This is a genomic window from Pantoea sp. E956-1 (assembly GCF_982223955.1).
In genome coordinates this window covers 1-57,068 of record NZ_CEUYZP010000015.1, presented here as the reverse complement: position 1 = coordinate 57,068, position 57,068 = coordinate 1, and the positions used below count along the sequence as shown (strand labels likewise).

Sequence of the window (57,068 nt, the reverse complement as noted above, 5' to 3'; positions counted from 1 at the left end):
CGACAGGCAGACGACCGATAAACTCAGGGATCAGACCAAATTTGATCAAATCTTCTGGTTCACACTGCGCAAGCAGTTCGCCTTCGCTGGCTTTCTGCGATTTCCCTTTCACGGTTGCGCCAAAGCCGATACCGGATCCGGTTTCCACACGCTGGGCGATCACTTTGTCCAGGCCGGCAAATGCGCCACCGCAGATAAACAGAATTTTAGAGGTATCAACCTGCAAAAATTCCTGCTGCGGATGCTTACGTCCACCCTGCGGGGGAACGGCAGCCACGGTGCCTTCAATCAGCTTAAGCAGTGCCTGCTGTACGCCTTCGCCTGATACGTCACGGGTAATCGACGGGTTATCAGACTTACGTGAGATCTTGTCGATTTCATCGATGTAAACGATGCCGCGCTGTGCTTTCTGTACGTCGTAGTCGCATTTCTGCAGCAGTTTCTGGATGATGTTTTCAACATCTTCACCCACGTAACCGGCTTCAGTTAGCGTGGTGGCATCAGCCATGGTGAACGGCACATCCAGCAGGCGTGCCAGCGTTTCTGCCAGCAGCGTTTTACCACTACCGGTCGGGCCAATCAGCAGAATGTTGCTTTTGCCCAGCTCGATACCATTGCTGGTATCGCCGTTGCGCAGACGCTTGTAGTGGTTGTAAACCGCAACCGCCAACACTTTCTTCGCTCTTTCCTGTCCGATGACATAATCATCGAGGTGATGGCGAATTTCATGTGGGGTTGGCAACGCACTACGTTCACGATGCGGGGCAACTTCTTTAATCTCTTCGCGAATGATGTCGTTGCACAGGTCAACACACTCATCGCAGATATACACTGACGGCCCGGCAATCAGCTTTCGCACTTCATGCTGGCTTTTGCCGCAAAAAGAGCAGTACAGCAACTTTCCTGAACCGTCTTTGCGCTTATCTGTCATCAGTTAACCTCTTCTTGTTCTCAGGCCATACCCGCGTACGGCTCAGGCCGTGCAGAGACGGCCGAAATTCATTCAACCCATAATAGTACCGTTGTCCTGTTAACTATAGACCAGGGACAACGGTAAGTCGGGTCTTATTGGCGATGCGTCAGAATTGAATCGACTAATCCATACTCTACCGCTTCATTTGCAGAGAGGAAACGGTCACGCTCGGTGTCACGCTCAATTTCTTCCAGCGTTTTACCAGTGTGCTCAGCCATCAACTCATTCATACGCTGCTTAACTTTAAGGATTTCGCGCGCATGGATCTCAATGTCTGACGCCTGACCCTGATAACCGCCCAGCGGCTGGTGGATCATCACACGTGAGTTTGGCAGACAGAAACGTTTACCTTTGGTCCCCGCCGTCAGCAGGAAAGCGCCCATAGAACAGGCCTGACCCATACAGATAGTGCTGACATCCGGTTTGATAAATTTCATGGTGTCGTAGATCGACATACCGGCCGTGATCACACCGCCTGGCGAGTTAATGTAGAGATAGATATCTTTTTCCGGGTTTTCAGCTTCCAGAAACAGCATCTGCGCCACAATCAGATTAGCCATGTGATCTTCGACCTGGCCGGTCAGAAAAATGACGCGCTCTTTAAGCAGACGGGAGTAGATGTCGTAAGAACGCTCACCACGCGAAGTTTGTTCAACCACCATTGGCACCAGCGCATTGTGCGGTGCTGTATATTCACGATCGCCACTGTATGACATTACCGTCTCCTGGATAAATTTCATTGGCAACTTTCTGTACCGATTCTACGTAAGACGCGCGGGAAACTCCACGCCGCGCCTTTTTCCGACACCTTCAGGACGGTTAATCAGCCAGCCTCACTCTCATTTCTGCATACTCCCTGTATCTGGGGATGCTGCACGCATGTTTCAAGCATAACAATCTTTTCCCTGTTCGCTAACCCGGAAAAAGCGATGCGTGAATAATTCGCCTGTTTATTAAACAAATAGCGGCAAAGAGTGGCTATCAGGACGCAAAACACAAAAAAGCCCGCGACTTTTCAGTCACGGGCTTAGCACAGACGGTTAAATGCGTGATCAGGCCTGAGCGGTCTGATTCATCAGATCCTGGAAGTTGGTCTCTTTCTCGGTCACTTTAGCTTTCGCCAGGACCGCTTCAACCGCTTGCTCTTCCAGCGCAACGTTGCGCATATTGTTCATCAGCTCGTTATTCTTGCTGTAGAACTCGATGACTTCCTGCGGATCTTCATACGCAGAAGCCATCTCTTCGATCATGGTGCTTACGCGTGCTTCGTCAGCTTTCAGCTCGTGGGTACGAATCACTTCGCCCAGCAGCAGACCGACAACAACACGGCGTTTAGCCTGCTCTTCAAACAGTTCGCGTGGCAGTTCCAGCGCCTGCTGTTCGTTGCCACCGAAACGCTGTGCAGCCTGACGACGCAGAACGTCGATTTCGCTGTCAACCAGCGCAGCGGGCACGTCGATTTCGTTTGCTTCAACCAGACCGTCGATTGCCTGCGTTTTGATGCGATTACGGATAGCCGCTTTCAGCTCGCGATCCATGTTCTTACGCACTTCAGTACGCAGACCGGCAACTGAACCATCTTCAACGCCGAAACGTTTGATGAACTCTTCAGTCAGCTCTGGCAGTTCGCGCGTTTCAACTTTCTTCAGCACGATCTCGAACTTCGCATCTTTCCCTTTCAGGTTTTCTGCATGGTAGTCGTCCGGGAATTTCACGTCGATAGTGAAAGTTTCGCCCGCTTTGTGACCCACAACGCCTTCTTCAAAGCCTGGGATCATGCGGCCCTGGCCCATGGCCAGAACGAAATCAGAAGCTTTGCCGCCTTCGAACTCTTCACCGTCCACAGAACCGTTAAAATCGATAGTGGCACGATCTTCCGGACCTGCAGCAGCGTCGGTTTCGATCCAGTTGGCCTGCTGCTTACGCAGGGTGTCCAGCATGGTATCAACGTCAGCATCAGTTACTTCAACGACAGGTTTTTCGACTTCGATGTTTTCCAGGCCTTTCAGCTCAACTTCCGGATAGACTTCGAACTCAACCGCGTAGGTGAAATCCTGACCTTCTTTGTATTCGCCTGGCACGTAGTTTGGTGCGCCAGCCGGATTAATTTTTTCTTTAATGATGGCGTCAACAAAGTTGCGCGTCATCAGCTCGCCCAGCACGTCCTGACGGACAGAAGCGCCGTAACGCTGTGCCACGATGTTCATCGGCACTTTGCCTTTACGGAAACCATCGATGCGAACTTTCCTGGCAACGTCAACCAGTTCTTTTTTTACAGCGCTTTCGATGCTGTCAGCAGCGACAGTAATCGTAATGCGACGGCCCAGGCCCTGAGTGGTTTCTACAGAAACTTGCATCTTGTTACCTCAAAAAATCACGTGCTCGGTCAACTTCAGACACCACACATAGTGAAATGCGCCGTATCCAACAACCGGGACGGCTTCCGTGAAGAGAACCTGATCCCTGTTACCAGAAGCGTCCCGAAGACATTCCGGAAAAATAGACGCAGCATTATAGCGGCATCGTTGGAATGAGTCGAGGATGCTAACTCACCACTTTTCAGCAGGTTTGCTGCTTTTTTGAGCCAGGGATCGCGTTTTTCGCTAAATAACAGAAAAAACGGCCCGCAGGCCGTTTCGGAGAAAGGAGATCAGGCGAGTGTTCCGGCACCACGACAGTTAGGCGAAGCCAGTACGGTATCCTGCAATCCTTCCCACTCTTTAAGAGTATAAGTATGCAGGGCTAAAGCATGCACGCTGCCCGCTAGCTCAGCGGCCAGTTCGCCATAAATCAGGCGATGACGCGCCAGAAAGCGCTGGCCTGCAAAGCAGTCGCTGACAATGACCACTTTGAAGTGACTTTCTGATCCGGCAGGAACGTTGTGCCGGTAACTTTCGTCATGCACTTCCAGATGAGCTGGCTGGAACGCCACACGCAGCTTTTCTTCTATTTGTTCGCGGATCATGGCTATTACTCCTCAATGGCGAGCGCGGTGCCCCATCTCATTCAATCTTAGTCGCTTTTAGTGCGCTTACCCGTCAGCGGACGCTAAATATTGCATTTTATGTCAGACCGCTTCCGGCACGCATAATAACGCAGCTGAAACGAACAGCAAACCGACCTGTCAGAGAAGGGGCTTAAAACGGTTTCAGACACAATTTCCCCGTCAACAGGGCTTTTTTCACTGCCGGGCAATGCTATGATGACCGCAGTTTTTGCAAACCAACCCCCTGACACCAACGAGAAAAAGTATGTTGAAAAAACTGTTATTCCCACTGTTGGCTGCGTTCATTTTAGCCGGCTGTGCAACCAGCAATAATACCCTGACTATCCAGCCTAAGATTCAGTTGCCACAGCAGGATCCAGGCCTGATGGGCGTGACTGTCAGCATCAACGGTGCCGACCAGCGTAAAGATCAGGCGCTGGCAAAAGTAAATCGTGATGGTCAGTTAGTGACCTTAACGCCATCGCGCGACCTGCGTTTCCTGCTGCAGGAAGTGCTGGAAAAGCAGATGACAGCACGTGGCTATATGATTGGTCCTGATGGCGCAGTCGATCTGCAGATTGTGGTGAACAACCTCTATGCCGACGTCACTCAGGGCAATGTGCGCTACAGCATCACCACCAAAGCGGACATCTCGATTATCGCGACAGCGAAAAACGGCAACAAACAGGTTAAAAACTACCGCCAGACTTACAGCGTAGAAGGCGCGTTCAACGCCAATAACCAGAAAATTACCAACGCGGTGAACGCCACCATGAGCGATGTGATCGCGGATATGGCTCAGGACACCAGCGTCAACGACTTCATCAAGCAGAACGCCCGTTAATTCAGTCTCACCTCTGCCCTGCCTTGCGCAGGGCTTTTTGTTATCTGCAGGATCCGCATGAACCACTATCTTCGCCTCTTCAGCCAGAAAAACGCCGCCGTATTGCTGCTTCTTGGTTTTGCTTCCGGACTGCCGCTGGCACTGACATCGGGCACGTTGCAGGCGTGGATGACGGTGGAAAATGTCGACCTGAAAACCATCGGCTTCTTTTCGCTGGTGGGTCAGGCCTATGTCTTTAAGTTTCTCTGGTCCCCGATGATGGACCGCTATACGCCGCCGTTTCTGGGCCGGCGTCGCGGCTGGTTACTGGTCAGTCAGCTGGCGCTGGTTGGCGGGATAATCGCCATGGGATTTCTGCAACCGGGACGCGATCTTACCCTGATGGCAGCGCTGGCCGTGCTGATCGCCTTCTGCTCCGCCTCACAGGACATCGTTTTCGATGCATGGAAAACGGATATCCTGCCGCCTGAAGAGCGTGGCAGCGGCGCGGCGATTACCGTGCTGGGTTATCGACTGGCGATGCTGATTTCCGGCGGGCTGGCATTGTGGCTGGCTGACCGCTATCTCGGCTGGCAGGCAACCTACTGGCTGATGGCACTGATGATGGTGCCGGGCATTATCGCCACGCTGGTGGCGAGCGAACCAGATACCCGTATCTCCACACCCCATTCACTGCGTCAGGCAGTGGTCGATCCGCTAAAAGATTTCTTTCAGCGCAACAACGCCTGGCTGCTGATTACCCTGATTATTCTTTACAAGTTAGGTGATGCGTTTGCCGCCTCACTGACCACCACTTTTTTGATACGCGGCGTGGGCTTCAACGCCGGTGACGTCGGTCTGGTCAACAAGACACTGGGCCTGCTGGCGACCATTATCGGCGCGCTCTATGGTGGCGTACTGATGCAGCGCCTGAGTCTGTTCCGGGCGCTGATGATTTTCGGGCTGCTGCAGGCTGTCTCGAACTTTGGTTACTGGCTGCTGGCGGTGACTGACAAACAGTTGTGGAGCATGGCCAGTGCGGTCTTTGTTGAAAATCTCTGTGGCGGCATGGGCACCGCGGCCTTTGTGGCGCTGTTAATGACGCTGTGTAATAAGTCATTCTCCGCTACCCAGTTCGCCCTGTTGTCGGCGCTCTCAGCGGTAGGCCGGGTCTATGTCGGCCCGGCGGCGGGCTGGCTGGTGGAACTCTGGGGCTGGCCGACCTTTTATGCTTTCACAGTGGTGGCGGGTCTGCCAGGCCTGGTGCTGCTGGCTTTTTGCCGACAAACACTAAATCAGGTCGAGCAAAGTGGCAATTTCCTGACACGTAGCTACTATCCTCAAGGCTATCGCTGGACTAATCGTCTGTTTGCAACCGGATGCGGCGTGCTGGCTCTCTGGCTGGTGGCTCTGGCATTAAATGCGTTGGGCGTGACCGTGCTGACACCGCTGCTTACCCGCCTGTTTGAGCTGGGCATGACGCTCTCCCTGCTGGCGGTGCTTTCGGGGGTATGGCTGGACTATCGGGCGCTGCAGAGAACGCCTGCGCTGCCCGCGTCAGATGCTTAAGTAAAATCGATAGGTTAACGGGCTGCGGCTTATTTTATGAAACCCCGATAAGTCGCCGTCATTTATCATCGCGTGTTATTTTTAAAAAATAACAATATGATCAGAGGAGGCATGGCGGAAATACTAAAAACCGGTGAGCAATTACTTTAGTTAAATTTCATCGCGCAAATGATGCAGACTTGTTAAATATTTGGGAGTTAAAAGTAAGGGTTATTCCTTTCCCTGATTTTTTTACGGTTACTTCCATTGGTTTTTGTTATATTGATGCCAACTGCTTGTCTGCGTTAATTATTTGTCACCTGGCGCAACATCTGTGACACCCTTAGCAAAAGGTGTCAACACGTATCTGACACATCCTTAAGCTGGTTTACAGTGCATAAACCTTCCCGTAAAATGCGCGCACACTTAAACGACAATAGAGCCCTTTGTCATTGAGGTCGTTAAATGAGACTCAGTAAATACAATAAAAGTTTGGGGATTTTGTCATTAATTGCAGGCACTTTATTAATGAGTGGCTGCGATAGTGCATTGTTAAATCCCAAAGGACAGATTGCACTGGAGCAACGTTCGCTGATACTGACTGCCTTTGGCCTGATGTTGATCGTCGTAATTCCCGCAGTCCTGATGGCCGTGGTGTTTGCCTGGAAATATCGGGCGTCCAACACGAAAGCGAAGTACAGCCCGAACTGGTCACACTCTAACAAAGTGGAAGCCGTGGTCTGGACCATTCCGATCCTGATCATTCTCTTCCTCAGCGTGCTGACATGGAAATCAACCCACGCACTGGAGCCCAGCAAACCGCTGCAATCCGATGTGGAACCGGTTGAGATCGATGTGGTTGCACTGGACTGGAAATGGTTGTTCATTTATCCGAAACAGGGTATTGCGACCGTGAACCAGATTGCCTTCCCGGCAAATACGCCAGTGAACTTTAAAATCACATCTAATTCCGTCATGAACTCTTTCTTCATCCCAACGCTCGGCAGCCAGATTTATGCGATGGCTGGTATGCAGACCAAGCTGCATCTGATTGCAAATGAGCCGGGAACTTTCGACGGTATCTCTGCGAACTTCAGTGGTCGTGGTTTCTCTGGCATGAAGTTTAAAGCCATTGCAACCAAAGACGATGCGGAATTCCAGCAGTGGGTGGCTAAAGTGAAAGCAGCCCCTAACACGCTGAACACAATGGATGATTTCGAGAAAGTGGCTGTGCCAAGCGAAAATCACCCGGTGGAATATTTCTCTTCAGCTGATCCGAAACTGTTCATGCAAGTCATCGACAAGTTCAAGATGAGCCACGGGAAAATGGACATGCCAAAACATGAAGGTATGGACATGAGTCACGCCGCTTCCGCGGGAGCCGAGGAATAATACGATGTTCGGAAAATTAACACTTGATGCAGTGCCGTACCATGAGCCGATTATCATGGTTACGGTTGCCGCTATCCTGATAGGTGGTGCAGCGCTGGTTGCTGCGCTTACCTATTTTGGTAAGTGGAAATATCTGTGGTCTGAATGGCTGACGTCAGTCGACCACAAACGCCTGGGTATCATGTACATCATCATGGCGTTCGTCATGCTGATTCGTGGTTTCGCTGATGCCATTATGATGCGTACCCAGCAGGTTATGGCTTCGGCCGGTGAAGCGGGCATTCTGCCACCGCACCACTACGACCAGATCTTTACCGCGCATGGCGTGATTATGATCTTCTTCGTGGCGATGCCGTTCGTGGTTGGCCTGATGAACATCGCGGTTCCGTTGCAGATTGGTGCACGTGACGTTGCGTTCCCGTTCCTGAACAACCTGAGCTTCTGGTTTACTGCGGTCGGTGTGATCCTGGTTAACCTGTCTCTGGGTGTGGGCGAGTTCGCACAGACCGGCTGGCTGGCTTATCCGCCGCTTTCCGGCGCGGAGTACAGTCCCGGGGTCGGGGTCGATTACTGGATCTGGAGCCTTCAGCTTTCAGGTATTGGTACGACCTTAACCGGTATTAACTTCTTCGTGACCATCCTGAAGATGCGTGCACCGGGCATGAGCCTGTTCAAAATGCCGGTATTTACCTGGACCGCGCTGTGCACCAACGTCCTGATCATCGCTGCGTTCCCGGTTCTGACCGTGACACTGGCGCTGTTGACCCTTGATCGTTATCTCGGCTTCCATTTCTTCACCAATGAAATGGGCGGGAACATGATGATGTACGTCAACCTGATCTGGGTCTGGGGCCATCCGGAAGTGTATATCCTGGTACTGCCGGTGTTTGGTGTGTTCGCAGAAATTACCGCGACCTTCTCCAAAAAACGTCTGTTTGGTTATACCTCACTGGTTTGGGCGACCATCGCCATTACCGTGCTGTCGTTTATCGTCTGGTTGCACCACTTCTTCACCATGGGTGCAGGTGCCAACGTTAACGCCTTCTTCGGTATCATGACGATGATCATCGCGATTCCGACCGGGGTTAAAATCTTTAACTGGCTGTTCACCATGTATCAGGGCCGCATTCAGATGCACTCTGCCATGCTGTGGACCGTTGGCTTCCTGGTAACCTTCTCTGTAGGGGGTATGACCGGCGTACTGCTGGCCGTTCCGGGTGCTGACTTTATTCTGCACAACAGCCTGTTCCTGATTGCACACTTCCATAACGTTATCATCGGTGGTGTGGTGTTCGGTTGTATGGCGGGCGTGACCTACTGGTTCCCGAAAGCATTTGGCTTCACCCTGAACGAAACCTGGGGCAAGCGTGCATTCTGGTTCTGGATCATTGGCTTCTTCGTTGCCTTTATGCCGCTGTACGCACTGGGCTTCATGGGTATGACACGTCGTCTGAGCCAGGATATCGATCCACAGTTCCACACCTTACTGGTGGTGGCTGCGGGCGGTGCCGGTCTGATTGCGCTGGGTATTCTGTGTCAGCTGACCATGTTCTACGTCTCGGTACGTGACCGCGATCAGAACCGTGATGTGACGGGTGACCCATGGGGCGGTCGTACGCTGGAGTGGGCAACCTCTTCACCACCACCGTTCTATAACTTTGCTGTCATCCCGCATGTGCATGAGCGTGACGCTTTCTGGGAAATGAAAGAGAAAGGCGAAGCGTACAAACAGCCGGAATCTTATGAAGAGATTCATATGCCGAAAAACAGCGGTGCCGCAATCATCATCTGCGCATTTGCAACGGTAATGGGTTTCGCGCTGATCTGGCATATCTGGTGGCTGGCGGGTGTTTCATTCCTCGGCATGATCGTTTCCTGGATCGTGAAGAGCTTCGACGAAGACGTTGATTACTACGTTCCGGTTGCCGAAGTTCAGAAGATTGAGAACCAGCACTTTGACGAAATCAGCAAAGCAGGTCTGAAATAATGTCAACTGAAACTCTGATTAAACATCACCACGACGCCCATGCGGAGCATGGGCATCACGATGCAGGAGCCAATAAAGTCTTTGGCTTCTGGATCTACCTGATGAGTGACTGCATTATCTTCGCAACCCTGTTTGCGACCTATGCAGTTATGGTCAACAACACTGCCGGTGGCCCGGCAGGTAAAGATATCTTTGAGCTGCCGTTTGTTCTGGTAGAAACCGCCCTGCTGCTGTTGAGTTCGATCACTTACGGCATGGCTGTTATCTCCATGAATAAGGAGCAAAAAGGTGCCGTTATCGGCTGGCTGGCGCTGACCTTCCTGTTCGGTCTGGGCTTCATCGGGATGGAAATCTATGAATTCCATCATCTGATTGCTGAAGGCTTTGGTCCGGATCGCAGTGGCTTCCTGTCTGGCTTCTTTACGCTGGTCGGTACCCACGGTCTGCACGTGACCTCAGGTCTGATCTGGATGCTGGTTCTGATGTTCCAGATTTCCAAACGTGGCCTGAACGCGACTAACCGCACCCGTATCATGTGTCTGAGCCTGTTCTGGCACTTCCTGGACGTGGTCTGGATTTGCGTCTTCACCGTTGTTTACCTGATGGGAGCCATGTAATGAGTCATTCTGTTAACGAACATGGCGCTTCACACGGTAGCGTGAAGTCCTACATGATCGGCTTCATCCTCTCTATCATCCTGACGGCGATCCCGTTCTGGATGGTCATGGATGGCAGTGCATCTCACGGTACTATCCTTGGTGTTGTTCTGGTTTGTGCGGTGATTCAGGTGCTGGTTCACCTGGTTTACTTCCTGCACTTAGACAGCAAATCTGAGGGTGGCTGGAACATGGTAGCCATTGTTTTCTCGGCCATCATCATCCTGATTGTCGTAGTAGGCTCACTGTGGATCATGTGGAACCTCAACTACAACATGATGCCTCACTAAAGAGTCACGCGTAATGTTTAAGCAATACCTGCAAGTTACAAAACCAGGAATTATTTTCGGGAATTTAATTTCTGTGATCGGCGGATTTCTGTTGGCTTCCAAAGGCAACACGGATTACGCCCTGTTTCTCATCACCCTGGTGGGCGTGTCACTGGTGGTTGCATCGGGTTGTGTGTTCAACAACGTGATCGATCGCGACATTGACATCAAGATGGAGAGAACCAGGAATCGGGTGCTGGTAAAAGGCCTCATCTCCGCGAAAGTAAGCCTGGTTTATGCCACTGTGCTGGGTATTGCTGGCTTTGCGTTGCTCTACTTCGGTGCTAATCCGCTGGCCATGTGGCTGGCGGTGATGGGCTTCGTGGTGTATGTGGGCATCTACAGCCTCTACATGAAGCGTAATTCCGTTTACGGTACGCTGATTGGCAGTCTGTCAGGTGCTGCGCCGCCGGTTATCGGCTACTGCGCGGTCTCTAACCAGTTTGATGCTGGCGCATTAATCCTGCTGGCGATCTTTAGCCTGTGGCAGATGCCGCATTCGTACGCGATTGCCATCTTCCGCTTTAAAGATTATCAGGCAGCGAACATCCCGGTTCTGCCGGTGGTGAAAGGCATTTCCGTGGCTAAAAATCATATTACGCTTTATATCCTGGCGTTTATGATTGCCACGCTGATGCTGACGCTGGGAGGCTACGCGGGCTACAAATATCTGGTGGTGGCTGCTGCAGTCAGCGTCTGGTGGCTGGGCATGGCGTTATCGGGTTATAAAACCGCTGATGACCGTGTCTGGGCACGTAAACTGTTTGTCTTCTCTATCGTAACCATCACCGCACTGAGCGTGATGATGTCGGTGGATTCGATGGCTCCGGCCTCGAAGGACCTGCTGACTTACGTCTGGTAACCGGCACCGATACAGCATGAAAAGGGCGCGATTTTCGCGCCCTTTCTTTTTGTTACCACTGCTTAAAAACTATTGTTTTACCCGCCCTGCCCCGCCCCCTAGAATGAATGCAGCACATTAACAGAGGTTGGAATGAACGATAATAAAATGACTCCGGTGGAGCTGCGCGCCACATGGGGCCTCGGTACGGTCTTTTCCCTGCGCATGCTGGGAATGTTCATGGTCCTGCCGGTACTGACCACTTATGGCATGGCATTACAGGGCGCGAGTGAAACCTTAATAGGCCTGGCAATTGGCATTTATGGCCTTGCCCAGGCGATATTTCAGATTCCTTTTGGTCTGCTCTCCGATCGCATCGGGCGTAAACCGTTGATCGTTGGCGGGCTGTTGCTGTTTGTCCTGGGTAGTATTATTGCTGCCTGCACCGACTCCATCTGGGGCATTATTCTGGGCCGTGCCCTTCAGGGCTCAGGCGCGATTGCCGCTGCCGTGATGGCGCTGTTATCCGATTTAACCCGTGAGCAGAACCGCACCAAAGCGATGGCGTTTATCGGCATCAGTTTTGGCGTTACCTTCGCGATCGCCATGGTGGTCGGCCCGATTGTTACTCACGCACTGGGCCTGCATGCGCTGTTCTGGATGATTGCGATTCTGGCATCGCTGGGTATCGTGATCACCCTGCTGGTGGTGCCATCGGCCTCCCATCATGTCCTGAACCGTGAATCAGGCATGGTTAAAGGCAGCTTCCGAAAAGTGCTGGCTAACCCGCGTCTGGTGAAGCTCAATATCGGTATTTTCTGCCTGCACGTCCTGCTGATGTCGAGCTTTGTCGCGTTGCCGGGTCAGTTTGAGCAGGCAGGCTTCCCGGCTCCCGAACACTGGAAAGTCTATCTCTCCACCATGCTGATCGCTTTTGCCGGCGTAGTACCCTTCATCATTTATGCCGAAGTGAAGCGCCGCATGAAGCGTGTCTTTGTCGGCTGCGTCGGAATGATTGTCATTGCCGAGATCGTTTTGTGGGGAGCGGAAGGACATTTCTGGACGCTGGTAGTGGGTGTTCAGCTCTTCTTCTTCGCCTTCAACCTGATGGAAGCGATTCTGCCTTCGCTGATCAGTAAAGAGTCACCCGCAGGCTACAAAGGCACCGCGATGGGGATCTACTCCACCAGCCAGTTCCTGGGCGTGGCCGTTGGCGGCAGCATGGGTGGCTGGGTATTTGGTCATTTCGATGCGCAGACCGTATTCCTGGTTGGCGCGATGGTGGCCGCAGCCTGGCTGTTTGTCAGCATGACGATGCAGGAACCGCCTTATGTCAGCAGCCTGCGCATCGTGCTGAGTGATGCTGCCCTGGCCGTGCCGAATCTGGAGCAGCGCCTGAAAGCGCAGCCGGGCGTTAACTCCGTGTTTATCGTGCCCGAAGAGAAAAGCGCCTACATCAAAATTGATAGCAAGGTTACCAGCCGCCCTGAGCTGGAAGCTCTGCTGGGTAGTTGCTGATAAAAAACCGGTTTGGCATGTTAGCTGTGAGATCGATGTGACTTAGGAAGCAGGCCCAGAGAGCCAGCTTGATAGGGTGAGCAACATCAGCCCATTTCGCTGTGAGATCGAGCTGGCTCAGGGAACACGGTCAGATCGGAAAGTCGCAAAAGCCGCCATCCATGGCACGCTCGGCCCGCACCGTCCTGGCGCGGGACGCTTTCCTCCTCTGACCGTGATCCCTGCGCCCCTGAGCTTTTGAGTTGCTGCTGAATCCCCCCGAATTTGATTTTGTGCTTAATCTTAAACCTCGCACAAGTCTTCTTACAGACAACTCAGAAATTCAAAGCGATGGGAGCCTGTGCCTGTAGCAAAGCATCGCGCAGCCCGGATAAAAACGCCGGGAGCGTTTTTGAACAACGCAACGCGTTGGCCCGGCTACGGGCGCACCTCAGGGATGAGGTGCGTAATCGCCCGCGCTGAGCCGCCATGGATGGCGCTTTTGCGTTTTTGCGAAAGGCACAGGCTCCCTGAGCCAGGCCGCGATCTTACAGACGCCCTACAGCTCACAGCTCACAACCCGCTCCAGACGTTTGACTTGTTCAAAGAGATGCAAGCCAGTGCACGTTCCCACAGACGTCCCAAACCACGCCTTAATTCAGATGGCTCACAAATTTGAATCGAAGCAGGGCTGCTCCTGCCAGATAACAAAAAACCCGGCCTTAGCCGGGTTTTTATCACTGCCTTCATGCTGAAAATCCAGCCTGCCCCGCTTAATCGCGGAAGTTTTTAAACTGGAATGGCTGCCCCAGATTGCTGCCGCGCACGATTGCCATCGCACCCTGCAAATCATCACGCGCTTTGCCGGTTACACGCAATGCTTCACCCTGAATCTGGGTCTGCACTTTCAGCTTACTGTCTTTGATCAGCTTCACCAGCTTCTTCGCCACGTCGCTTTCAATGCCTTTTTTCAGTTTAGCATCGACCGCCCAGCTTTTGCCGCTGTGCTCAATCTCTTCCGGCACCTCTAAAGCACCGCCTTCAATCCCGCGCTTCAGTAACTTCTCACGCAAAATATCGACCAGCTGCTTAACCTGAAAATCGGACTCGCTGGTGATTTTGATGGTTTCATTCTTTTCGTTGAGCTCAAACTCGGCGCTCACGTTGCGGAAATCGAAGCGGGTAGACACTTCACGGTTGGCATTTTCCACCGCATTGCGAATTTCCTGCAGATCGACTTCTGAAACGATATCGAAAGATGGCATCTCTTCTTCTCCTGACGCTAAAGTGACATGCATAATACGCGTCTTAAGGTGCTAAATAAAATCAGGCTGCACACAACGCTATAATGAAAGTGTGACAGTAAATAATAGATGGATAGCCCGCCAGCGGGAGGCAGCATGAAAATTACCGTGTTAGGTTGCGGTGCTCTGGGTCAGATCTGGATGACAGCCCTTGCCCGCCAGGGACATGAGGTGCAGGGATGGTTGCGGGTGCCGCAGCCCTACTGTTCAGCCAATGTGATTGATCCACAAGGTAACATTTCGAACCGCACGTTTATCGCCAACGATCCGCTGTTTCTGGCAGAAAGCCAGCTGCTGCTGGTCACGCTCAAAGCCCCGCAGGTCTCGCCCGCGGTGAAAAATCTGGAAAGCGTGCTGCCAGAAAACTGCCCGGTGCTCCTGCTGCACAACGGCATGGGGACGCTGGAAGAGCTGAAAGGGCTGACTCAGCCGCTGCTACGCGGCGTCACTACGCATGCTGCTATGCGCGATGGCACCGTCATCAAACACATTGCCAGTGGCATCACCCACATCGGCCCCGGTAACCGCAAAAGCGCCGCTTACAGCGATCTCGCCGATATTCTGCATCATGCCCTGCCTGATGTCGCCTGGCATGACAACATCCGGGCGGCCTGCTGGCGCAAGCTGGCAGTGAACTGCATCATCAATCCGCTTAGTGTGGAGTATGAGTGCCAGAACGGTGCCCTGCGCGCGTATCCGGAGCAAATCGCGCAACTGTGCGAAGAGATCAGCTGGGTTATGGAGCGCGAAGGTCAGAACGTTGCCAGCGAAAGCCTGCAGGACATCATCTTCGACGTGATTGAAAACACCGCGGCCAACACCTCTTCGATGCTGCAGGACATACGCGCCCAGCGGCTCACCGAGATCGATTATATCAGCGGCTTTCTGCTGCGCCGCGCCCGGACGCACGGCCTGGTGCTGACGGAGAACACCCGTCTGTATGACATTGTAAAACGCAAGGAGTCTCATTATGACCGCGAACGCATCAGTGCTGGTTTGCCTGGCACATGGCAGTGAAGAAACCGAAGCTGTCACCACCATCGACCTGCTGGTACGGGCCGGGCTGAACGTTGTCACCGCCAGCGTCGAAAGCGACGGCAACCGGGAGATCGTCTGCTCACGCGGTGTTCGTCTGCTGGCTGACGTGACGCTGGTCGAAGTCGCCGACAATGATTTCGCCGCCATCGTTCTGCCCGGTGGCCTGAAAGGCGCCGAAACCTTCCGTGACAGTCCGCTGTTAGTCGAAACGGTACGCCAGTTTCACCTCAATGAAAGGATCGTCGCCGCTATCTGCGCAGCAGCAGGCACGGTACTGATTCCCCACGATCTCTTCCCGATCGGCAATATGACCGGCTTTCCTGGCTTAAAAGAGACTATTCCGTCAGACAAGTGGATGGAGCGACGTGTGGTGTGGGATCCGCGCGTCAATCTGCTGACCAGCCAAGGGCCTGGCACGGCAATGGATTTTGCGCTGAAGCTGATCGATCTGCTGGCAGGAAAAGAGATGGCGCGCGAGGTTGCTGCACAGCTGGTGCTGGCACCCGGTATTTATGACTATCAGGCGTAAACACGCTGAGTTAAAAAGATCTGCATTAACACAAGGCAGCCAGTCAGACCTGAACAGGTACTGACTGGCTCTGAGGCGTGACTACGGGCGGTAGACTTTCACGTTTTTAAAGCCCTGTTCATGCAGATAAAGCGCCTGCAGACGGCTCATCACACCACGATCGCAGTAGAGCAACCAGGTCCGGTTCTGATCGAGATTGCCAAATTGCGTACTGAGTTTGTAGAACGGCAGCGATTTCACTTCCGTCGCTTTCAACTGCAGCGGTTTCTCTTCCTGCTCGTCGATAGCCCGGATATCCAGCACGACATCATTCTCGCTCAGCAGGGCGACGGTCTCAACTTCCACCACCTCCTCTTCTGTCTGCTCAGCGATGGTACGGATATCGACGTTGGTCGCTTCTTCGATGACCCGATCCAGAATCGTGAAGTCGAAATTCTGCTCTTCAGCCTCGATCTTCTCTTTCACCGCTTTCACGGTCGGGCTTTTTGAGATCACCCCGCAATATTCCGGCATGGTGCTGGCGAAATCTTCGGTGCCAATCTCACGGGCAATTCTGATGATGTGCTCTTTGTCATGAGAGATCAGCGGACGCAGAATCAGCGTATCGGACGCATTATCAATCAGACGCAGGTTGGTCAGCGTCTGGCTCGACACCTGCCCCACCGCTTCACCGGTGACCAGCGCCTGCACACCATAGCGCTCAGCAATTGTCGAGGCGGCACGCACCATCATGCGCTTCAGCACCACGCCCATCTGACCGTCATCCACTTTTTCGAGGATCTCACCCACTACCGGCTCAAAATTGATCGCCACGAACCGCACGCGGTGTGAGCGACCAAAACGATTCCACAGATAGTGTGCAACCTGACGGACGCCAATCTCATGGGCGGCACCGCCAAGATTAAAGAAGCAGTAATGCACGCGGCTGCCGCGACGCAGCAGCATATAGCTGGAGACACCAGAGTCAAAGCCACCGGAAATCAGCGACAGCACGTCTTCCTGCGTGCCGATGGGGAAACCACCCAGACCTTCATAGCGCGCAGTTACCAGCGTCAGACGATTCTCTTCAACTTCAAGATTCACCGTCACGTCCGGGTTTTTAAGCTGCACGCGAGCGCTTTCAATATGCTGATTGAGACCGCCACCCACATAGCGCTCCACATCCTGCGAACTGAAGCTATGCTTACCACGACGTTTAACACGCACGCAGAAGCTCTTGCCTTCAAGGCTGTCGCGATACTGCGCTAACGTCTGTTCAAAGATGTGATGAATATCGGTGTAATCACGATCTTCAACCGCTAAAACGTGATGAATCCCTGGAATGCGCGCGAGCTCATCGGGAATAATGTCCCGCAGCGCCGCGTTTTTTGACCGCACTTCAATGTGATCCCAGTGACGCACAACGGCGATTTCGTCGCTAACGGTTTTCAGGACGTTGCGGATATTGCTGGCAAGAATCTTGATAAAGCGCAAACGCACCGACGGACTCTTGATGGTGATTTCAGGAAATAACTTGATGATAAACTTCATGGCGACACAGCTTCGTTGGGCAAATAAGTGCTAAAACAGGCAGCACTTAGCTGGTAAAATCACAAAATTGCGGGCTGCAAGGCGCAACCGCATCCGAGGCGCGGGAGTATACCACCTTTGTCAGGTGACTGCTTCTTCATCAGCCGCCACATTGATTATTTTGCTAATCATAGGGTCTCAGCTACCATGACCGATTGCGAGATAATGTCCCAACCGTGAGTCGACACGAAATATGCCGAAAAAAGCCGAACAGCCAGCCAGCTTTGAAACGTCATTGCAGCAGCTGGAGCAGATTGTCAGCCGTCTGGAAAGTGGTGAACTGCCGCTGGAAGAAGCCCTGAACGAATTTGAGCGCGGCGTGCAGCTGGCGCGGACCGGCCAGCAGACGCTGCAGCAGGCTGAACAGCGGGTCCGTATTCTGCTGAACGATGATAAAGATGCCGACCTCACTGCTTTCACGCCGGAAAACAGCTAATGGATTTCGCCCGATTGCTCGACGCGTATCAGCAGCAGGTGAACGCCGCACTGACACGTTTTATAGAGCCACTTCCTTTTCAGAGTTCTCCTCTGGTGAATGCAATGCATTATGGGGCATTATTAGGTGGTAAACGCCTGCGTCCTTTTCTGGTCTATGCTACTGGCGAAATGCTCCACGCCGACCCGGCGAGTCTGGATGCCCCCGCCGCCGCGGTTGAATGCATTCATGCGTACTCTCTGATTCATGACGATCTCCCCGCAATGGACGATGATGCACTGCGTCGCGGGCAGCCAACCTGTCACATTAAATATGGCGAAGATACCGCGATTCTGGCGGGCGACGCCCTGCAGACGCTGGCCTTTTCAATTCTGGCCGACGAAGCGATGCCCGGTGTCAGCGCTGAATATCGTCTGATGATGCTCTCCGAACTGGCGAAAGCCAGCGGCGTGGCCGGCATGTGTGGCGGACAGGCGCTTGATTTAGCGGCGGAAGGCAAATCTGTCGATCTCGACCAGCTGGAGCAGATCCATCGTCATAAAACCGGCGCGCTGATCCGTTCAGCGGTGCGGTTAGGCGCATTAGCGGCGGGCGATGCTGGCCGTGAAGCCCTGCCGCTGCTCGACCGCTATGCAGAGGCTATTGGTCTCGCGTTTCAGGTGCAGGACGACATTCTGGATGTGATCGGTGACACAGCGGTGATCGGAAAACGCCAGGGTGCCGATCAACACCTGGGAAAAAGCACCTATCCTTCACTGCTAGGCCTTGAAAATGCCCGAGCTAAAGCGCGGGATTTGTATCAGGAAGCCCTTGATACGTTAGAATTGCTCGCTGCGCACTCTTATAACACTACAGCACTGCAGGCGCTGGCGAGCTTCATAATTGAACGCGACAAATAACTTCCATAATGAGTCTCTGATGAGTTTTGATATTGCTAAATACCCGACACTGGCGCTGGCAAACACGGTTCAGGAGCTGCGCGCCCTGCCGAAAGAGAAGCTGCCTGCGCTCTGTGATGAACTGCGTCAGTATCTGTTAGACAGTGTAAGCCGCTCCAGCGGCCATTTTGCGTCGGGTCTGGGCGTGGTTGAACTGACGGTCGCGCTGCATTATGTCTATAACACCCCCTTTGACCATCTGGTATGGGATGTGGGTCATCAGGCTTATCCGCATAAAATTCTGACTGGTCGCCGCGATCGCATCGGTACGATTCGTCAGAAAAATGGCGTACACCCGTTTCCATGGCGTGGCGAAAGTGAATATGACGTATTGAGCGTCGGTCACTCGTCAACCTCTATCAGTGCCGGTCTCGGCATGGCCGCAGCGGCAGAACGTGAAGGCCAGGGTCGTCGTACCGCCTGTATTATTGGCGATGGCGCCATCACCGCTGGCATGGCGTTTGAGGCGATGAATCACGCCGGTGATATTAAGCCGGACATGCTGGTGATCCTCAACGACAACGAGATGTCGATCTCCGAAAACGTCGGCGCGCTGAATAACCGCCTGGCGCAGATCCTGTCGGGTAAAACCTATGCGCGACTGCGCGAAGGCAGCAAACGTGTGCTGACCAGCCTGCCACCGATCAAAGAGCTGGTAAGACGCACCGAAGAGCATCTCAAAGGCATGGTCGTGCCGGGCACGCTGTTTGAAGAGCTGGGCTTTAATTATATCGGCCCGGTAGATGGTCACGATGTACTGACGCTGGTCAATACGCTAAGCAACATGCGCAGCCTGAAAGGGCCGCAGTTCCTGCATATCATGACGAAGAAAGGCAAAGGCTACGCTCCGGCAGAGGAAGATCCGATTGCCTGGCACGCCGTGCCTAAATTTGACCCGGCGATTGGCGAACTGCCAAAAAGTGCGGAAGGTCTGCCGAGCTACTCTAAAATCTTCGGTAACTGGCTGTGCGAAATGGCTGCCGACGATCCGAAACTGATGGCGATTACGCCAGCAATGCGTGAAGGCTCCGGCATGGTGGCCTTCTCACGCGAATTCCCGAAACAATATTTCGATGTGGCGATTGCCGAGCAGCACGCCGTGACCTTCGCTGCCGGTATGGCGATTGGCGGCTATAAACCGATTGTTGCTATCTATTCCACCTTCCTGCAGCGCGCCTACGATCAGCTGATCCATGATGTCGCCATCCAGAAACTGCCGGTCCTGTTTGCTATCGATCGCGGTGGTATTGTTGGCGCGGATGGTCAGACTCACCAGGGCGCGTTTGATCTCGCCTATCTGCGCTGCGTGCCGGATATGGTGATCATGACCCCCAGCGATGAAAATGAGTGTCGGCAGATGCTTTACACCGGCTATCACTATCAGGATGGTCCAAGTGCAGTGCGCTATCCGCGCGGCACCGGTGTCGGCACGCCACTGGCACCGCTGCAGAGCCTGCCGCTGGGTAAAGCCGTGGTGAAACGTCAGGGTGAAAAGCTGGCGATTCTGAACTTCGGCACTCTGTTGCCGGAAGCGGCCGCCACGGCAGAAGCGCTGAATGCGACCCTGGTCGACATGCGCTTTGTGAAGCCGCTGGATGAGGCGCTGATCGCCGAGCTCGCCGCTACGCACGACTCGCTGATTACGCTGGAAGAAGGCGCCATCAAAGGCGGTGCCGGCAGTGGCGTCAATGAATTTGTTATGGCGAAACGTCTGGCGGTTCCGGTGCTGAACATCGGTCTGCCGGATGAGTTCATTCCGCAGGGGACGCAGGATGAAGTGCGTCATGACTATCTGCTGGACGCGGAGGGCATTCAGCAGCAGATCGCCCGCTGGCTGGCGCAGTAACCTCCCCTCTCTGCGCTCCCCCTCGGGGAGCGCAACATCCTGCTATGCTAAGACCTTTGCCCTTTCGCAGGAGCCTCCACCATGAAAATGATTCAACTGGGTACCACCGAACTGCAGGTGTCACGTCTCTGTCTTGGCTGCATGACTTATGGCGAGCCAACGCGCGGCAACCATGCCTGGACGCTGCCGGAAGCGAGCAGCCGTCCGCTGATCCAGCAGGCGCTGAACGCGGGGATTAACTTTTTCGATACTGCCAACAGCTATTCAGATGGCAGCAGTGAAGAGATCCTGGGTCGGGCGCTGAAAGATTTTGCCCGCCGTGAAGAAATTGTGGTCGCCACCAAAGTCTATTTCCCGCTGACCAATCTGTCACAAGGGTTGTCGCGCAGGAATATCCTGCAATCCATTGATGACAGCCTGCAACGTCTCGGCATGGACTATGTCGACCTGCTACAAATTCATCGCTGGGATTATGAGACGCCGCTGGAAGAGACGCTGGAAGCGCTGCATGAGGTGGTGCAGTCTGGCAAAGCACGCTATATCGGAGCCTCGTCGATGCACACCAGTCAGTTTGCTCAGGCGTTGCAGATGCAGTCGGAACAGGGCTGGCATCGCTTTGTCAGCATGCAGGATCAGTACAACCTGATTCAGCGCGAAGAGGAGCGTGAAATGCATCCGCTCTGCCAGAAAGAGCAGATCGCCGTGCTGCCGTGGAGCCCGCTGGCGCGCGGTAAACTGACCCGCCCGTGGGGGGAAAATACCGCGCGTTCCGCTTCTGACAAAGTGATGGCGTCGCTCTATGACAATACCGAAGAGAATGATGCCGTGATTGCAGAGCGGCTGGCGCAGGTGGCGGAAGGTAAAGGTGTGACGCGGGCGCAGGTGGCTCTGGCCTGGCTGCTGAGCAAGCCTGCCGTCACGGCACCGATTATTGGTGCGTCGCGTGCTGAGCAGTTTGAGGATCTGGTGAAGGCGGTGGATGTCACGCTGAGTGACGAGGAAGTTGCACTGCTGGAAGAGGTCTATCAGCCGCATCAGCCGGTAGGATTCGAATAAAATCAGAGAAGGAGACGCCCTGCCCGGGCGTCACCTTCTGCCGCAGAGTGAGGAGACCCGGCGGTTAACCCGCCAGCCAGACCCCAAAACCATACAGCATGGCCGCGGAAATCACCCCGGCAATAATGTCGTCAACCATAATGCCCATGCCGCCATGCACATTGCGATCAAACCAGCGAATCGGCCACGGCTTCCACATATCAAGGATTCGGAACAGCACAAAGCCACCCAGAACCCACTGCCAGCTGTTGACCGGAATCGCCATCAGCGTAATCCACATGCCGATAAACTCATCCCAGACAATGCTGCCGTGATCGTGTACGCCCATATCTTTGGCGGTGCGATGGCAGAGATAGACGCCGACGCAGATACCCACCAGCACCACCAGCGAATAGAGATCCTGCGGCAGATGGGTCATCAGCCACCAGAACGGAATCGCCGCCAGCGATCCCATGGTGCCCGGCACGACCGGGCTTAATCCGCTGCCGAAACCGGTCGCCAGCAGATGCCAGGGATTGCTCATCCGCAGGCGACTCTTCGCTACGTCGTTATTTAGCATCAAAGTGATCAAACCCTTTATGACGGAATGTAGCGGGCTTGCCATTATCCAGCAGCGTTAAGCCTTCCGATTCCGGTGCCATCTGTCCGATGCAGGTATAGGGCACGCCCAGGTGACCCAGCGCCACATCGAGCGCGCCGCGATTGACCTCAGGCACCGTGAAGCAGAGTTCGTAATCTTCTCCGCCACTCAGCGCCCAGCGCAATACCTGCTCAGGGTCGAAATGGTCGCGCAGCGCAGCAGAAAGAGGCAACGCATCGAGGTTAAGCCGTGCACCGCAGCCGCTGGCTTTCAGCACATGCCCGAGATCGGAAATCAGGCCGTCGGAAAGATCCACCGCTGAGGAGGCCAGCGAACGCAGTGCCTGACCCTGCAGAATGCGTGGCATAGGACGCAGATGGCGTTTAATCAACGTTTCATGCACCGCCGGATCGCTGATGCGACAGTGATGCTGCAGCAGCGCCAGGCCCGCTGCGCTGTCACCCAGCGTACCGGTCACGTAAATCCAGTCACCCGGCTTTGCGCCTGAACGTTTCAGGGCGCGGCCCTGCGGCACCAGACCGTGAATCGCCAGCGTCAGGCTCAGCGGGCCACGGGTGGTGTCGCCGCCCACCAGTTGCATGTCGTAGTATTCCAGCAGTTCAAACAGGCTTTCGCTAAAAGCAGAGAGCCAGTTCTCATCGACCTGCGGCAGCGTTAAGGCCAGCGTCAGCCACGCAGGATCGGCGCCCATGGCAGCAAGGTCGCTGAGATTCACAGCCAGGGCTTTGTAACCCAGATCGGCAGGATGGATATCCCGTAAGAAGTGCACACCCGCGACCAGGGTATCGGTGCTGATCGCCAGCGTCTGTTTTTCCGGCACGCTAAGTAACGCACAATCGTCACCGATGCCGAGTTCGACATCACGGCGGCTGCGTGTTCTGCGGTTGAAGTAGCGTGCGATGAGTTCAAATTCACCACAAGACATAATTGCGTTCCGCTTAACTCTTAATGAAAAAAGGCCGGCAAGCCGGCCTTTTTGTTTATTTGCGATTGGGTCGAATTTGTGGACCGGCTTTATCCAGCACGCCGTTAACAAATTTATGACTGTCTTCGGCACCGAAGACTTTCGCCAGCTCAATCCCTTCGTTGATGGCCACTTTATAAGGCACATCATTACGTTTGCTCAGCTCGTACAGCGAGATGCGCAGGATAGCTTTTTCTACCTGGCCCAGCTCTTCGAGCTGACGCGACAGATAGGGCTTCATCAGTCCATCCAGATACGCACTGTTGGTCGCCACACCGGACAGCAGTTCGCGGAAGTAGGTAATGTCGACGTCTTTGACGTCCTGTTCCGCCAGAAACTGGTATTCCACATCGGCAATGTCGTTATTCGACAACTGCCAGGAGTAAAGCGCCTGAACAGCGCACTCACGGGCGCGACGACGAGCAGCAGGTTTCACAAAATTCCCCTTACAAAAATCAGGCTTTAATGGCTTTCAATACGTTGATCATTTCGAGCGCAGTCAGAGCCGCTTCAGCACCTTTGTTACCCGCTTTGGTGCCGGCACGCTCAATGGCCTGCTCGATGCTTTCAGTGGTCAGCACGCCAAACGCGACAGGAATCTCGCTGTTCATGGCAACGCTGGCGATACCGGAGCTGGCTTCACCCGCCACATATTCGAAGTGCGCAGTGCCACCACGAATAACCGTACCGAGTGCGATAATCGCATCATATTTGCCGGTGTTGGCCAGCGCACGTGCTGCCAGAGGCAGTTCGTATGCACCAGGCACCCAGACTACGGTGATATTGTCATCTTTGACCTGGCCGATACGTTTCAGGGCATCAACTGCGCCATCCAGCAGGCTGTCATTAATGAAGTTGTTAAAACGCGCGATAACGATGGCAACATTGGCCTCAGGCGTTGCAACAGCAGCTTCGATAACTTTCATACTTATCCTTTCAGGGGTTTGGTTGGCCCCGCGCAGGGGGGCGGATTCTATCATACTCTTGGGCGGCGTGCTCTCGCTTTTCCGACCGTGTTATTGTGGTGTCAGGGTCAGGCGTAAATCGTCACCGACCTGCCGGACATCACTGAAACGGAAGGCAGGTGCGTCAGCCAGCTGGCTCAGTCCCGGCAACTGACACAGCCCGCGTCCTTCATGACCTAACAGCTTAGGGGCCAGATAAACAATCAGTTCATCGACCAGTCCGGCCTGCAACAGGGCACCGGCCAGCGTGGCGCCTGCTTCAACCCAGACGCTGTTAATCTGCCGCCGTCCCAGCATCATCATCATCGCCACCAGGTCCAGCTGCTGTTCGCGCAGCGGAACAGCAATTTGCGTCACGTCAGCGGGCCAGCTCTGCTGATCGGGCTGATGACGCATCAGCCAGGTTTCGCCCGGCTGCGAAATCAGCCGATGCTGCGGCGTCACGCGATTCTGGCTGTCGATAATCACCCGCACCGGCTGACGCAGTTGTTGCTCATCGAGCAGTGCCTGGCTCTCTGCATTGAGTTCAGACCAGCGTACCGTCAGGGAAGGATCGTCCGCCAGCACAGTGGCGCTGCTGCTGAGAATGGCGGCGCTTTGCGCACGCAGGCGCTGCACATCCCGACGGGCGGCCGCAGATGTAATCCACTGGCTTTCGCCGCTGGCCATTGCCGTTCGGCCATCCAGTGACGCCCCCAGCTTGAGCTGAATCCAGGGAAAGCCGGTGCGCATCCGCTTAAGGAAGCCGCGATTCAGCGCTTCCGCTTCCGGCATCATCAGACCGTGGCTGACGTCAATGCCCGCCTGATGCAGACGGTGCAGTCCGCGACCCGCCACCTGCGGATTTGGATCCTGCATCGCGACCACGACACGGGTAACGCCAGCGGCGATCAGCGCATCACAGCAGGGTGGCGTACGGCCATGATGGCTGCAGGGCTCCAGCGTGACATAGGCGGTTGCGCCACGCGCTTTCTCGCCCGCCATGCGCAGGGCGTGGACTTCAGCATGCGGTTCACCGGCGCGCTGATGCCAGCCCTCACCGACCACCTCGCCATCGCGCACAATCACGCAGCCCACATTGGGGTTCGGCATCGTCGTAAATCGGCCGCGTCGCGCCAGTTCCAGCGCACGCGCCATGTAAAGTTCATCCATGGTTTAATCCTGTAACCGGGCGATCTCTTCGCCAAAATCACGAATGTCTTCAAAGCTGCGGTAAACCGAGGCAAAGCGGATGTAGGCGACTTTATCGAGCTTCTTCAGCTCATCCATCACCAGATTGCCAATCAGCTTACTGGGGATCTCGCGTTCGCCGGTGGCGCGCAGCTGGGTTTTAATATGGTTTACGGCGCTTTCAACCGCATCGGCACTGACCGGACGCTTCTCAAGCGCTTTCATCATCCCGCTGGCCATTTTGTCTTCATTAAAGGGTTCGCGCACGTCATTGCTTTTCACCACGCGTGGCATCACCAGTTCCGCCACCTCGAAGGTGGTAAAACGCTCATGACACATCAGACACTGGCGGCGGCGGCGCACCGAGGAGCCTTCACTAACCAGACGAGAATCAATCACTTTGGTGTCCACAGCGGAGCAGAATGGGCAATGCATGACGTTTCCTGACGCGAGAGAGATGGGCCAGACAGTGTAGCGCGAACTGCGAATCAACAAAATCTCTTCCGTGCCTTTCCTGTGCCACCACGCACAGCATAAATGATGTTAAATATCAGCGACGGCAAAAGGGTCTACGCTTATAGTGCCGAAAGACGGCGTAGTTCCACTAACACACTGGAGGTTGTATGGGTCTGTTTAATTTTGTGAAAGAAGCTGGCGAAAAATTATGGGATGCCGTGAATGGCGGCGATGACCAGAATAAAAAGCTGCAGGATCACATCAACAAGCTCGGTTTACCCGACAGCGACAAAGTGGATGTGAAGGTCAACGGCGATACCGTGACCGTGACGGGTGATGGCCTTTCACAGGAGCTGAAAGAGAAGATTCTGATCGCTGCCGGTAACGTTGCAGGCATCACCAAAGTCGAAGATAAGGTCACCGTGACAGACAGCGCGGCCGAGTCAGAACTTTACACCGTGAAAAAAGGCGACACGCTGAGCGCAATTTCCAAACAGGTTTATGGAAATGCCAACGAATACAACAAGATTTTCGAAGCGAATAAGCCAATGCTCTCTCATCCTGATAAGATCTATCCTGGCCAGGTTTTACGTATTCCAAAATAACGGACAAGGATAACTTATGAGCAGGATGGTTTGGGTTCCGGTGGCGCTCTCTCTGGTGACGCTGAGCGGTTGCAGCAGTAGCGCCAGCAATCCGCAGGTCAGAGAGCTGCATCAGGAAGTGAGTCAGCTTAATCAACAGATGCAGCACCTGACCACGCAGGCCAGCGCGCTGGAGATTCAGGGGCAGCTAAACAGCCATTCGCAGCAAGGCGCATGGCTGGTCCCGCAGGCGAACACGCCGGTGGCGCTGCAAACCCAGCTCGGCACACTGCGATTGACGCTCTCGCCTGTCACCGCTGAAGCCAGCGGCTCGCGGGCAACCCTCACGGTACGTTCAATGGACGATCGCCCCTTGCCCGCCCTGCACGCTACGGTGATCTGGGGCGAACTCGATCCGGCGACCGGTAAGCCGCTGAGTAACGACGGTCTGAGTCAGACAGTCGCGGTGTCTGCCTCGCTGCTGCCGCAGCATTCGGTGAGCATCCCGCTGCGCCTCAGCGGCCTGACACCGGAGCAGTTAGGCTATATTCGCGTGCATAACGTCACGGGCGATGAACCCCCCCAGACCTCCCCTGCTGCACCCTGATAAGCGGTGCAAAAAAACGGGCAGCCCCAGGGCTGCCCGTTTTTATTTCTCTGCGGCGATTAAGGCAGGATAGAAGGCTGATCGGCGCCCTCTTTCTCGACTTTCTGCACCAGCATATGTTCACGCTTCATGCCCAGCTTCAGCGCCAGCGCCGAAGAGACATAAATCGATGAAATCGTACCAATCGTCACACCAATCAGCATGGTCAGTGAGAAGCCTTTCAGCAGCGCACCACCAAACACGAAGAGGATGAGGATCATCGCCAGCGTAGTCAGCGAGGTAATCAGCGTACGGCTTAACGTCTGGGTCAGTGACACGTTAGTAATATCGTAAGAGCTGCCGCGACGGATCTTGCGGAAGTTTTCACGAATACGGTCCGACACCACGATTTTATCGTTGAGCGAGTAGCCAATCACCGACATCAGCGAGGCAACAATCGTCAGGTCGATTTCAATGCGGAACAGCGCCAGCAGGCCGCAGGTGATGATCACGTCATGCGCCAGCGCCAGCACGGTACCCAGCGCCAGACGCCACTCAAAGCGAAAACCGATGTAGATCAGAATCGCAATCAGCGCGGACAACAGCGCCATCGCACCCGCCTGCGCCAGGTCGCTGCCCACACTCGGACCCACGAACTCAATGCGCTTAACGGTGGCGTTTTGCTGGGTAGTCTGGTTAATCACCGACACCACTTTATTGCCTAGCTCGGTACCCGCCGGGCCGGTAACCGGTGCCATACGCACCATGACGTCACGGCTGCTGCCAAAGTTCTGCACCAGCGGCTCGTCAAAGCCCGCTTTCACCAGATCGCCACGCAGGACTTCAAGATCGGCCGGTTTTTCCAGCGCGATCTCAATCACCGTACCACCGGTGAAATCGAGTCCCCAGTTAAAACCACGCACACCCACGATAGCAATCGCGGCGAGAATCAGCAGTCCCGAAATGATGAAGGCCAGCTTATCCCAGCGCATAAAGTCGACGACTTTACGCCCGTGGTTCAACTGCTCAATGTTATATTCCTGTGCCACAACGCACTCCTCAGATAGACAGCTTGTTGATGCGTTTGCCACCGTAAACCAGGTTAACAATGGCACGGGTACCGACGATCGCGGTGAACATTGAGGTCGCGATACCAATTGCGGTGGTAATCGCAAAGCCTTTGATCGAACCGGTGCCGACCGCGTAAAGAATGATTACTTTGATCAGGGTGGTCACGTTCGCATCAACAATACTGGAGAAGGCGCCTTTATAGCCCTCATGTATCGCCTGCTGAACCGAGCGTCCGTTTCGCAGCTCTTCTTTGATACGTTCGTTAATCAGTACGTTCGCATCGACCGCTACCGCAAGGGTTAACACAATACCGGCAATCCCCGGCATGGTCAGCGTCGCGCCAGGCAGCAGTGACATAATGCCGACAATCAGCACCAGGTTCACCAGCAGTGCACTGGTCGCAATCAGGCCAAACTTTTTGTAGAACACCACCATAAACAGGATCGACGCAAGCAGACCCCAAAGGCAGGCTTCAAGCCCCTGAGTAATGTTCTGCTGACCCATGGTCGGCCCGATAGTACGCTCTTCCACAATCTGGATAGGCGCAATCAACGCACCGGCACGCAGCAGCAGCGAGAGCTGACGCGCTTCGTTCGGGTTGTTGATACCGGTGATGCGGAAGCTGTTCCCCAGACGAGACTGGATGTTGGCGACGTTAATCACCTCTTCCTGTTTCACCAGAATAGAACGGCCATTGGCATCTTTTTTACCGCTGTCTTTGTACTCCACAAACAGGGTCGCCATCGGCTTGCCGATGTTGTCCTTAGTGAAGTTCGACATGATGTTACCGCCAGCGCCATCCAGTGAAATGTTCACCTGTGGCTGGTTGTACTCATCCATGCTGGAAGTCGAGTCGGTGATATGGTCACCGGTCAGGATCACCCGCTTGTAGAGTACTACCGGCTGGCCATCACGCATGTCTTTAACTTCAGAGTCACCCGGTACACGACCACTGGCCGCTGCGGTTGGATCCACGCTGGTGTTCACCAGGCGGAATTCCAGCGTCGCCGTCGCGCCCAGAATCTCTTTGGCGCGCGCCGTATCCTGAATCCCCGGCAGCTCAACCACGATGCGATCGGAACCCTGACGCTGTACCAGCGGTTCAGCCACACCCAGCTGATTCACACGGTTACGCAGAATCGTAATGTTCTGCTGAACCGCATATTCACGCGCTTCGCTGAGACGGGCATCGCTCATGGTGGCACGCAGGGCATCGCTGCCGCTGCTGTTGATCACCAGATCCTGATGACGCGAGGTCAGCCAGGAGATCGCCGCATCGCGGCTGGCTGCGTCACGGAAACGAATTTCCACGCCGTAGTTCGCGATTTTGTTGACGGTGGTGTAAGGGATATTTTTGGTGCGCAGGTCGCTACGCAGCGTGTCAGCATTCTGCTCCTGCAGTTTGCTGAGCGCGGTGTCCATATCCACTTCCATCAGGAAGTGCACACCACCACGCAGATCGAGACCGAGCTTCATCGGTTCCGCTGACAACATCGACAGCCAGCGAGGCGTCGCGGGCGCCAGGTTCAGCGCAACAACGTAGTTTTCGCCCAGCGCTTTCATGATCGCTTCACGGGCGCGTAACTGCACATCCGTATTATTGAAGCGTGCGGTAATCGCACCATTTTCCAGCGCAACAGATTTGCTCTGAATATTGTCTTGTTTTAATGCGGACTGAATTTGATCCAACGTCTGCTCACTGGCGGCGCTTCCGCGCGCACCAGTGATTTGAACGGCCGGATCCTCACCATACAGGTTGGGAAGCGCATAGAGCAGGCCGACGAGAATCACGACGACCAGCATTATGTACTTCCACAAAGGATAACGATTTAACACGGCAGTTCCCTTAGGGAAGAAAGAATTACAGCGCCTTGATAGTGCCTTTAGGCAGCACGGCGGCGACGAAATCACGTTTAATGACGACTTCATTGGTGTCATTCAGCGCGATAGCTACGTAGCCCGTGTCAGAGACTTTTGTTACGCGGCCTACAAGGCCACCGCTGGTCAGCACTTCATCACCCTTAGAGATAGAATCCATCAGCTTCTTGTGCTCTTTCGCACGTTTCTGCTGCGGACGCAGGATCATGAAATAGAAAATCAGACCAAACACCACCAGCATGATCACCAGAGAATACGGACTTCCCTGAGACGGTGCGCCTGCTGCGGCCACGGCGTCAGAAATGAAAAAGCTCATTAAATTTCCCTCATTGATGAATTATCAGACGTTAAAGGCGGAACTTCTTTGCCCGTCCGTTGGTAGAACTCGTTTACAAAGCGCTCTAATTTACCCTCTTCGATGGCCTGGCGTAAACCTGCCATCAGACGCTGGTAATAGCGCAAATTGTGGATAGTATTCAGACGTGCGCCCAGTATTTCGTTACAACGGTCGAGATGATACAAGTAGGCGCGGCTATAATTGCGACAGGTGTAACAATCACACTCCGCATCCAGTGGCGCAGTGTCATCTTTATATCTGGCGTTGCGGATTTTCACCACACCCTCAGTCACAAACAGATGACCATTTCGGGCATTACGGGTCGGCATTACGCAGTCAAACATGTCGACGCCGCGACGGACGCCCTCAACCAGATCTTCTGGCTTGCCGACACCCATCAGATAACGCGGTTTATCCTGCGGAAGCTGCGGACAGACGTGCTCAAGAATACGGTGCATGTCCTGCTTAGGCTCACCCACCGCCAGGCCGCCCACAGCGTACCCATCAAAGCCAATCTCTACCAGACCTTTCACCGAGACATCTCGTAAATCTTCGTAAACCGAGCCCTGAATAATGCCAAATAGCGCATTTTTATTGCCCAGGCTGTCGAAACGGTCACGACTGCGTTGCGCCCAGCGCAGCGACATCTCCATCGAGCGTTTGGCGTAGTCCCAGTCTGCCGGATAGGGCGTACATTCATCGAAAATCATCACGATGTCGGAACCGAGGTCATACTGAATCTCCATCGATTTTTCCGGATCGAGGAAGATCGGGTCGCCGTTGATCGGGTTACGGAAATGCACGCCCGCTTCGGTAATTTTACGGATGTCGCCCAGGCTGAAGACCTGGAAGCCGCCGGAGTCAGTCAGGATCGGCCCTTTCCACTGCATAAAGTCATGCAGATCGCCATGCAGTTTCATGATCTCCTGGCCCGGACGCAGCCAGAGATGGAAGGTATTGCCCAGAATGATCTGCGCGCCGGTCTCCTGCACTTCTTCCGGCGTCATGCCCTTAACGGTGCCATAGGTGCCAACAGGCATAAACGCAGGGGTTTCCACCACGCCGCGATCAAAAATCAGACGGCCACGGCGTGCGCGCCCGTCTGTGGTATCAAGTTCAAATTTCACAAAGCCTCCATCGGAGAAACAGTCCGATGATTTATTAAAAGTGGCGCATCATAACAACCGCGCAAGCCGCTACACAAGCCAGCCAGCAAGTTAGCGATCGTAATTCTCTGCAGTTTTTTGCGGGATTGTGTCATTTTTCTGGCACAATTTTGGCACACCTTTATATAGAAGGTCGGAGCGGTTCATAAACGGACACCACCTCCGCCGTAATCTTCCCCAGCACAATGATGCCTTCCATGCCCTCTCCGTCGATCGTCTCTCCGCCAGAGGTGATAATCCCAGTTGTGAACAATCTGCCCAGTTGCGGGTACTCGCCTATCTGGAATGCGATTTTGTCGCCCGGTGCTGGCTTCAGAGATTTGTCCGCCAGCACGAACCCGTCGGGCGTCTCAATCAGGATCATGTTGTTGCGGTGAGGCATCAGTACATCGTTCAGGTCAATGCGCCGCTCGATGTAATCGGTCGCAGGTGATGGAAATCCCATAATTACCTCACGTATCCCATGTTGCGTAACGACCAGGTCTTATTGTCGCTTTCCTCTGTGACCAGCTCGAAGAAGAAATTCTGGTAACGGCGAATCCACCGGTTGCACTCTGCCAGCGTCCACACGTGATTAACGTCATCCAGACGCTTCTGGAACGCCGCAGTGGTGACAATCTGCCGACCTCTGCTGTCCTTCGTGATCGCGCCCACAAAAGCCGCGTGTATGTCACTCTCTCTCGCCATGATAAATCCTCCTCTGATAAATACTGTATGGATAAACAGTAATATCGATCGGTAGATTTGATCAAGGTGAAGTGAGCCACAGATTTGTAAAGGGTCTGACAGGAAAGAGATTTTTAGTTGGCGGCTTCGAATGAGGGTGACTAACCTCAAATTACTCACTCCGTAGCCTGCTCAGAGAGGCGCGGCAAAGTCATTGCCCGGTCGCCGGGCTTTTTTATGCCCTTACAAATGCGATCGATTCCTTGAACATCCCATGACGCAATGACAAAATCCGGTATCAAATTTTTCAGGTGTCCCCATGGCTAAATTATTTGCCCGCTACATGACGATTGGCGTTCTGAACACGCTTATACACTGGGTGGTGTTCGCTATATGCGTCAAAAACGATCAGAGTCAGTCTGTATCAAACTTCATAGCGTTTTGTGTAGCGGTTACCTTCTCATTCTTCGCGAATGCTCGCTGGACCTTCAGCGCAGAGGCCACCACGTTCAGATACATGATGTATGTGTTTTTCATGGGTGCCGTTGCAACGCTCATTGGTGCGTCAGCGGACCGGATGCACATGAATCCCGTAATCACACTCGTCGTATTTTCTGCGGTGAGCCTTGTATGCGGATTTCTTTATTCTAAATATATTATTTTTAGAGAGAAAAAATGAAGATATCTTTGGTTGTTCCCGTCTTTAATGAAGAAGATGCGATAAGGCATTTCTACAGCGACGTTAGATATAAAGATTTCCTGAAGCCATATGAAATTGAGATCGTTTTCGTTGATGATGGAAGCACTGATTTCACGGCTCAGCTGATGAAGGATATGCAGGAAGGTGACCCATTAGTCCGGAACGTATTCTTTACCCGAAACTTCGGTAAGGAAGCCGCTCTATTCGCGGGTATCGAAAGCGCCACCGGTGATGCGATCATTCCCATCGATGTTGATTTGCAGGACCCGCTGGAAGTTATCCCACAGCTCATTGAGCGCTGGCAGGCTGGCGCTGACATGGTTATGGCTAAACGTACGGATCGAAGCACTGACGGCCACATGAAGCGGAAGACTGCGGAGTGGTTCTACCGGCTGCACAACAAAATCAGCTCACCTAAAATTGAGGAAAACGTTGGCGACTTCAGGCTTATGTCTCGCGACGTGGTTGAGAAAATAAAGCTTCTTCCCGAGCGCAACCTCTTCATGAAAGGAATCCTATCCTGGGTAGGCGGTAAAACTGAAATCGTCGAGTATACCCGAGGAAAGCGCGTTGCTGGCACAACAAAATTCAATGGCTGGAAATTGTGGAACCTGGCATTAGAGGGTATTACGTCATTCTCCACGTTCCCGCTTCGCATGTGGACTTACATTGGATTTTTCGTCGCCGGATTATCTTTCCTATATGGAATATGGATGATTGTCGACAAGATTGTTTGGGGGAACCCCGTGGCGGGTTATCCTTCGATACTGGTATCAATTCTGTTTCTTGGCGGGGTGCAGCTGATTGGGATTGGCGTGCTGGGTGAGTATATTGGCAGGATTTATATTGAAACTAAGCGCCGCCCAAGATATCTCAGGAAAAAATAATATTTATCAAAAAGGGATAGTATGAAAATTAACTTAACGGTTAAAGCTTTGCTCGCTTTGCTGGCCATGATCGCCATGACGATATTTTTTTATCACATGGCTATGAGGGTAAACCTGAATTCAGACATAGCCTCTGCATTGCTCGAAGCAAAAGATATTTCACAGGGAAACGTTCTGCTTAAGGGTTGGAGCTTATCGACTGTCTCTTTCTACTTTACCGAGATAATCTGGTACTCTCTGGCAATATCAATCACCGGATACTCTTACAAGCTCGCGCACGTTATCCCTGCGATCTATTTGACTTTGCTGTGCGTGTCAGTAATTGCTTCAAGCAGAAATAAAAAGGCAGCATCAGTCTTCGTATTTTTCTTTCTGGCGACACCTACGCTTGCTCTTGCTGTTAACATACTGCACACAGTTATACACGTTGGGACATATATCTCGTGTCTGGCCTGCCTCTACCTGTGCAGGTTATATGCAGATAGGGGAATGAATTGGGCGTTGATACCCCTAACAGTGCTTCTCACCATGATATATGTGAGCGACTCAATAGCCGCATACTTGTTTCTTTTGCCTTGCGCTTTCATCGTTTTTACATCATTCATAAATATGAGTCTGGTGAAAAACAAAAAATGGATTCTCATATTCGCAATAAATCTGTTGTCTTTCATCCTTGCGATGATAGTAAAGAACTACATATCCCGGCATGGCTTTGTGATTCCAGGGCTATATGAAACCCGGCTTGCAACAGGAGATGAGATATTAAAGAATTTATCCGACCTGTTTTATGGTTTGCTTAATCTTTATCATGCAAACTTTACCGGATTGATGATTAAGGAAGCTGCGATATCACTGGCACCGTTTTCTTTTATTGTCGTCGTTATTTTCATTGCCGCTTTCATCCTAAGAGTGTCGCAGTATAAATCATTTAAGGCTGACGATTTTTTCCTGTTAGTTGCTGCCTCGATAACCCCCGTCGCATTCGTATTCAGCAATGTTTCACAAGGGCCGGGGTCAATCAGGTATATAATCCCGTTTTTTATATTTGGGATTATTTTCATAAGCCGACTGGACTACTCAAAGATTCTAAACTCAAGATTAAAGGCTCTGATAATTGCCGCTGCTTTGATCGCGTCTCTGGCGCACGCTCATGAAACTTTAAGCATGCCTCGGGCTGACGACAGAGCACACAAACTATCGGCCGCTCTTGAAAATCGTGGGCTCGATAGCGGCTTTGCTGAGTTCTGGAACGCTTCCTCAGTGTCGGTGTACGGTAACGTCCAGATTTCACCGGTTTATTACAATGAGGAAAAAATTATACCAATGCCCTGGCTGAGCAAGGAATCTTGGTATAAAGGCAGAAAGCAATTCATCATCATAAGCGATGACAAAATTAAATCAGCCTCGGTCAATTTATATGGAAAGCCTGACGAGGTCATGGAGGTAGCGGGATATACCGTTTATATCTGGAATAAATACATTGAGATGAAATGATGAGAAAGGGGCTTGCGCCCCTTTTTTAATGGATGGACACGAAAGCCCATGTTGGTGCGGATGAGTAGGTTAACGTTACGCTATCGCCTGGGCTGAGCATAAACGACACGTTGGAGGAAGTGAAAACTGTTGTCCCGTTTATCGCAACTCCGGTGACCGTTCCGCCGTTGAGATAGACCATCGCCGGTGATGCAGAGGCCGCGTAGGTCATAGCAACAGCAGATGCCGGAACTGCTGGCGTGGCAATCGATGCCGGATAGCCCACATTATTCCTGACGTGGTGAATGCCTGGGTTAGAACTGAGGCTAATCATCGATGGTGAAACATCAAAGAAGCTGTCTTCGACCATAAGGTTTGTTGACGCACCCAGAGAGTCAGCTGACTGATTGTTATACGACTGGATGCCAATCAGCTTGAGCGATGTAACCCCGGTTGAAGAAGGACACCAAATGCCTTTGCCCGTACTGACGCCGTTACCGTTGTTACGGATATGAACGTCAGACAAGTGAATCTTTCCACCCGCATTAAACACGCATCCGCATGGCGGTGCAGTCGTTGAGGTGTTTAATCCCCTCGCCCCGGCGTTGTAAATTGTGCCGCCACAGATAATCAACTGCCCAGCAAACTCAGTCTCGGTGTGGACGTTCGCAACTTCGCAGCTAGCAGCCCAGATGTTAGAAACAGAGACATATGATGTCTTGTCCCAAATGGCGAGGCCCATCGCAGAACAGGAATCGAAGCACGGTGAGTTCAGGAATATTTCCTTATTGGAATATCCATTGGAGTCTTCGATGATCATGCCATATTTGCAAAGCACGATGTCGGTGCCGTACAGCCAGAATCCGCCCATGCCGCCGTTGAGGTAGATGCCCTGCGCGCCGTTCGTTTTCCAGTCCGTTGTCTGGTCATGGGTGCCGATGATTCGGCCACCATAAAACCAGATACTGTCACCCATGCCGAAGTTGAAACCCCTGCCGCTAAACTGATTCACCAGACACTCACGGAAAACGATGTTCCCGTTAATGGTGGTGCTCTCTCCCGTGTTGAAAACCCCGTATAGTTTAATTCCCGCCGTGTCGACGTTTCCGAGAATCAACCCCTCAGCCAGGAAGCTCTGGACGCCTGCTGTAAAGTCGAAAAGGTATTTTTCAGACAGCATGCTGGCGCTGGTTTTAGCCACGGCAAAATCGATAAACTTCAATCCCTGTACGAAGCTTGAATTCACAAACATCGAACCAGTATGGTCATGGTTAAATACAGAAACACCACGTCCGTGACCAATGATTGTCGTGCCGGAATGAACGGTGATTGGCGCAGTGAGGCGAATCTTACAGCCGGGGAAGTCCAGCGCTACGCCAAGACTCTGAGCCTCGTCAACGGCGGCCTGAAATGCCACAGTGTCATCTGTGACACCATCACCAGTTACATAGTCCAGTACTGACAGGCTCTCTGAAAACTTATCCAGCACAGTACGGCTCATGCCGCCTGCTGCAGTGTATTTCATGGCGTTGATGCTGCTCTGCAGTGTCAGCAGATCTTCAATGTTTACTGATGTCAGCCCACTCAGCGTGCTCAGGGTTGTAGCTCTTAAAGTTGACATGTTTTTCCTTACGCAACGCGAATGATTTGGAGGGCTTGCTGTGCGACCGACAAGGCGGCAGAGTAGTTGTGATAGGCATAAAGCGAGTACGTGCTGCCTTTGGTGAGATACAGAGTGCAGCTTAGGTTCATGATCGCCTCACCCGCCCCGCTGTTGCCGTAGAAATAGTCACCTACTGTTTGCCCCGCCACATATGCGGTTGTTGGTGATGATGCCGAATCAAGCTTCAACATCGTTTTTACATACCCGGTGCCGTTTCCTGCGAATCTGAGAAACCCGGTTACCTGATAATAACCATCGTCGGGGCATGTCCACGTACCGCTGCTGTAAGCGCTCTTGGTATCTGTTACCACGGTTGGTACGAGCTTCGTGAAAGCGGATGCGGTAAGTGACGTAGCGGTAGTGCTCTCTGCTCGCAGGTAAGAGACGTCACTTTGCCCTGTGCCGCCATTAGCCCTTGGTAATACATCGGTGATATTTGAGGCTGATACCGTTAACGCCTTCCCGCCTGCTGTTGAGCTGTCGCCCGCATAGAGCCTGTTGAGAGTGGTATCAAGTACCAACTCACCGCTGAGCGGCGTATAGGCGGCCACCTTGGCTGTGACGCCACGCTTTACCTGAATTGATGTAGCCATATTTCAGCCTTAAGAAAGTGTGCCGAGATCAACCGCGCCCAGAGTCAGTGCAATCGAAACGTCTTCCGAGCCATCAACAGAGCCTGAGCCTGTAGCTGCGCCAGTGAGTGTCAGCGTTCTGGAAGTTGTCCATTTTGCTGCCGATGCGACCGTGAGCGCTTTACCTCCGGCAGTGGTTCCATCACCGATGTAGAGTCGGTAATTATCAGTGTCGATTACGACTTCACGCGCCAGCGGAGTGTATGCGGCGACCTTTGCGGCGGTGCCGCCTTTTAACTGGAGAGTTGCTGCCATGATATTTCCTTAAAGTTCGCCATAGTCGACGTCTACACCTGACTCTGTTACCTGCTGACCATCAGCAATAGTCCAGTAGCTGCCTTCTGATATTGTTACCTGCTGGCCGTCTGTGACGGTGACTTCCGGGCCAAATGACCAGGCATTCATGTTTTGAGGGATGGTGACGCTGTTATCGACTGTCTGCTTGTGCCAGGAGATAACCGAGAAGGCGCTGGCTTCAAGGGGTACGTTGCCGGTCAGCTGTTCCTGAATGTTGGCGTCCGCCGCCGCCCGGGCATTGGCCTCTGCTACATCAGCAGCAGCTCGCGCCTGAGCTTCAGCTGAAACCTCATCGTCTACGTACTGTCTGAAGTCCGAGACGGATTCATCGACGTAATGCTTTGGCACTGCATCACTGGCAGCGATTGGGTCAGAGAGGTTGCTGATGCGGTTACTGAGGGCGTCGTAATATCCGGCAAAGATGCTGGGCTTCCTCAGTGTCAGCGAGTCGAAACGCCAGCCATATTCCTGAATCAGCATGGTCAGCTTATCCAGCGCGGCTTCATGAGAAGCGGCCGGGAATTTTCCGTTCTCGTAGTACTTGGTTTCCTGAGTTGCCGGTGGATTCCGGTAAATGAGGATGGTGTTTCCTGATGCGGTGACAGTGCCGAAAGTGAGAGTCCCACCTCCGCTATCCCCTGCGCCAGTGACGGTGAAGTCAGTGCCATTAACCGGTTCGCTAATGCTCCCTGCTGAGTCAGCAACCATTACAGAGATGTCGCTGTTCAGAAGGAAATAGAAGGGAATGGTGAATGCCGCCGTGACCCCGTCAGCGTTATACTCCACGTAACTTTGGGTGGATGAGACTGTCATCTGCCTTTCTCCGGCGTGTGTAATCCCCACAGGAAAATCCTGCGGTAAGAGGGTTGATGCGAAATATTCAGACAAGTGACATTGAGATGACCGCCATTGTGGCTGTCGTGCTCTCTCTTATCTCTATCCCTTATCTAGACTGGTGGGGATTTCTGGTAGGCCCTACGATGGTGCTGATGTTCGCATGGGCCTATTACTCGATGGCTTTTGTGGTGTGGATAGGTGCCACATTAAAGCGACTTATCGGCCGAGCATGAATTGCGACGGCGGCACAAGGAAGTCGTTACCCTGATTCTTTCGAATGTTCTGCTCGTACCGGCTAAGAGAGCCGGGCGACATCGACTCCTGCAGCTGATTTAGTATCAGGTAATTCATTGCCGGGCGCGCCCAGAACAGGTTGATGAATGGCGTGTGGTCAACTGTGAATCGGAAGGCATCACCTGCCTTGGCATCGCCGGATCGCGCCTTCTGGAAAAGAGTCACGATTTCATCAAGGTTCCCTGCAACCGGGCCAGCCAGCGAACTCACTGGACCGTTACCGAAACGGTTTGCCTCACCGAACATAAAGTCACCGAAGATACCTAAACCACCACCCTGCGCCGCCGCTGCCAGCAATGTTTTGCTGTCTGCCGGGCGCGGCGTCTGTCCCTTCAGCATCAGCTTGGTCTGCATGGACATATATCCAAACGTGGTCATCCACAGGAAAAGCTGAGCCAGCCCAACCATCTCACCCTTCCCGCTTTTGAACAGTGCGTTCTGCACACTTCCCCATTTGCTTTGCCCGAGTGGTGCCGGTGTGTAGCCGCGACCGAATACCTCACGACCCAGCGCCTGCTGCATGAAAGATGCGGTGAATGACTTGTATTGCCCGATGAACCGGAGAAGCTCACCTTCCACCGTTCCGGGCTGCGTCCCCTGCTTCATCAGCGCGCGGGTGCGTGCTGTTGGCTCTGTCATTGCCACCATGACGCGATCGAGCACATATCCACGTAACTTATCAGCCAGTTGTTCGCGGCCTGCCTGAAGGCTTTTCTCGTTTACGTTGACGTTGCGATCTGAAACGTACTTAGCGATGACGTCGTCAGGGATTGAGTCAATACCATCAGGCGTCATGAATTTGCGGCCCTCAGAGCCTTTCAAATCCATCTGGCGATAGATATTCCACTCAGCCTCACCAATGCCGTGCAGGTCCAGAGCGCGCTTTAAATCGCTGTTTAGCGATGCGTGTACGGAGCCAGCATTGTCGGCCAGCCAGTGAGAAATCATTGTGGCCGTTGTGTTGCGCGACGCATCTGTCCACCAGTTCAGGCCGTTGAGCTTGAAGAACTGGCGTTGCAGGCGGGAAACCTTGCCCGGAAGAGTCACATCGCCAGAGAAGCGCTGCAGGATTTCATCGCGCATTGAGTCGGCGTAAACGCCAAGCGAGCTGAGAATTTGCTTCTGCTCAGGCGCTGAATATCGCTTAAGTCGCCCCTGAATAGATTCAGTCAGCGCCTGCGGGAAACTTTTGCCCTGGTAGCGAAGCTCAAGCGCGTTACTCGCGAGGTCGTTGAATGATGAAATCAGCGCGCCGCCCAGCTTAATCATCGAGTCCACTGCTCGTGTAGTCGAACCAAAACGAGCCAGTGCTGTTGAACCGGGGATATTTGTTGCGCCAGTGACCTCTGACATCTGGCTTTTTATCTGACTACGGCGCGCATCTGTGAAAGCACGCAGGCCTTTTTCGTTACCACGCAGATCGTTCGAAACTGTATCAGCCAGATAGTTGAGCATGTTTTCCGGGTTGGTACCCAGTACGCGCATCAGGCCGGTATTGCGCGCGGAAGACTCAAGGCCTCCAAAAATGGCCTCACGCAGGCTGCCAACACCGTACTGCTGGTTGTACTCATGCCAGGCAATGCCGTCTTTAAAATGCAGCACGCGCTCCTGACTGGCACGACGTGCGACGTTCTGCGAGCCTTTGAATCCTTTCATCCAGTCAGGCTTTTCGGATGACAGATGGACGCCAGACGCCAGTCCGTCGTAGACGTTCCGCAGGAAAGCGACAGTGTCCGTCACTCCCTCAAAAGTCGCGTTGTCCAGGCGGGGCAGAATTGACTGCTTCCACGCGTCAAAGCCTGCAGCGCGGATTTTCATCATGTCATGCCCCTGACGGGCGATATAGCCAGGCATCTTGCGTATCCATGCACCCGCTTTGTTGGCGTCAATGCGCGCGGCTTCCTGCCACTTAGTGATGATCTCCGCAATCTTCACTGACTCCGGGCGGAGCCCATCGGTCGTCTCGCCTTTGCCCATCCGCCACATTGCATCTGCGACCTCAGCGTCGTTTGTGCCGGCTGCGAGAAACTTCAGTACATCAGCCTGTTCAAGGTCATGATTCAGGCCTGAAAGGTATTTAGAGCGCAGCTGAAACTGCTCTGAGGAAGCAGATGATCGGCTGCCGGTGCGAGCCTCGTTACGACCAACCAGAATGGCAGACATGCCAATGTCCGGACGGTCTGGGAAGCTGTCACGCAGGAAAGCCAGTCGCTCTGCTGCAACTCTGGTGTTAATTGCTTTGTTACGTGCCTCAATGACGTTCGCCAGCTTCTCCTGGTTACCCAGGTCCTCAGCTGCACGTAGCGCCGCATCCTGCAGTGAAATCCCTTCGTTCTCTGCCCTGATGCGCTTCACGGTGTTTTCCATGTCGCGCACCAGTGTTTCCATTTCCTGCTCAGACAGTTCGCGTCCAGCCGCCTTATTGACAGCCTGCTCACACTGCGTCAGAAACTGATTAGCCATTACATTCTCCTGAGCATACAGGCTGCATATTCCTGATACCCTTTAACCAGACTTTCGTCACTGGCCTGCTTCTGAATTTCACCCAGCGCCTCACGCAGCTCCGGAGAATCCAGTTCATCGACGCGACTTTTAGCCAGCGCCAGCTCAGATTCAAAATCCTCCTGCGCATTAAGCAGGTCTGCATCCTCGCGACTGGCGCGCTGATAATCTGCCTCTGCTTCCCGGCTGGCGTTCACTGTAGATGGTTCGGTGTCGCTGCGTGGCCCCTTCCGGATCTGCTCGATAGACGGCTCACGTAGTTCTGGCGCTGTCATATCGAAGAAAGGCTCAACGTCTGGCGTTTTACCCTGCATCATGTGCGACAGGCCTGCGCGGAAAGCGTTCTGCCGCTGACTCCAGTGGGCATCGTCGATTCGCTGCGCCGCGGTGCGAACACCTTCAGCCAAGTTTGTGCGCTGCAGTCCGGATTTAATCTGGACTGCTCGCTCACTGATTCTTCCTGCCAGTCCATCAGGTATCTCGCCACGACCGATAGCGCTTAGCTCACCCGCCGCTTTCTCCGCTGCTGCGTTGCTATCCAGCGCCTGATTGATTTCGTCGTTGCGCGATGACAGTGACTGCTTCTCGCTTTCGATATCAGCCAGGGCGCGCTGACGCGCATCGCGGTATTTCATGCGCTGCTGCTGGTATTGCTCCGTGCGTGCTTTCAGCGTGGAGTCAAGCTGACTGGCTGAATGCTCATTTGCTGCAACCTCTGCTCTCAGGTCAGCAACGTTATCGACGCGGCCCTGCTGCAGGTTCTGAAGTGACTGCTGATACTCGGATATTACGTCATCATATGCCCGGCTGTAGGCGTAATTATCAGCCTCGCGGGTTATAGTCTGGTCAAGCAGCGGCGATGCATTGTCAGGCTCAGCAGATGACGCTCGGTTAGGTGATGCCGGCTCAGAAAAAGGTTCAGCACGGCTGGTAGTTTCAAGTGGCGACTCAGCAGTGACGGCGGGCCTGCGCCCCCGAACCAGATCGGCAATCACGCCGCCTCCGGCATGAAGAAAGCCGCCTCCGACCGTACCATAGAAAAGGTTTTCCATGGCGTTGCCCAGCGTGAAATCATCACCCTCTGCCGCCGATGCCATTGCCATTGTTGGAAGAGTTGCACCGGTCTGGATGCCACCCATTGCGGCACCCTGTAGAAATCGCTCACCAGCCCGTCCGAGTAATGTAGCTGCGCGCGCCTCACCAGCGAACGGCACCAGAGCCAGAGCAAGGTTGCCCGGGTCCGCCATTGCGCCAGCGAGGTTTGCCATTACGTTAAGAGGCGTGGCCACAAAGCCAGATGGTGCGGCAGCGGCGATCTGCTGCTTCGCCAGTGTGTCCTTCCGGTTAGATACCACGTTGTCCAGATAGGTCTGCGTCACCCCCTCATCCGGAATGGTGATGCTCTTAATGCCGTATTGCTTCAGCGCAGCGTCTGCATGCTCCTTCGACACCATCGCGGATGAGGCGTCGTTTAACTGTCCGTAAGCGCGGTTAAGGCGCAATGCAGAGTTAAACGGGCCTTCATCAAACCCCTGCTCGAAAGTAGCAGCAAGCGATTCACCAAGACCGGACTGAGCATTGCCAATTGGCTGGTTAATACCCTGACCAGGGTCTTGTGTGTAAATCGTCAACGCTGTACTCCTTGCTGAAAGTTATCACCGAACAACGCGCGCTCCGGCGTCATGCCGCCTTTTTTGGCGTCAAACTTGGTTGGCGTTGAGAAGAACTTACCTATGCTGTTCATAACACCGCGGTTCTGCTGGCCGGCTTTGGACAAGTCATTGAAGTTAGCGGTGATTGGCGATCCATTACTACCATTCACCACAAGGCCATTAAGCGTCAGCATAAGTCCGGTCTCATCAGCGTTGGTTACCCACTCTGCATTATCACGAATGCGAGACAGGCTTTGCTGCCGGTTTATCTCATCACCCAGGCGCGGGTCGCCATGCAACGGCATAATCTGGTCTGCCTTCAGGTTTTCCAGATAATGATTTGCGCCATCCCGGACATCGCTCAAATCCAATCCGTATTTAACCGGCAGCCGCCATGATCCCTGCGTCTGATACTGCGAACCGAGAACATCCTGATAGGCCTGCTTCGCTGCGTCACCCGGGCTCATCCCCTTCTGAATATTGAGATAGGTAAGGCGACGCCCCTGCTCGTTGAAGTTATTCCAGACGCCAATTCCGCCGGGCTGATTAACCATCGTGGTAGCAAAGTCCTTTGACTGTCCGGCCCACTCGCTATCGGCAGTGTCAGACGCCCCCTTGTTATCAGTGTTGATGGCGTCTTTGATGTCGCCCGTCTTCACGTTACGGTTCTGCCACAAAGTATTTGCCGATCGCGGGTTATCAGTTGCCATTACCACCTGCAGAACAGGACCGGCTTTCTTCTGTACCTGCTGCATCACCTGGTCTGCATACGGGCCAAATTGACCTGCGATATTCTGAATGGCGGTAACGCTCTGTTCCTTGCTGGTATCAATCTGCTGCAGGATGCCATCAGCCAGCGTGTCAGGCAGAACGTCTTTGCTTTTGATGCCAAGCCGTGACTTGTCCACCAGAATGGCCTGAGCCAGTAGAGCACCCTGTGATGGGTCCTGCTGATAGGTCTGATAAGCCGCTTTTACCTCAGGAGAGTTTTGCGCCAGCCAGCCGCCAGGGTCTTTCTCTCTGGCTCCAATTACCTGCTGATACTTCTGGACTGCCTGCTGATAACGCTGCTGCCTGAAGGCAAAATCATCTTCACTTCCTGTTGGCCTGATACTTTGTACCGATGCCAGACCTTCTCCTGCCGACTTCGTATTGATGTCGGAGTAGATGGGCTGCAGCTGGTTAAGCAGTGCGTACTGCTGGAACTGCTTATCCAGAATGGTCAGCTGCTCCGGCGTAGCGTCGTGCGGCGCGGTGCTCATCCACTGCTCACGGCTGATTGGGTTTGAAACTGGGTTGCCAGACTCAATCAGGGCAGTGTCATTGCGCATCTGGTCCTGCATCAGGAGTCGGCGCTGCGTATTCTGCTGGTCTACCTTAGCCTGTGCCTGATTGATGATTCCGCTTGTCTGTTGCGGCGTTAACTGCCCCCACGGCACGCCGGGAGCAAGCTGATTTGGATCGCTCTGCGCTGACCACGCCCTGCTTAACTGACTATCACTTACCGGAGCGCCATAGCCTTCCTGATGCGCCATTGCTTTGGCGACAGCAGTCATCTGCTGTGGATCATTCGGGTTGAGCTTGGCGTCGACAGGGATTCCGGTTTGCTGGCTCACTGACTGCGCATACTGAGCAGGGTCATTTTTATCGCCAGCCGGAGCCCACTTGCTGATCAAACTGGAAAGCGTGTCGTTGCCGTTGTTGATGTGGTTACGCATCAACTTAATTCCTGCGCGGAAACCGTGGTCTGGTGTGTCGAACTGCTCGAATCCAGTACCGTTATCACCGCCCTTCCCCGCCCAGTTATTCGATCTGCTAAAGCGGATGTTCAGCGGATTGTTGTTTCGGGTTGCCAGCGTAGATGGTGAGCCAGATGGCATTGCTGAGCCATCACCTGCACCCGCAGTTTGCACCGCCTGAAATGCTCCGTGCTGGTCGATTACATGCTGTGCGTCTTTCTGAATGCCGTACTGCGCCGCCGAAAGCGCCCACATGTTGCGTGAACGGCTGGCTATCTCAGCCTTAGTTGCCGGGTCCAGATCGCTCTGGTCTATCGCCTGCAAGTGAGCTACGGCCAGTGCTTTGGCTGAGTTAGGGTCCTGCAAAATGGCATTGCCGACTGCTGATGCACTGTCATTCAGGTTAGCGACTGAAATCTGCTTAGCCTGATTCTGCCCCCAGTTGATCGCCTGGTTCTCAAGCTGACCGCGTGACTGCGCCCAACGCAGTGTGTAGTCCTGCTTTTCGGCATCGCTCATTTCTGGGTGCTGAGAAAAGAAATCTTCCTGATGCTGCTTAATCAGCTGCTGCGAGGCGGGAATATAGTCGATGCCATCCTTCGATTGCTGCTGGGCATCATTCAATGCTTTCCCAAGAGATGACTGAGAGTTAACAAAATCAGTCATGTACTGCGTGCCACGGACTGAGTTTTGCTGCTGCTGAAGCCTCACAGCTGCATCGGCAAAAGAGTTTACTCCCTGCTGGAGCATCTGAGTATCAGTTGACTGCGACGGCAGGTTAACCGGAGATGGCCCGCCAGCGCGTAACCCTACCTGACGATCGTATACCGGAATTCGTGCCATTATTAACCTACCGTTTTGTCATTGCCGATGTGCTGTAGTAACTGCCTGCCGCGCCGCTGATACCACCAAGCAGACTGGCCAGGCCTGGCCGCTGTGTTTTCGCCTGTGCCCGCTGTGCCGCCGCCTGATTCTGCAGCTCAGCCATCTGCATTCTGCCGTTATAGTCAGCAGTGGCCGCATCCATTTCAGTGTCGATAGCAGTGGAGCGCTGAATGAGTGCGTTGCTCCCGCCCGAACCGGTACCGTTATCAGCGAACGCTGCCGCCTGACCGGCCAGAGCCTGGTCGCCCTGCCTGCGAATCTGCGCGGTTTGAGAACCGGTCTGCAGTGCAACGGTCCGCGCCTGCTGGTCGAGCAATGAGGCGTTGTAGCTGCTGTTGCGTGATGCCGTATATCCCTGAGCCATCGCGCTCACACTGTTCAGGCCGGATGACGCGACAGATGACCATGCGGCCGGGTTGTTATTTACTGCCTGTGTAAATTGCATCGCCAGACCTCACTATGCTGTACATTTTGGCGTCCTCACCATCTGGCCCTGCGCGGCGCATGGTTCCCTCATACTCAAACCCGATCAGCTCAAGCCATCGCTCAGCCTCCGGAAAGGAGGACATTGTTTCGAGCCTGATATAGTCAGTAAGCCCAGCAGAAATAAGCCGCCTTGCCGCCCGGTAAAGTTGAGTCCACTGGTGTGTGATGTCTTCCGTGACAATAAGGTACAGGTAGGCACGGATTGGGTTCAGCTCAACCAGGCCACCGATTGCGACAACGCGATCGCCAGCTACACCAGTGAAGCTGTTGTAGCTGGCTAACTGCTGAGCGCGCTCAGGCGTTCTCTCCAGCGATGCCTGGCTTTTCTGCGGAACGATGTCGAGCAGATGCTGCGGTTCAAAGGGGATTATTTTCATTCGCCTGTTGTCCATGAACGAGGGTAAATCGCCACCAGCGTCATCGGTAGAGGCTGGTCCTGAACCACCCTGATGCACCCCTGAGTGTCATAGCCACCAGCGAAATCGATATCCCGGTCATCAGTAAAGGCTGCCGGAGGGTTATCCATCAGATCCGAGTAGTCGCGGCTCTCAATGGTGTCCAGGTAGTTGCCACCAAGCTGGCCTGACTTGCCGCCCAGCGTGTTCACGAATCTGAGCGTCAGTTTGCTGATGCGTTTGGTTTTGCCCTGCGCGGTGCCTGATGTGCCGCCAGCCTCAAGAGGCAGAGTGACAAGTTCAGAGCGGTATGGCAGGCCCACGTGGACGACAGATGCTGAGGTCTCAAGTGAGACGCTTCCGCTAGTCACCACGACCTCTGGATGAACAGCGCCGTCAGTGACCACGGAGACTGTCTCGCCCTCAAGGTGTGAAAGCCCGGAGACCTCCTTTACAGGCGTCCCGCTATACGTCAGCCCGCAATCAACATAGAAAGCTTCGGAGAGCGATTCTGTCGATGCATCCCACGCCGCTCTCAGGTATTCGACATAGCGTTTTGTCACGCCGTTAATGGTTCGCTTAACAACAATCCACAAGTCATCCCTTATCCCGTCAGGGTCAGGAATGCACGACACGGCTTCCACGTCACCATTCACATCATGACGATGCCAGGCTGTGACTTTCTGCTCATCGTTATACGTCATTGCGACCAGTGAGCCATCAGCGAGCACAACCCACAGCACGTAGTCAGGCTCCTGCTGCCATGCCATGTCTACAATGCCAGCACGGGTTATATGCTCCGCTAGGATTGTCACGTCGCTGGTGCTATAGGAACCGCTTTCAAAGTCAGACAGAACTGCCCTGACCTTGCATCCAGCGCGCTGAACAAACATCGACGTAGCGCCAACCTGTACCGCTGTGACGCCCTTTGAGCCGTAGGATGACTCTTTGGTTATCTGGATGTTGTCCGGGCCGAATGCAGCCGTTGTGGTTGAAGGTGAGCAGGAATGTTCGCCGCCTGCGGTACCAACCAGGAGGGATGAGCCGGGAGCCAGCCACTGAATGGTGTTGGTCGAGTCCGCTTCAATCTGGACGTTTATCGCGTCGTCGGACTGAACCTCATAGCCATTTGTCATGGTGGTGAAGTTTTCATAGTCGGACGCTACGGAAAACCATAGCTTTCCACGAGCTGAGAACAGGAGGCGGTTCTTGTAGAAGGCTACCTTAGTGGGAAATCCATACTTCTGAGACCACTCACCGAAAGCCCATTTGTAGGTATTGCCAGTTGAGCCGCGCACGCTTGGGGGCAGCTCGGTCAGGATTTTACCGACTGCCTGTGTGCTGCTGGCGACGGCAGTGATCTGAATAATTCCCCAGCCGCCGTTGGAGTAGCGCCACAGGACCGCATTTGCAGAGCCGTCACGATGTGCTCCGGATGTCCATGTCGGTTGGGTGGCACCGGTGTTGCTGCCGTCCATATCTTCGTAATATTTTCCGTCACTTCGACAGAACATGCCTGCCGCAAACGTTGCGTCTGTGCCTGCTTCCCACGAAGGGATATAGCCGTTCTTGCCTGTACCATCCGTAACAGCATCGGTACTGGACTCGATGTAGAAAAGTCCACCAACGTGCGATGCGTCAAAGATGGCCGAGTTAGCCGTGATTGTGCATTGCGTGGTTGTTGTCGGCGTCCCATCCGGGCGGGTCGCTCCGTCAGATGACCAGATGCGAAACTGGTCGGTGTGAACGGTGATGGTGCGATCTGAGTTAATATCGCGGAACGGTCCATGCGCGCCGGAATAGTCGAACGCCTCAATAGTCCAGTTGGTGTTTGATTCGCGCGACAGCTTATAGGGAGGCAAGTTGCCGGTATGCGTGCAGATGTAGATGACATCGCCGCTCTGAACCATTGACAGCCCCAGACCGCCGTCGCTGTTAGTCAGCTCGCTGGCAGTGAATGGTGTGGCAACCTCAAGCGTTCCGCCAGATGCATTCAGTGCCACGCCGTGGTCAGAATAGAACCGGATGTACTGCGGCCCAAACTCAAGGATGAATGCCTCGGTGGTATTGAACTCGAATTTAGCCAGCCATACTTTCTGGTCTGAGCTTTTCACCTCTGAGACAAAGTATGTGCCACCGCGGCGCTCTGCTGGTCCCTGAGAGCGTGGGATGAAGTTCAGCATCGATTTAACGCCGGATGACCATTTTTCGAAGTTGGTCTGCCCCATCATCAGCGGGGAAAACTCACCGGCATTGAAGCTATTGAGTGATGGGGAAGCTGATGGCATTTATAACCTCGATGTTAACCAGGATGTTTCCTGCTGCTTGATGCGTGGTCGCTCAATAGCACTTGCTGAGCGGGCTGCTTTGATTGCAGCCTCGAAGTCCTGCCATGCGGCCTGCTTTTTGGTAGATGACTGTGTTATGGATTCGCACATCTCATAGGCCAGCAGGCAGGCAAACGCCTCAGCGAACGAGCTATCCCACTGAGAAGGATCTGCTACTTTCGCGCCGTAGCGGAGATGAAGCGGGGCCTCAATGTCAGTCAGTATCTTCCGGCCTTCAATCTGCCAGGGTGAATCACGAAGCTGGTCAACTGCATATGACAGCGTGCTCATTAATGCGCTGTTCGTGACCTCATCCATGCGGAGGAAATCAGACGGAAGCTGATACTGATGTGAGTACCCATAGGCTGGCGCTTCATTCAGGGCTGCGAGCTTTGCACGCCTGATAGAAAACGCCCAGCGGAAGTCGCGCAGCAGGCTTTCAAGCAAACCGTCATAAATCGCCTCGATGGTCCGTGAAGCTTTGTTGTTGTCCGTCTCGCTCATCAGGCGCTCTTCGCCCAGCTTCACTAAAGCGCGGTTTATGACGATTATCTTGGTAGTCATATCTCACCATTAAAAAAGCCCTCCGGAGAGGGCTGTGTCTGATACACCAGAGTTACTATGCGGTAACTGTGATGGTGCTTGTTGCGGTGTGTCCGCCGTCTGCAGTAGTAACGGTGATGGTCGCCGTACCTGCAGCAACACCTTTCACCGTGATGGTATTGCCGGAGCGAGTCACGGTTGCCACAGCGGTGTTAGATGAGGTTGCAGAGATTGCAGAGTTGCTCGCGTCAGAAGGTGACACACTGGCAGTCAGGGCTACGTTGGCACCAACGGCCACGCTTGCAGTGGTCGGGCTCACGCTTACACCGGTAACGGAAACGTTAGTGACCGCTGAGAAGTCAGGAGTTGGTGAACCAGCCGGGTAAGCGCGATAACCATCCGGACCGAGCAGCAGTGATGCTGTAACGGTGCCAGCGGTGCCGGTGCCTGCCACGGTGTAACTGACGCGCAGATAGCGCTCAGTGCGTGATGGCACAACCACACGCACAGGCTGCGCGCCTGCGGTCAGGTCTGCTACGGGGATCGCAGCGGACTGATACAGGGTAGACCAGGCGCTATTATCCGGGCTGGTTTGCAGCGTAACGGTGAGTGAAGTCAGGCCTGCGAAAGCAGTCCCCACCTGCAGTGCCAGATAGACTGGCTCGCCGATGCCGATATCGCGATCGACGCCGAGGTCAACCACGTTGGTTGATACGGCGGTCGCAGTGACCGCCTGAGCGTTCGAAAACGTCAGCTCATTATCAAGAATTGCCATTGCTTAGCTCCTTACGCTACAGCAGTTTCGCCATCGATAATGGCATCAGTTTCGCGGAACGGCATGCCACGGAAATCAGTCCATGGACGGCCTTCGGTATCTTTGATGATGTTCAGGCCGAGAGACGGTTTCTCTACCGCCTGCATGTCAAAGAAACCGCCCAGCGTGCGGTTCATGTAGATGCCCATGCGAGCGCTGCGGTCTGGCAGAATGTGCGTTGCTGCAATCATCAGGCGCACCAGGTCTGTCGCGAATTTGCCATTGGCTTTTTCGTCCAGCATCTTGGTAACGTCGATGTTTGCGATGCGCACCACGTAGCGCCAGTCACGGACAGCCAGCCCGGTCTTCCACTGGAAGTGATCGCGATAGCCTTCGTACTGGTTGCCATCAGCATCCTGAAGCGTCACCTGCCCCTTATCGACATGGCTCAGGCCTGCTTTCGAGCCTTTTGGGTACAGCCCATGAACGGTCTGCTCACCCCAGCCCACGATGTAAATGGAGGTGAGGTTATCGCCAGTGCCGTGAGCATTGATGATGTTTTTACCGTTCTGTGCGTCAAACTCGCTATAGCGCGTAGCAAAGCCATCGAACGACGCAGGGTCCTTCGACTTGTCGCCATAGAACAGAGTTGATGCCATCTGCTGGTTCATGCCTTCGAGATAGGCCTGAGCCTCAGACAAACGGAACGCGCCGGTGTTGCCGTTCAGGTCAGCCAGCTCTTTATCAACTTCAGAGTAGGTTTCCATGATGGCAACAGCTTCATCAACCTGCGCTGTGGTTGACTTGCCTTTGCCAACGCCCTTGTTGATACGACGCCATTCTGCTGCTGGCAGAGAGGTGCGGACGGTGGTGCGGTGGTGAGTAGGTGCGTTGGATTCGATGAACGGCATATCCATCAGAATCGGGTTTTTCTGGTTGAGCATCTCAATGATGCGGGCCTGCTTCATGTCAGGATCCTGACGCTTAGCCCAGTCAGCCAGGGTAAGGCAGTTATTGCCAATAATAGCCATCGGTTATGGTTCCTTTAGTTGCTTCCGTAGAAGATGTCAGCTGTTGATTTGGGTCCGCTCTGAGACGACTCACCATTGATGACCTTCGCCTCGGAAAGCGACTGGCCGATTTTGTGGAATGCTTTGACGAAGTGAGGATTGCTACCCAGCCCGCTATCTTTCAGCGCCTGAATGGCTTCGGGTGCCAGATACGCAGAGATGGCTTTGTTGGCGACCGCAACATTGCTGTCAAAGTTATTGCCCCACTCCTTGCGGATGGCGGCGACATTCTCTGTGGCCTGCTGTTCGCGCTGCTGATTGAACTGTTCAACCATCTGCGACTGCTGGCTGTTGTACCATTCAGCGATGCCCTGAGCCTGCGCCTTGTTCAAACCCAGCTCATGCATCTTTCCGCTGGCAGCGCCGGCGAACTCACCGCTGTCACCTTCCGGCACTGGCAGCTCATAGCCATCAGCCGTCTCAGGCCGTCCGAGTTTGTTCCAGACGTTGCCCCAACCTTCTGCATCACCCTCTGCCGGCAGAGCAGAGAGAAAAGGCTCAGCGGCCTGCTGCTGTTCTTCACCGCCCAGTAGATTAGTGCTGGTTGATTGCTGCTGCGCTTCGGTGCCAGGCTGCTGAGCGTCACCTGCGCCAGACTGGTCGGCTTCACCGGCTTCGTTCATGTAAACGCGAATAAGGTCACGAATGTTAAACATCGGTTTTCTCTGCCTCGTTGATAATTCGGATCAGCTCTTCCTGGTCGAGCTGAATATATTGAGAGATGCGGTTCATCACCTCACGGCGGCCTTCAGCAACACACGTTGCCAGAGGGTCAACCTGCCGGTGGATGGGTGATACCGTGATGCTGGATTTATTCACCCGGCAGAAATCACCAATCACCTTGAGCACAATCTCCTGCTCTTTAGTGCGTTTCCCGGTGGTGCCGAACACCGCCCTGAAGGCGCGCGCACGCCTCAGAATTAATCTGCTCATGTCATTCCTTCGGGTGGTTATTGCGGTGCGGGTAGTGGCGTGTTGGCTTTCTGGTTAGCCGAGGCCAGCCTGTCAGCTGCGGTCGCGATGTTCGGCGCGGCGCTAAGCAGGTTGTTCAGCTGCTCCTGCTGTGCCTGAGCTGCTTTAGCCTGTTCTTCTTCCTCTTCGGTAAGCAGCAGAGACAATGGCATGCCGTTGATATCTGCCAGCTCCCTGATTGCCTTGCCGTACTTCACAAGGCCGAGAACGCTCGGGTCGAACTGTGCAGCCTGACTGACAACACCCAGCGTGGTAAGGATGCCCTGCCCCTGCTCTGCGCGCTGCATGCGAACCAGCGGGGATTTGTAGTCAATGTCATATTCCATCCCGGCATCGATAAGCTGCTGAGGCGGGTCAGGAAGCAGGCCGTTACGGGCGCAGATATCAATCTCACGCTCAATCATCGGGCCAAGCTGCTCGGACATAATACGCCCGGCAGTAGGTGCCATCAGCTGGCCTTTCTCCTGAGCGCGCAGCATGGCTTCTGTCGCCGTCATCTGTGGGTTATCCACCAGAATCTGGAACAGCGTGACGAGGAACACATCGTTAATCAGCTGGCGCTTCTGGTCCATCATCTCAAGGCCGAGGTTAGGCTGAGAGCCGGAGGTAAACGGCGCGGCCAGCGGTGAGCCGTTCGAACTCATGCCGCCAGGGATGATTGCTGCAGGCGTCAGGTTGAACGTGTCCAGCACGCCATCATCGGCAACGAGAATCGGCGGCCGGTTGGCAAGCTGCGCACCAATCAGCGTCTCACGGTTCATCTCGTTCAGCACTTTGATGTCAGGCAGTGCTGTCATACCCGGTCCGCGCCCGTAGGTCTCGCCAGGTGATTTGTAGTAGCGCCCAATGCAGTACGGCATCGTGTGGTAGCCGCTTTGCTGGACAATCTTCCGGCCTTCCTTGCAGATGTAGTAGGACGCCCACGGCATGCCTGTGTGGTCCTGCTTTTGCTTGCCATCATCAGTGAACTGGATTTCAGTGTTCGGGCAGACGCGGTGGATGAACTCGAACTTGCTCATCGGCGCTGACTCAGAGGCACGCTGGATACTCTCGGGCAGATTGTCTTTGCCAAACTGCTGAACAGCCTGGCGGGCATTGAGCTTGAACTTGCGATGAACGAGGTCAACGATGCCCTGATAGTTCTCTTCGTAATAAATCTCACGAAGGTGATACGTCAGGTAGCGCATGCCCTTTCCTGGCAGCTCATCGACGTACATGCAGCCATTGCCGAACGCGCCCTGTGAGATGTAGTTCTCACTCATCTGGTTAGCGAAGTTGGCCCATGGCGCGTATCGCAGCCGGAACAGAACCTTTGTGACTTCCTCGAAGTACTCTTGTACCTCGGTGTCATCACTGAATCGCTCGTTCTGCAGGCCGTGCCATGTCTGCGTGCGAGGAGTAATGACTGATTCCATCGCCGCAGCAAAGCGCTCAAGCGCAACAATGGGCGTTGAGTCGATAGCCTTATCCGATTTCTTCTGACCGTCGCGAATCTCGCCCTTGAAGTCAGCACCACGGGGCAAACAACGCTCTGCTACTTCCTGCCAGAGCTGCTCCCATGCTGACCGGGATGTTTCCATTGTCGACTGGTCGCGGAGTATCTGGTCAAGCAGCTCGTCATTTTCCTTCGCCATGCTAACCGCCTAAGAGTGATTTCTGTCCGGTAGAAGATGCGCCCACGTTACCCGCACCGCCTGAGCCGCTGAGGATGTTGGCGTTGATGCCCTGACGCGAACGCTTGCGAAGCATGTCATCTGCCTGGGCGGTTGCCGCATCAGCGTTCGGTGCCAGCGCATCTTTCACGTTTGGCGCTTTGTTCTGTGATGCTGAGTAAACTGCTGTGCCTGCGCCCACGGCAGCAGAAGCAATGGCCGCGTATGCAGCCAGAGCGCCGGTTTCGATACCCATGGTTAACTCCCGAATATGTTATATTCTGTGGTGGCTACGCGAGCCTTTCTGCGGGGTGACTTGATGCTGAACATCTGCTTGCCTGACCGGCGCATCATGTAGGCGTAGCGAACCGCTGACAGCACGTCATCGTTGATCGCCACAATCTTGCCGTGCTCATCGCGGTGGTACATGCGGAACTCTTCAAAGAACTCCGGGCATGTGCTGAACACCTTGAATTTGCCATCAAGCATGCGCTCGCGGATCTCATGGATGCCAGGCTCGACCTTATAGTTGCCGTCCGGCCATGTGGCATGCTCTGCCAGCATCCTGAATCCCTCAGCCTTGTACTGCTCTTTCAGCTGCTGACCGCCACCCTTTTCATGCTGCAGGCCATCGTGAGGCCACGCAACCGGTACGCCCTCAGACCAGCGCTTGACCAGTCTCCATGCCTCATCCGCCTTCTTCTCGCGGGCCTTCCAGACGTGAGCAACATAGACAATGTCCTCATCCCGGTCTTCCCACAGCTGAACGTGAGCCTGCGGATGGTCCCAGCCAAAGTCCTGCCCGTTGATAACGAAGAAGTGGTCAGGACATGGGAACGGCTGACACATGATTGCATCGTCGGCGAGGTCGTAGATTCGACCGTGGCCCAGCATCGGGATACCTTTTGTTCGCATGTCACGCTGATGCGCAGGAAACGAAGCGAGAAGCTCCACCTTAACTTTTTCGCTAAGATGTGGAGCATCATCCCAGCCAACGTTCATACACGTCTGTGCGGCGCTGGGTGTATCCATGAAACCGATAACGAGGTCTGTCCTACCGTTCTCTGGAGTGAACGTCAGGATGCCACGACCACCATTACCACGATCGCCAGTCGCCGTACGCGTCAGCACCTGCGGAAATATGTCGGGGTCTTTGGGTTCTTCATCGATGTGGAACCAGTCGACGCTGTCACCCATTAATGCGTGCTGGCCCTGAGAGTAGGACCAGAACTGAATTTTTGCTGTGCCTCCTGACTTGTGCCGGATGTATACGGAGCGGACAGCGTTTGGCGTGCCGGTCATGGCTTCAACGCCGGTAATCAGCTCGCCGGGTATCAGGCCGCCTTCCCAGCCATTGTCTGTCTTGCGCCCGATGATAGGCGTCTGAAGCAGGTCACGGCATTTCTCGCCGGAGTAGCCCAGCACCCAGATAAGCGGCGCATGGTCAAACCTGTGCCCAGTCCATTCGTCCGGGTAATCACCCATCGCGTGGATGGCATCGATGTACGTCGCTGTCTCAGTTTTACCAACGCGGTTTGCAGCGATGAGGGCTGACTGTGAATACTCTTTGGTGCTGGCAATGAATCGCTTTTGCCATGGGTGACGCGACTGATAGAAGCCACGATAGCGATAAACGTTCTCGCGTCGCTTCTTCTCTTCCAGCAGCTTTACCAGCTCAATCTTCTGCTCCCGGCTGAGATTTTGCATTGGTTAGCTCCAGGAGTTTGCGATCTAACTCTTCATCAGTCAGGTCAGTGATTGTGATGTTCTGCTCATGCGTCACCTTGTCGCCATAGCGTTTAGGTGCCAGCTTTGATGCATACCATTTGCGGGCATCAACACGAAGTCGCGAACGGGCTACACGCTCATGGTTCGTCTGCTCGTTGCCATCGTCATCAACAATGACGTCGCCGCTGCTGTCATCCGCAATCGTGATGATTTCTTCGGCCAGCAATTCAGCCTGGACTTCGCGTGCGCGCGCGTACTGTTGCATGAAGTCTTCGTGTCTCTGTAACCAGTACATAACAGTTCTGATTGCAGGCATGCCCGGACGCTTGCAGATGGAGCGAAGACTCTCGCCCAGCATAAGCAGGTTGCAGATGTCTTCAGCTACTTCCGGAAGGTAGTCAGTCGGGCGGCCCATTTTCTTCTCGGTCGCCATAAATTCCTCTTTTGGTTGATTACCTCTTCTCTCAGAGTGCCACGCCTGCAACTCGCACGGTGGGCGTTCACCGCATGTCGGGGAAGTCGGCTTTCACCTATAACCCTGCTTACCCCTTGCGCTTGCTGACCGAATTCACGGGAGGATTCCGCTATGCGGACGCTTCATACTTAAGTCAGGGCGCTTTGTTCCAGAGGGATTGACTGGGGTGATTCTTCAGATGCTGAATTTCAGTTATCATCCATGGATTGATAACACCTGTGAGCAATTCCCATGGACCATGCTGTAGTCATCAGGAGGGCATCAATCAGCTCTCGCCCTCAGTGGGCGCTCATAATCCACAGCATCAACGGTTATTGCGTGTGTGTTGTGGATAAGGCATTCCCGATCGTGGCAGGTCAGGAGTTGTCACGCCATCCAGCCCACAGAGGTATCTGGGTCATCTCAGGTAGCGATACTGTCTTTCCTGCTAATGTTCATGGCGGAATGAGCCTGAATGAAGCTGAGCAGGCCCTAGCCCGCATCGCGCAGCATTAACACCTGTCAGAGATATTTCTTCGCAAGAGCTTTCAGCTCATCTTTCGCCGCTGCACCCAGTTGCGCTACGCCACTCTCAACGAATGCCAGTGCAGCTTCAAAATCCTGCACGCCTGCTTTTAATTCTGCCGCAGGTGTTGCAGTGACGGTGGCACTGCCTTCGGTGACTGTAGTTGCTGTTGCTGCCGGGTCAGTTGTCACAACAGGGGTGTCAGTAATTGGTTCGCTCACTTCGCTTTCCTTTTTGGTGATGAGCCATAGCCAGGCTCGCTTGAGGATGTTCATTTGGGCTCTCCGCACAACTTCACCCACAGGTCGTTGTGATCGTTAATCGCCCTGACGGTTCGGATGTCCATCAGGTCGGCGTCTTTACCGTGGGTGCGGATAACAGAATCCTGAGTGCAGAGCGAATCGACTG

Annotated in this window: 57 protein-coding genes (1 of these 57 running past the window's edge); 19 read left to right on the top strand and 38 right to left on the bottom strand. The window is 54.0% G+C overall.

Annotated features, from left to right (window positions below; translation table 11 throughout):
* From clpX to bolA, 4 genes are all read right to left on the bottom strand, one after another.
* Nucleotides 1–931 carry the 5' portion of an ATP-dependent protease ATP-binding subunit ClpX gene (clpX, locus tag AC0T7J_RS23635; protein WP_473797856.1) on the bottom strand. It extends 341 nt beyond the left edge of the window, so the window shows 931 of its 1,272 coding nt (coding positions 1–931); the start codon lies at nt 929–931; its stop codon lies beyond the left edge, outside the window.
* Between the two features lie 134 nt (nt 932–1,065).
* Nucleotides 1,066–1,689, bottom strand: a complete 624-nt coding sequence (gene clpP, locus AC0T7J_RS23630; protein WP_010255410.1) for an ATP-dependent Clp endopeptidase proteolytic subunit ClpP — start codon at nt 1,687–1,689, stop codon at nt 1,066–1,068.
* A gap of 336 nt (nt 1,690–2,025) precedes the next feature.
* The gene (tig, locus tag AC0T7J_RS23625) at nt 2,026–3,330 is read right to left on the bottom strand and encodes a trigger factor (RefSeq protein WP_473797853.1); all 1,305 of its coding nucleotides are present in this window, start codon (nt 3,328–3,330) and stop codon (nt 2,026–2,028) included.
* Nucleotides 3,331–3,623: 293 nt separating this feature from the next.
* Nucleotides 3,624–3,938, bottom strand: coding sequence for a transcriptional regulator BolA (gene bolA / locus AC0T7J_RS23620; RefSeq protein WP_008924895.1), 315 nt, complete (start codon nt 3,936–3,938; stop codon nt 3,624–3,626).
* Between the two features lie 286 nt (nt 3,939–4,224).
* On the opposite strand from bolA, the gene AC0T7J_RS23615 reads away from it, so the two are divergent.
* The 8 genes from AC0T7J_RS23615 to AC0T7J_RS23580 all read left to right on the top strand — a co-directional run bounded on the left by AC0T7J_RS23615 (nt 4,225) and on the right by AC0T7J_RS23580 (nt 13,053).
* The gene (locus tag AC0T7J_RS23615; protein ID WP_013356991.1) at nt 4,225–4,803 is read left to right on the top strand and encodes a lipoprotein; all 579 of its coding nucleotides are present in this window, start codon (nt 4,225–4,227) and stop codon (nt 4,801–4,803) included.
* A gap of 57 nt (nt 4,804–4,860) precedes the next feature.
* Nucleotides 4,861–6,351, top strand: a complete 1,491-nt coding sequence (gene ampG, locus AC0T7J_RS23610; RefSeq protein ID WP_473797849.1) for a muropeptide MFS transporter AmpG — start codon at nt 4,861–4,863, stop codon at nt 6,349–6,351.
* Between the two features lie 444 nt (nt 6,352–6,795).
* Nucleotides 6,796–7,722, top strand: a complete 927-nt coding sequence (gene cyoA, locus AC0T7J_RS23605) for a cytochrome o ubiquinol oxidase subunit II (RefSeq protein WP_473797846.1) — start codon at nt 6,796–6,798, stop codon at nt 7,720–7,722.
* 4 nt (nt 7,723–7,726) lie between these two features.
* On the top strand, nt 7,727–9,709 hold the full coding sequence (gene cyoB, locus AC0T7J_RS23600; protein ID WP_010255400.1) for a cytochrome o ubiquinol oxidase subunit I: 1,983 nt from the start codon (nt 7,727–7,729) through the stop codon (nt 9,707–9,709).
* Nucleotides 9,709–10,326, top strand: coding sequence for a cytochrome o ubiquinol oxidase subunit III (locus AC0T7J_RS23595; protein ID WP_009091720.1), 618 nt, complete (start codon nt 9,709–9,711; stop codon nt 10,324–10,326). Before cyoB ends, AC0T7J_RS23595 begins: the two co-directional genes overlap by 1 nt.
* Entirely contained in the window at nt 10,326–10,655 is a 330-nt protein-coding gene (locus AC0T7J_RS23590; RefSeq protein WP_008924889.1) for a cytochrome o ubiquinol oxidase subunit IV, read from the top strand. The genes AC0T7J_RS23595 and AC0T7J_RS23590 overlap by 1 nt, the downstream gene beginning before the upstream one ends.
* A 13-nt stretch (nt 10,656–10,668) precedes the next feature.
* Nucleotides 10,669–11,556, top strand: a complete 888-nt coding sequence (cyoE, locus tag AC0T7J_RS23585; RefSeq protein WP_010255394.1) for a heme o synthase — start codon at nt 10,669–10,671, stop codon at nt 11,554–11,556.
* A gap of 132 nt (nt 11,557–11,688) precedes the next feature.
* The gene (locus AC0T7J_RS23580) at nt 11,689–13,053 is read left to right on the top strand and encodes an MFS transporter (RefSeq protein ID WP_010255391.1); all 1,365 of its coding nucleotides are present in this window, start codon (nt 11,689–11,691) and stop codon (nt 13,051–13,053) included.
* A 752-nt stretch (nt 13,054–13,805) separates the two neighbouring features.
* On the opposite strand, the gene AC0T7J_RS23575 is transcribed toward AC0T7J_RS23580, so the two are convergent.
* Complete coding sequence (locus AC0T7J_RS23575) at nt 13,806–14,297, bottom strand: YajQ family cyclic di-GMP-binding protein (protein WP_003852530.1); 492 nt, start codon at nt 14,295–14,297, stop codon at nt 13,806–13,808.
* A gap of 135 nt (nt 14,298–14,432) precedes the next feature.
* Between AC0T7J_RS23575 and panE the strand changes: the two genes are divergently transcribed.
* Nucleotides 14,433–15,353, top strand: a complete 921-nt coding sequence (gene panE, locus AC0T7J_RS23570; RefSeq protein WP_473797838.1) for a 2-dehydropantoate 2-reductase — start codon at nt 14,433–14,435, stop codon at nt 15,351–15,353.
* Nucleotides 15,307–15,903: a protein deglycase YajL gene (gene yajL, locus AC0T7J_RS23565; RefSeq protein WP_473797836.1), complete on the top strand. Its 597-nt coding sequence runs from the start codon at nt 15,307–15,309 to the stop codon at nt 15,901–15,903. The genes panE and yajL overlap by 47 nt, the downstream gene beginning before the upstream one ends.
* An 81-nt stretch (nt 15,904–15,984) precedes the next feature.
* On the opposite strand, the gene thiI is transcribed toward yajL, so the two are convergent.
* Entirely contained in the window at nt 15,985–17,433 is a 1,449-nt protein-coding gene (gene thiI / locus AC0T7J_RS23560) for a tRNA uracil 4-sulfurtransferase ThiI (protein WP_473797833.1), read from the bottom strand.
* A gap of 232 nt (nt 17,434–17,665) precedes the next feature.
* On the opposite strand from thiI, the gene xseB reads away from it, so the two are divergent.
* From xseB to AC0T7J_RS23540, 4 genes are all read left to right on the top strand, one after another.
* Nucleotides 17,666–17,908 (top strand): exodeoxyribonuclease VII small subunit, encoded by a 243-nt coding sequence (xseB, locus tag AC0T7J_RS23555; RefSeq protein ID WP_010255382.1) that lies wholly within the window; start codon nt 17,666–17,668, stop codon nt 17,906–17,908.
* Complete coding sequence (gene ispA, locus AC0T7J_RS23550) at nt 17,908–18,807, top strand: (2E,6E)-farnesyl diphosphate synthase (protein ID WP_473797828.1); 900 nt, start codon at nt 17,908–17,910, stop codon at nt 18,805–18,807. Before xseB ends, ispA begins: the two co-directional genes overlap by 1 nt.
* A gap of 19 nt (nt 18,808–18,826) precedes the next feature.
* Nucleotides 18,827–20,692 (top strand): 1-deoxy-D-xylulose-5-phosphate synthase, encoded by a 1,866-nt coding sequence (gene dxs, locus AC0T7J_RS23545; protein ID WP_010671199.1) that lies wholly within the window; start codon nt 18,827–18,829, stop codon nt 20,690–20,692.
* Between the two features lie 81 nt (nt 20,693–20,773).
* The gene (locus AC0T7J_RS23540; RefSeq protein ID WP_473797825.1) at nt 20,774–21,748 is read left to right on the top strand and encodes an aldo/keto reductase; all 975 of its coding nucleotides are present in this window, start codon (nt 20,774–20,776) and stop codon (nt 21,746–21,748) included.
* Between the two features lie 64 nt (nt 21,749–21,812).
* On the opposite strand, the gene pgpA is transcribed toward AC0T7J_RS23540, so the two are convergent.
* The 6 genes from pgpA to nrdR form a co-directional block, all read right to left on the bottom strand.
* A complete protein-coding gene (gene pgpA, locus AC0T7J_RS23535) occupies nt 21,813–22,307 on the bottom strand; it encodes a phosphatidylglycerophosphatase A (protein WP_033785423.1) in 495 nt (164 codons plus the stop codon).
* The gene (gene thiL / locus AC0T7J_RS23530; RefSeq protein WP_473797822.1) at nt 22,297–23,274 is read right to left on the bottom strand and encodes a thiamine-phosphate kinase; all 978 of its coding nucleotides are present in this window, start codon (nt 23,272–23,274) and stop codon (nt 22,297–22,299) included. Before thiL ends, pgpA begins: the two co-directional genes overlap by 11 nt.
* 55 nt (nt 23,275–23,329) lie before the next feature.
* Nucleotides 23,330–23,749 (bottom strand): transcription antitermination factor NusB, encoded by a 420-nt coding sequence (gene nusB, locus AC0T7J_RS23525; protein WP_010255372.1) that lies wholly within the window; start codon nt 23,747–23,749, stop codon nt 23,330–23,332.
* Nucleotides 23,750–23,768: 19 nt separating this feature from the next.
* Nucleotides 23,769–24,239, bottom strand: coding sequence for a 6,7-dimethyl-8-ribityllumazine synthase (gene ribH / locus AC0T7J_RS23520; protein WP_010255369.1), 471 nt, complete (start codon nt 24,237–24,239; stop codon nt 23,769–23,771).
* 90 nt (nt 24,240–24,329) lie between these two features.
* Nucleotides 24,330–25,430 carry a bifunctional diaminohydroxyphosphoribosylaminopyrimidine deaminase/5-amino-6-(5-phosphoribosylamino)uracil reductase RibD gene (ribD, locus tag AC0T7J_RS23515; protein ID WP_473797817.1) on the bottom strand — a complete coding sequence of 367 codons (1,101 nt, stop codon included), beginning with the start codon at nt 25,428–25,430 and terminating at the stop codon, nt 24,330–24,332.
* A gap of 3 nt (nt 25,431–25,433) precedes the next feature.
* Nucleotides 25,434–25,883, bottom strand: a complete 450-nt coding sequence (gene nrdR, locus AC0T7J_RS23510) for a transcriptional regulator NrdR (protein WP_009091750.1) — start codon at nt 25,881–25,883, stop codon at nt 25,434–25,436.
* A 188-nt stretch (nt 25,884–26,071) separates the two neighbouring features.
* On the opposite strand from nrdR, the gene lysM reads away from it, so the two are divergent.
* Both lysM and AC0T7J_RS23500 read left to right on the top strand, forming a co-directional pair.
* Nucleotides 26,072–26,509 carry a peptidoglycan-binding protein LysM gene (gene lysM, locus AC0T7J_RS23505; protein WP_010671197.1) on the top strand — a complete coding sequence of 146 codons (438 nt, stop codon included), beginning with the start codon at nt 26,072–26,074 and terminating at the stop codon, nt 26,507–26,509.
* A 16-nt stretch (nt 26,510–26,525) separates the two neighbouring features.
* Complete coding sequence (locus AC0T7J_RS23500) at nt 26,526–27,095, top strand: SadB/YajI family lipoprotein (RefSeq protein ID WP_473797814.1); 570 nt, start codon at nt 26,526–26,528, stop codon at nt 27,093–27,095.
* Nucleotides 27,096–27,154: 59 nt separating this feature from the next.
* On the opposite strand, the gene secF is transcribed toward AC0T7J_RS23500, so the two are convergent.
* The 6 genes from secF to AC0T7J_RS23470 form a co-directional block, all read right to left on the bottom strand.
* Nucleotides 27,155–28,123 carry a protein translocase subunit SecF gene (gene secF / locus AC0T7J_RS23495; protein WP_010255357.1) on the bottom strand — a complete coding sequence of 323 codons (969 nt, stop codon included), beginning with the start codon at nt 28,121–28,123 and terminating at the stop codon, nt 27,155–27,157.
* 10 nt (nt 28,124–28,133) lie between these two features.
* The gene (gene secD / locus AC0T7J_RS23490; RefSeq protein WP_473797811.1) at nt 28,134–29,981 is read right to left on the bottom strand and encodes a protein translocase subunit SecD; all 1,848 of its coding nucleotides are present in this window, start codon (nt 29,979–29,981) and stop codon (nt 28,134–28,136) included.
* A 25-nt stretch (nt 29,982–30,006) separates the two neighbouring features.
* A complete protein-coding gene (gene yajC, locus AC0T7J_RS23485) occupies nt 30,007–30,339 on the bottom strand; it encodes a preprotein translocase subunit YajC (RefSeq protein WP_010255353.1) in 333 nt (110 codons plus the stop codon).
* A complete protein-coding gene (tgt, locus tag AC0T7J_RS23480) occupies nt 30,339–31,487 on the bottom strand; it encodes a tRNA guanosine(34) transglycosylase Tgt (RefSeq protein ID WP_010255351.1) in 1,149 nt (382 codons plus the stop codon). Before tgt ends, yajC begins: the two co-directional genes overlap by 1 nt.
* Before the next feature lie 160 nt (nt 31,488–31,647).
* On the bottom strand, nt 31,648–31,971 hold the full coding sequence (locus AC0T7J_RS23475) for a S24/S26 family peptidase (RefSeq protein WP_473797809.1): 324 nt from the start codon (nt 31,969–31,971) through the stop codon (nt 31,648–31,650).
* 2 nt (nt 31,972–31,973) lie between these two features.
* Nucleotides 31,974–32,213, bottom strand: a complete 240-nt coding sequence (locus AC0T7J_RS23470) for a hypothetical protein (RefSeq protein ID WP_473797806.1) — start codon at nt 32,211–32,213, stop codon at nt 31,974–31,976.
* A 298-nt stretch (nt 32,214–32,511) separates the two neighbouring features.
* On the opposite strand from AC0T7J_RS23470, the gene AC0T7J_RS23465 reads away from it, so the two are divergent.
* Genes AC0T7J_RS23465 through AC0T7J_RS23455 form a run of 3 tightly spaced genes read left to right on the top strand, consistent with a single transcriptional unit; the run spans nt 32,512 to nt 35,273 of the window.
* A complete protein-coding gene (locus AC0T7J_RS23465) occupies nt 32,512–32,871 on the top strand; it encodes a GtrA family protein (RefSeq protein ID WP_473797803.1) in 360 nt (119 codons plus the stop codon).
* Nucleotides 32,868–33,779 carry a glycosyltransferase family 2 protein gene (locus tag AC0T7J_RS23460; protein WP_473797801.1) on the top strand — a complete coding sequence of 304 codons (912 nt, stop codon included), beginning with the start codon at nt 32,868–32,870 and terminating at the stop codon, nt 33,777–33,779. The genes AC0T7J_RS23465 and AC0T7J_RS23460 overlap by 4 nt, the downstream gene beginning before the upstream one ends.
* Nucleotides 33,780–33,800: 21 nt before the next feature.
* Nucleotides 33,801–35,273, top strand: coding sequence for a hypothetical protein (locus AC0T7J_RS23455; RefSeq protein WP_473797798.1), 1,473 nt, complete (start codon nt 33,801–33,803; stop codon nt 35,271–35,273).
* A gap of 25 nt (nt 35,274–35,298) precedes the next feature.
* Here AC0T7J_RS23455 and AC0T7J_RS23450 read toward each other — a convergent pair whose 3' ends face one another.
* The 20 genes from AC0T7J_RS23450 to AC0T7J_RS23355 form a co-directional block, all read right to left on the bottom strand.
* A complete protein-coding gene (locus AC0T7J_RS23450; RefSeq protein ID WP_473797795.1) occupies nt 35,299–36,873 on the bottom strand; it encodes a glycosyl hydrolase family 28-related protein in 1,575 nt (524 codons plus the stop codon).
* A gap of 8 nt (nt 36,874–36,881) precedes the next feature.
* Entirely contained in the window at nt 36,882–37,508 is a 627-nt protein-coding gene (locus AC0T7J_RS23445; RefSeq protein WP_473797792.1) for a hypothetical protein, read from the bottom strand.
* 9 nt (nt 37,509–37,517) lie between these two features.
* On the bottom strand, nt 37,518–37,802 hold the full coding sequence (locus AC0T7J_RS23440) for a hyaluronate lyase N-terminal domain-containing protein (RefSeq protein ID WP_473797789.1): 285 nt from the start codon (nt 37,800–37,802) through the stop codon (nt 37,518–37,520).
* 9 nt (nt 37,803–37,811) lie between these two features.
* On the bottom strand, nt 37,812–38,657 hold the full coding sequence (locus AC0T7J_RS23435; protein WP_473797786.1) for a hypothetical protein: 846 nt from the start codon (nt 38,655–38,657) through the stop codon (nt 37,812–37,814).
* Nucleotides 38,658–38,897: 240 nt separating this feature from the next.
* A complete protein-coding gene (locus tag AC0T7J_RS23430) occupies nt 38,898–41,438 on the bottom strand; it encodes a hypothetical protein (RefSeq protein WP_473797783.1) in 2,541 nt (846 codons plus the stop codon).
* Nucleotides 41,438–43,108, bottom strand: a complete 1,671-nt coding sequence (locus tag AC0T7J_RS23425; RefSeq protein ID WP_473797780.1) for a hypothetical protein — start codon at nt 43,106–43,108, stop codon at nt 41,438–41,440. The genes AC0T7J_RS23430 and AC0T7J_RS23425 overlap by 1 nt, the downstream gene beginning before the upstream one ends.
* Complete coding sequence (locus AC0T7J_RS23420) at nt 43,105–45,711, bottom strand: hypothetical protein (protein WP_473797777.1); 2,607 nt, start codon at nt 45,709–45,711, stop codon at nt 43,105–43,107. Before AC0T7J_RS23420 ends, AC0T7J_RS23425 begins: the two co-directional genes overlap by 4 nt.
* Nucleotides 45,712–45,718: 7 nt before the next feature.
* Nucleotides 45,719–46,198 carry a hypothetical protein gene (locus AC0T7J_RS23415; RefSeq protein WP_473797774.1) on the bottom strand — a complete coding sequence of 160 codons (480 nt, stop codon included), beginning with the start codon at nt 46,196–46,198 and terminating at the stop codon, nt 45,719–45,721.
* Entirely contained in the window at nt 46,173–46,616 is a 444-nt protein-coding gene (locus AC0T7J_RS23410) for a hypothetical protein (protein ID WP_473797771.1), read from the bottom strand. The genes AC0T7J_RS23415 and AC0T7J_RS23410 overlap by 26 nt, the downstream gene beginning before the upstream one ends.
* Complete coding sequence (locus tag AC0T7J_RS23405; RefSeq protein WP_473797768.1) at nt 46,613–48,922, bottom strand: phage nozzle protein; 2,310 nt, start codon at nt 48,920–48,922, stop codon at nt 46,613–46,615. The genes AC0T7J_RS23410 and AC0T7J_RS23405 overlap by 4 nt, the downstream gene beginning before the upstream one ends.
* On the bottom strand, nt 48,923–49,525 hold the full coding sequence (locus tag AC0T7J_RS23400) for a phage connector family protein (protein WP_473797765.1): 603 nt from the start codon (nt 49,523–49,525) through the stop codon (nt 48,923–48,925). It lies immediately after the preceding gene.
* 55 nt (nt 49,526–49,580) lie between these two features.
* Nucleotides 49,581–50,279, bottom strand: coding sequence for a Bbp16 family capsid cement protein (locus AC0T7J_RS23395; RefSeq protein ID WP_473797762.1), 699 nt, complete (start codon nt 50,277–50,279; stop codon nt 49,581–49,583).
* Between the two features lie 11 nt (nt 50,280–50,290).
* Nucleotides 50,291–51,289 (bottom strand): major capsid protein, encoded by a 999-nt coding sequence (locus AC0T7J_RS23390; RefSeq protein WP_473797760.1) that lies wholly within the window; start codon nt 51,287–51,289, stop codon nt 50,291–50,293.
* Nucleotides 51,290–51,303: 14 nt separating this feature from the next.
* Nucleotides 51,304–51,984, bottom strand: a complete 681-nt coding sequence (locus AC0T7J_RS23385) for a hypothetical protein (RefSeq protein ID WP_473797758.1) — start codon at nt 51,982–51,984, stop codon at nt 51,304–51,306.
* The gene (locus tag AC0T7J_RS23380) at nt 51,977–52,261 is read right to left on the bottom strand and encodes a Bbp19 family protein (protein ID WP_473797755.1); all 285 of its coding nucleotides are present in this window, start codon (nt 52,259–52,261) and stop codon (nt 51,977–51,979) included. The genes AC0T7J_RS23385 and AC0T7J_RS23380 overlap by 8 nt, the downstream gene beginning before the upstream one ends.
* A 17-nt stretch (nt 52,262–52,278) precedes the next feature.
* Nucleotides 52,279–53,934, bottom strand: a complete 1,656-nt coding sequence (locus AC0T7J_RS23375) for a portal protein (RefSeq protein WP_473797753.1) — start codon at nt 53,932–53,934, stop codon at nt 52,279–52,281.
* Between the two features lies 1 nt (nt 53,935).
* Nucleotides 53,936–54,208 carry a hypothetical protein gene (locus tag AC0T7J_RS23370; protein WP_473797750.1) on the bottom strand — a complete coding sequence of 91 codons (273 nt, stop codon included), beginning with the start codon at nt 54,206–54,208 and terminating at the stop codon, nt 53,936–53,938.
* A 2-nt stretch (nt 54,209–54,210) separates the two neighbouring features.
* On the bottom strand, nt 54,211–55,659 hold the full coding sequence (locus tag AC0T7J_RS23365) for a phage terminase large subunit family protein (RefSeq protein ID WP_473797747.1): 1,449 nt from the start codon (nt 55,657–55,659) through the stop codon (nt 54,211–54,213).
* On the bottom strand, nt 55,628–56,113 hold the full coding sequence (locus AC0T7J_RS23360) for a terminase small subunit-like protein (protein WP_473797744.1): 486 nt from the start codon (nt 56,111–56,113) through the stop codon (nt 55,628–55,630). Before AC0T7J_RS23360 ends, AC0T7J_RS23365 begins: the two co-directional genes overlap by 32 nt.
* Nucleotides 56,114–56,656: 543 nt before the next feature.
* A complete protein-coding gene (locus AC0T7J_RS23355; RefSeq protein WP_473797741.1) occupies nt 56,657–56,935 on the bottom strand; it encodes a hypothetical protein in 279 nt (92 codons plus the stop codon).
* Between the last annotated feature and the right edge of the window lie 133 nt (nt 56,936–57,068).

Coding starts and splice junctions, on each gene's coding strand:
- AC0T7J_RS23445 (WP_473797792.1), bottom strand. CDS start 37,508: ATGGCTACATCAATTCAGGTAAAGCGTGGCGTCACAGCCAAGGTGGCC.
- nrdR (WP_009091750.1), bottom strand. CDS start 25,883: ATGCATTGCCCATTCTGCTCCGCTGTGGACACCAAAGTGATTGATTCT.
- panE (WP_473797838.1), top strand. CDS start 14,433: ATGAAAATTACCGTGTTAGGTTGCGGTGCTCTGGGTCAGATCTGGATG.
- pgpA (WP_033785423.1), bottom strand. CDS start 22,307: ATGCTAAATAACGACGTAGCGAAGAGTCGCCTGCGGATGAGCAATCCC.
- thiL (WP_473797822.1), bottom strand. CDS start 23,274: ATGTCTTGTGGTGAATTTGAACTCATCGCACGCTACTTCAACCGCAGA.
- AC0T7J_RS23390 (WP_473797760.1), bottom strand. CDS start 51,289: ATGGCTATTATTGGCAATAACTGCCTTACCCTGGCTGACTGGGCTAAG.
- AC0T7J_RS23540 (WP_473797825.1), top strand. CDS start 20,774: ATGAAAATGATTCAACTGGGTACCACCGAACTGCAGGTGTCACGTCTC.
- ribD (WP_473797817.1), bottom strand. CDS start 25,430: ATGGATGAACTTTACATGGCGCGTGCGCTGGAACTGGCGCGACGCGGC.
- AC0T7J_RS23380 (WP_473797755.1), bottom strand. CDS start 52,261: ATGAGCAGATTAATTCTGAGGCGTGCGCGCGCCTTCAGGGCGGTGTTC.
- cyoA (WP_473797846.1), top strand. CDS start 6,796: ATGAGACTCAGTAAATACAATAAAAGTTTGGGGATTTTGTCATTAATT.
- AC0T7J_RS23590 (WP_008924889.1), top strand. CDS start 10,326: ATGAGTCATTCTGTTAACGAACATGGCGCTTCACACGGTAGCGTGAAG.
- bolA (WP_008924895.1), bottom strand. CDS start 3,938: ATGATCCGCGAACAAATAGAAGAAAAGCTGCGTGTGGCGTTCCAGCCA.
- AC0T7J_RS23500 (WP_473797814.1), top strand. CDS start 26,526: ATGAGCAGGATGGTTTGGGTTCCGGTGGCGCTCTCTCTGGTGACGCTG.
- clpP (WP_010255410.1), bottom strand. CDS start 1,689: ATGTCATACAGTGGCGATCGTGAATATACAGCACCGCACAATGCGCTG.
- AC0T7J_RS23470 (WP_473797806.1), bottom strand. CDS start 32,213: ATGGCGAGAGAGAGTGACATACACGCGGCTTTTGTGGGCGCGATCACG.
- AC0T7J_RS23415 (WP_473797774.1), bottom strand. CDS start 46,198: ATGCAATTTACACAGGCAGTAAATAACAACCCGGCCGCATGGTCATCT.
- tig (WP_473797853.1), bottom strand. CDS start 3,330: ATGCAAGTTTCTGTAGAAACCACTCAGGGCCTGGGCCGTCGCATTACG.
- AC0T7J_RS23475 (WP_473797809.1), bottom strand. CDS start 31,971: ATGGGATTTCCATCACCTGCGACCGATTACATCGAGCGGCGCATTGAC.
- AC0T7J_RS23360 (WP_473797744.1), bottom strand. CDS start 56,113: ATGGCGACCGAGAAGAAAATGGGCCGCCCGACTGACTACCTTCCGGAA.
- yajL (WP_473797836.1), top strand. CDS start 15,307: ATGACCGCGAACGCATCAGTGCTGGTTTGCCTGGCACATGGCAGTGAA.
- AC0T7J_RS23420 (WP_473797777.1), bottom strand. CDS start 45,711: ATGGCACGAATTCCGGTATACGATCGTCAGGTAGGGTTACGCGCTGGC.
- AC0T7J_RS23400 (WP_473797765.1), bottom strand. CDS start 49,525: ATGACTACCAAGATAATCGTCATAAACCGCGCTTTAGTGAAGCTGGGC.
- ispA (WP_473797828.1), top strand. CDS start 17,908: ATGGATTTCGCCCGATTGCTCGACGCGTATCAGCAGCAGGTGAACGCC.
- lysM (WP_010671197.1), top strand. CDS start 26,072: ATGGGTCTGTTTAATTTTGTGAAAGAAGCTGGCGAAAAATTATGGGAT.
- AC0T7J_RS23375 (WP_473797753.1), bottom strand. CDS start 53,934: ATGGCGAAGGAAAATGACGAGCTGCTTGACCAGATACTCCGCGACCAG.
- AC0T7J_RS23365 (WP_473797747.1), bottom strand. CDS start 55,659: ATGCAAAATCTCAGCCGGGAGCAGAAGATTGAGCTGGTAAAGCTGCTG.
- AC0T7J_RS23615 (WP_013356991.1), top strand. CDS start 4,225: ATGTTGAAAAAACTGTTATTCCCACTGTTGGCTGCGTTCATTTTAGCC.
- AC0T7J_RS23385 (WP_473797758.1), bottom strand. CDS start 51,984: ATGTTTAACATTCGTGACCTTATTCGCGTTTACATGAACGAAGCCGGT.
- ampG (WP_473797849.1), top strand. CDS start 4,861: ATGAACCACTATCTTCGCCTCTTCAGCCAGAAAAACGCCGCCGTATTG.
- AC0T7J_RS23370 (WP_473797750.1), bottom strand. CDS start 54,208: ATGGGTATCGAAACCGGCGCTCTGGCTGCATACGCGGCCATTGCTTCT.
- AC0T7J_RS23450 (WP_473797795.1), bottom strand. CDS start 36,873: ATGTCAACTTTAAGAGCTACAACCCTGAGCACGCTGAGTGGGCTGACA.
- AC0T7J_RS23575 (WP_003852530.1), bottom strand. CDS start 14,297: ATGCCATCTTTCGATATCGTTTCAGAAGTCGATCTGCAGGAAATTCGC.
- AC0T7J_RS23395 (WP_473797762.1), bottom strand. CDS start 50,279: ATGGCAATTCTTGATAATGAGCTGACGTTTTCGAACGCTCAGGCGGTC.
- AC0T7J_RS23595 (WP_009091720.1), top strand. CDS start 9,709: ATGTCAACTGAAACTCTGATTAAACATCACCACGACGCCCATGCGGAG.
- AC0T7J_RS23430 (WP_473797783.1), bottom strand. CDS start 41,438: ATGGCTAATCAGTTTCTGACGCAGTGTGAGCAGGCTGTCAATAAGGCG.
- cyoB (WP_010255400.1), top strand. CDS start 7,727: ATGTTCGGAAAATTAACACTTGATGCAGTGCCGTACCATGAGCCGATT.
- dxs (WP_010671199.1), top strand. CDS start 18,827: ATGAGTTTTGATATTGCTAAATACCCGACACTGGCGCTGGCAAACACG.
- AC0T7J_RS23440 (WP_473797789.1), bottom strand. CDS start 37,802: ATGGCAGCAACTCTCCAGTTAAAAGGCGGCACCGCCGCAAAGGTCGCC.
- AC0T7J_RS23580 (WP_010255391.1), top strand. CDS start 11,689: ATGAACGATAATAAAATGACTCCGGTGGAGCTGCGCGCCACATGGGGC.
- AC0T7J_RS23355 (WP_473797741.1), bottom strand. CDS start 56,935: ATGAACATCCTCAAGCGAGCCTGGCTATGGCTCATCACCAAAAAGGAA.
- AC0T7J_RS23405 (WP_473797768.1), bottom strand. CDS start 48,922: ATGCCATCAGCTTCCCCATCACTCAATAGCTTCAATGCCGGTGAGTTT.
- AC0T7J_RS23410 (WP_473797771.1), bottom strand. CDS start 46,616: ATGAAAATAATCCCCTTTGAACCGCAGCATCTGCTCGACATCGTTCCG.
- thiI (WP_473797833.1), bottom strand. CDS start 17,433: ATGAAGTTTATCATCAAGTTATTTCCTGAAATCACCATCAAGAGTCCG.
- AC0T7J_RS23465 (WP_473797803.1), top strand. CDS start 32,512: ATGGCTAAATTATTTGCCCGCTACATGACGATTGGCGTTCTGAACACG.
- yajC (WP_010255353.1), bottom strand. CDS start 30,339: ATGAGCTTTTTCATTTCTGACGCCGTGGCCGCAGCAGGCGCACCGTCT.
- AC0T7J_RS23460 (WP_473797801.1), top strand. CDS start 32,868: ATGAAGATATCTTTGGTTGTTCCCGTCTTTAATGAAGAAGATGCGATA.
- AC0T7J_RS23435 (WP_473797786.1), bottom strand. CDS start 38,657: ATGACAGTCTCATCCACCCAAAGTTACGTGGAGTATAACGCTGACGGG.
- ribH (WP_010255369.1), bottom strand. CDS start 24,239: ATGAAAGTTATCGAAGCTGCTGTTGCAACGCCTGAGGCCAATGTTGCC.
- AC0T7J_RS23455 (WP_473797798.1), top strand. CDS start 33,801: ATGAAAATTAACTTAACGGTTAAAGCTTTGCTCGCTTTGCTGGCCATG.
- xseB (WP_010255382.1), top strand. CDS start 17,666: ATGCCGAAAAAAGCCGAACAGCCAGCCAGCTTTGAAACGTCATTGCAG.
- cyoE (WP_010255394.1), top strand. CDS start 10,669: ATGTTTAAGCAATACCTGCAAGTTACAAAACCAGGAATTATTTTCGGG.